At 38.0% G+C, this 57,671-nt stretch carries 56 protein-coding genes (1 of these 56 only partly in view); 36 read left to right on the top strand and 20 right to left on the bottom strand.

The window, feature by feature from the left end:
* Positions 1–111 precede the first annotated feature (111 nt).
* From modF to GAB14E_RS06890, 5 genes are all read left to right on the top strand, one after another.
* On the top strand, positions 112–1,590 hold the full coding sequence (modF, locus tag GAB14E_RS06870) for a molybdate ABC transporter ATP-binding protein ModF (protein WP_052093861.1): 1,479 nt from the start codon (positions 112–114) through the stop codon (positions 1,588–1,590).
* 185 nt (positions 1,591–1,775) lie between these two features.
* On the top strand, positions 1,776–2,240 hold the full coding sequence (locus tag GAB14E_RS06875) for a hypothetical protein (RefSeq protein ID WP_033083310.1): 465 nt from the start codon (positions 1,776–1,778) through the stop codon (positions 2,238–2,240).
* A 9-nt stretch (positions 2,241–2,249) separates the two neighbouring features.
* Positions 2,250–2,603: a hypothetical protein gene (locus GAB14E_RS06880; RefSeq protein ID WP_033083309.1), complete on the top strand. Its 354-nt coding sequence runs from the start codon at positions 2,250–2,252 to the stop codon at positions 2,601–2,603.
* A 142-nt stretch (positions 2,604–2,745) separates the two neighbouring features.
* A complete protein-coding gene (locus tag GAB14E_RS06885) occupies positions 2,746–3,912 on the top strand; it encodes an agmatine deiminase family protein (RefSeq protein WP_033083308.1) in 1,167 nt (388 codons plus the stop codon).
* 71 nt (positions 3,913–3,983) lie between these two features.
* A complete protein-coding gene (locus GAB14E_RS06890) occupies positions 3,984–4,424 on the top strand; it encodes an acetyltransferase (protein ID WP_033083307.1) in 441 nt (146 codons plus the stop codon).
* A 47-nt stretch (positions 4,425–4,471) separates the two neighbouring features.
* Here GAB14E_RS06890 and GAB14E_RS06895 read toward each other — a convergent pair whose 3' ends face one another.
* A complete protein-coding gene (locus GAB14E_RS06895) occupies positions 4,472–4,843 on the bottom strand; it encodes a hypothetical protein (protein WP_033083306.1) in 372 nt (123 codons plus the stop codon).
* Positions 4,844–4,891: 48 nt separating this feature from the next.
* Positions 4,892–5,761, bottom strand: a complete 870-nt coding sequence (locus tag GAB14E_RS06900; protein WP_033083305.1) for a pirin family protein — start codon at positions 5,759–5,761, stop codon at positions 4,892–4,894.
* A gap of 406 nt (positions 5,762–6,167) precedes the next feature.
* Between GAB14E_RS06900 and GAB14E_RS06905 the strand changes: the two genes are divergently transcribed.
* From GAB14E_RS06905 to GAB14E_RS06930, 6 genes are all read left to right on the top strand, one after another.
* Complete coding sequence (locus tag GAB14E_RS06905; RefSeq protein WP_033083304.1) at positions 6,168–6,416, top strand: DUF3297 family protein; 249 nt, start codon at positions 6,168–6,170, stop codon at positions 6,414–6,416.
* Positions 6,417–6,676: 260 nt separating this feature from the next.
* Entirely contained in the window at positions 6,677–7,057 is a 381-nt protein-coding gene (locus GAB14E_RS06910) for a BlaI/MecI/CopY family transcriptional regulator (protein WP_033083303.1), read from the top strand.
* 3 nt (positions 7,058–7,060) lie between these two features.
* Entirely contained in the window at positions 7,061–8,023 is a 963-nt protein-coding gene (locus GAB14E_RS06915; RefSeq protein WP_033083302.1) for a M56 family metallopeptidase, read from the top strand.
* A 447-nt stretch (positions 8,024–8,470) separates the two neighbouring features.
* Complete coding sequence (locus tag GAB14E_RS06920; protein ID WP_033083301.1) at positions 8,471–9,169, top strand: HupE/UreJ family protein; 699 nt, start codon at positions 8,471–8,473, stop codon at positions 9,167–9,169.
* Positions 9,170–9,208: 39 nt separating this feature from the next.
* Positions 9,209–9,721 carry a hypothetical protein gene (locus GAB14E_RS06925; RefSeq protein ID WP_033083300.1) on the top strand — a complete coding sequence of 171 codons (513 nt, stop codon included), beginning with the start codon at positions 9,209–9,211 and terminating at the stop codon, positions 9,719–9,721.
* A gap of 92 nt (positions 9,722–9,813) precedes the next feature.
* A complete protein-coding gene (locus GAB14E_RS06930; protein ID WP_052093859.1) occupies positions 9,814–10,173 on the top strand; it encodes a DUF6488 family protein in 360 nt (119 codons plus the stop codon).
* Positions 10,174–10,352: 179 nt separating this feature from the next.
* Here the strand turns inward: GAB14E_RS06930 and GAB14E_RS06935 are convergent, their stop codons facing one another.
* A complete protein-coding gene (locus tag GAB14E_RS06935; RefSeq protein ID WP_033083299.1) occupies positions 10,353–11,255 on the bottom strand; it encodes a LysR substrate-binding domain-containing protein in 903 nt (300 codons plus the stop codon).
* A gap of 178 nt (positions 11,256–11,433) precedes the next feature.
* Here GAB14E_RS06935 and GAB14E_RS06940 point away from each other — a divergent pair, with 178 nt between their 5' ends.
* The 3 genes from GAB14E_RS06940 to GAB14E_RS06950 all read left to right on the top strand — a co-directional run bounded on the left by GAB14E_RS06940 (position 11,434) and on the right by GAB14E_RS06950 (position 13,738).
* The gene (locus GAB14E_RS06940; RefSeq protein ID WP_033083298.1) at positions 11,434–11,892 is read left to right on the top strand and encodes a DoxX family protein; all 459 of its coding nucleotides are present in this window, start codon (positions 11,434–11,436) and stop codon (positions 11,890–11,892) included.
* Between the two features lie 87 nt (positions 11,893–11,979).
* Positions 11,980–12,939, top strand: coding sequence for a glutathione S-transferase family protein (locus GAB14E_RS06945; RefSeq protein ID WP_033083297.1), 960 nt, complete (start codon positions 11,980–11,982; stop codon positions 12,937–12,939).
* Positions 12,940–13,006: 67 nt separating this feature from the next.
* On the top strand, positions 13,007–13,738 hold the full coding sequence (locus tag GAB14E_RS06950) for a pirin family protein (RefSeq protein ID WP_033083296.1): 732 nt from the start codon (positions 13,007–13,009) through the stop codon (positions 13,736–13,738).
* Between the two features lie 230 nt (positions 13,739–13,968).
* On the opposite strand, the gene GAB14E_RS06955 is transcribed toward GAB14E_RS06950, so the two are convergent.
* Positions 13,969–14,388 carry a hypothetical protein gene (locus GAB14E_RS06955; RefSeq protein WP_033083295.1) on the bottom strand — a complete coding sequence of 140 codons (420 nt, stop codon included), beginning with the start codon at positions 14,386–14,388 and terminating at the stop codon, positions 13,969–13,971.
* A 338-nt stretch (positions 14,389–14,726) separates the two neighbouring features.
* Between GAB14E_RS06955 and ggt the strand changes: the two genes are divergently transcribed.
* Positions 14,727–16,562, top strand: a complete 1,836-nt coding sequence (ggt, locus tag GAB14E_RS06960; protein ID WP_033083294.1) for a gamma-glutamyltransferase — start codon at positions 14,727–14,729, stop codon at positions 16,560–16,562.
* Between the two features lie 30 nt (positions 16,563–16,592).
* Positions 16,593–17,066 carry a hypothetical protein gene (locus GAB14E_RS06965; RefSeq protein ID WP_033083293.1) on the top strand — a complete coding sequence of 158 codons (474 nt, stop codon included), beginning with the start codon at positions 16,593–16,595 and terminating at the stop codon, positions 17,064–17,066.
* A 137-nt stretch (positions 17,067–17,203) separates the two neighbouring features.
* Here the strand turns inward: GAB14E_RS06965 and GAB14E_RS06970 are convergent, their stop codons facing one another.
* A complete protein-coding gene (locus GAB14E_RS06970) occupies positions 17,204–17,887 on the bottom strand; it encodes a PEP-CTERM sorting domain-containing protein (RefSeq protein WP_033083292.1) in 684 nt (227 codons plus the stop codon).
* 493 nt (positions 17,888–18,380) lie between these two features.
* On the opposite strand from GAB14E_RS06970, the gene GAB14E_RS06975 reads away from it, so the two are divergent.
* Positions 18,381–19,196, top strand: a complete 816-nt coding sequence (locus GAB14E_RS06975; RefSeq protein WP_231562079.1) for a DUF417 family protein — start codon at positions 18,381–18,383, stop codon at positions 19,194–19,196.
* A 196-nt stretch (positions 19,197–19,392) separates the two neighbouring features.
* Here GAB14E_RS06975 and GAB14E_RS24250 read toward each other — a convergent pair whose 3' ends face one another.
* The 4 genes from GAB14E_RS24250 to GAB14E_RS06990 form a co-directional block, all read right to left on the bottom strand.
* A complete protein-coding gene (locus GAB14E_RS24250; RefSeq protein WP_052093858.1) occupies positions 19,393–22,620 on the bottom strand; it encodes a response regulator in 3,228 nt (1,075 codons plus the stop codon).
* 13 nt (positions 22,621–22,633) lie between these two features.
* Positions 22,634–23,602, bottom strand: coding sequence for an ABC transporter substrate-binding protein (locus GAB14E_RS06980; RefSeq protein ID WP_033083290.1), 969 nt, complete (start codon positions 23,600–23,602; stop codon positions 22,634–22,636).
* Positions 23,603–23,610: 8 nt separating this feature from the next.
* A complete protein-coding gene (locus GAB14E_RS06985) occupies positions 23,611–24,333 on the bottom strand; it encodes a hypothetical protein (protein WP_052093857.1) in 723 nt (240 codons plus the stop codon).
* Between the two features lie 297 nt (positions 24,334–24,630).
* On the bottom strand, positions 24,631–25,485 hold the full coding sequence (locus GAB14E_RS06990) for an AraC family transcriptional regulator (RefSeq protein ID WP_033083288.1): 855 nt from the start codon (positions 25,483–25,485) through the stop codon (positions 24,631–24,633).
* Positions 25,486–25,586: 101 nt separating this feature from the next.
* Between GAB14E_RS06990 and GAB14E_RS06995 the strand changes: the two genes are divergently transcribed.
* Together GAB14E_RS06995 and GAB14E_RS07000 are read left to right on the top strand one after the other, a co-directional pair.
* Complete coding sequence (locus GAB14E_RS06995; RefSeq protein ID WP_033083287.1) at positions 25,587–26,312, top strand: glutamine amidotransferase-related protein; 726 nt, start codon at positions 25,587–25,589, stop codon at positions 26,310–26,312.
* A 70-nt stretch (positions 26,313–26,382) separates the two neighbouring features.
* On the top strand, positions 26,383–27,090 hold the full coding sequence (locus tag GAB14E_RS07000; protein ID WP_033083286.1) for an MOSC domain-containing protein: 708 nt from the start codon (positions 26,383–26,385) through the stop codon (positions 27,088–27,090).
* A 170-nt stretch (positions 27,091–27,260) separates the two neighbouring features.
* Here GAB14E_RS07000 and GAB14E_RS07005 read toward each other — a convergent pair whose 3' ends face one another.
* Positions 27,261–28,787, bottom strand: coding sequence for a LytR/AlgR family response regulator transcription factor (locus tag GAB14E_RS07005; protein ID WP_033083285.1), 1,527 nt, complete (start codon positions 28,785–28,787; stop codon positions 27,261–27,263).
* Positions 28,788–28,959: 172 nt separating this feature from the next.
* On the opposite strand from GAB14E_RS07005, the gene GAB14E_RS07010 reads away from it, so the two are divergent.
* On the top strand, positions 28,960–30,465 hold the full coding sequence (locus GAB14E_RS07010; RefSeq protein WP_052093856.1) for an alpha/beta fold hydrolase: 1,506 nt from the start codon (positions 28,960–28,962) through the stop codon (positions 30,463–30,465).
* Positions 30,466–30,637: 172 nt separating this feature from the next.
* Here the strand turns inward: GAB14E_RS07010 and GAB14E_RS07015 are convergent, their stop codons facing one another.
* Complete coding sequence (locus GAB14E_RS07015; protein ID WP_033083284.1) at positions 30,638–31,210, bottom strand: cytochrome b; 573 nt, start codon at positions 31,208–31,210, stop codon at positions 30,638–30,640.
* A gap of 85 nt (positions 31,211–31,295) precedes the next feature.
* Between GAB14E_RS07015 and GAB14E_RS07020 the strand changes: the two genes are divergently transcribed.
* Positions 31,296–32,198 (top strand): LysR family transcriptional regulator, encoded by a 903-nt coding sequence (locus GAB14E_RS07020; protein ID WP_033083283.1) that lies wholly within the window; start codon positions 31,296–31,298, stop codon positions 32,196–32,198.
* 132 nt (positions 32,199–32,330) lie between these two features.
* Here the strand turns inward: GAB14E_RS07020 and GAB14E_RS07025 are convergent, their stop codons facing one another.
* The 3 genes from GAB14E_RS07025 to GAB14E_RS07035 all read right to left on the bottom strand — a co-directional run bounded on the left by GAB14E_RS07025 (position 32,331) and on the right by GAB14E_RS07035 (position 35,876).
* Positions 32,331–33,767, bottom strand: a complete 1,437-nt coding sequence (locus tag GAB14E_RS07025) for a hypothetical protein (RefSeq protein WP_033083282.1) — start codon at positions 33,765–33,767, stop codon at positions 32,331–32,333.
* A 125-nt stretch (positions 33,768–33,892) separates the two neighbouring features.
* Positions 33,893–34,744, bottom strand: coding sequence for a helix-turn-helix domain-containing protein (locus tag GAB14E_RS07030; protein ID WP_033083281.1), 852 nt, complete (start codon positions 34,742–34,744; stop codon positions 33,893–33,895).
* Positions 34,745–35,045: 301 nt separating this feature from the next.
* The gene (locus tag GAB14E_RS07035; protein WP_033083280.1) at positions 35,046–35,876 is read right to left on the bottom strand and encodes a GNAT family N-acetyltransferase; all 831 of its coding nucleotides are present in this window, start codon (positions 35,874–35,876) and stop codon (positions 35,046–35,048) included.
* A 187-nt stretch (positions 35,877–36,063) separates the two neighbouring features.
* Here GAB14E_RS07035 and GAB14E_RS07040 point away from each other — a divergent pair, with 187 nt between their 5' ends.
* From GAB14E_RS07040 to GAB14E_RS07105, 14 genes are all read left to right on the top strand, one after another.
* The gene (locus GAB14E_RS07040) at positions 36,064–36,912 is read left to right on the top strand and encodes a VOC family protein (protein ID WP_033083279.1); all 849 of its coding nucleotides are present in this window, start codon (positions 36,064–36,066) and stop codon (positions 36,910–36,912) included.
* On the top strand, positions 36,912–37,142 hold the full coding sequence (locus GAB14E_RS07045; RefSeq protein WP_033083278.1) for a hypothetical protein: 231 nt from the start codon (positions 36,912–36,914) through the stop codon (positions 37,140–37,142). The genes GAB14E_RS07040 and GAB14E_RS07045 overlap by 1 nt, the downstream gene beginning before the upstream one ends.
* Before the next feature lie 181 nt (positions 37,143–37,323).
* Positions 37,324–38,481: a P1 family peptidase gene (locus tag GAB14E_RS07050; protein ID WP_081967859.1), complete on the top strand. Its 1,158-nt coding sequence runs from the start codon at positions 37,324–37,326 to the stop codon at positions 38,479–38,481.
* An 88-nt stretch (positions 38,482–38,569) separates the two neighbouring features.
* Positions 38,570–39,472 (top strand): LysR family transcriptional regulator, encoded by a 903-nt coding sequence (locus GAB14E_RS07055; protein ID WP_033083277.1) that lies wholly within the window; start codon positions 38,570–38,572, stop codon positions 39,470–39,472.
* 200 nt (positions 39,473–39,672) lie between these two features.
* Positions 39,673–40,035 (top strand): hypothetical protein, encoded by a 363-nt coding sequence (locus tag GAB14E_RS07060; protein WP_033083276.1) that lies wholly within the window; start codon positions 39,673–39,675, stop codon positions 40,033–40,035.
* Positions 40,036–40,448: 413 nt separating this feature from the next.
* Complete coding sequence (locus GAB14E_RS07065; RefSeq protein ID WP_033083275.1) at positions 40,449–40,964, top strand: RHS repeat domain-containing protein; 516 nt, start codon at positions 40,449–40,451, stop codon at positions 40,962–40,964.
* Positions 40,964–45,004: an RHS repeat domain-containing protein gene (locus GAB14E_RS07070; RefSeq protein ID WP_033083274.1), complete on the top strand. Its 4,041-nt coding sequence runs from the start codon at positions 40,964–40,966 to the stop codon at positions 45,002–45,004. Before GAB14E_RS07065 ends, GAB14E_RS07070 begins: the two co-directional genes overlap by 1 nt.
* Entirely contained in the window at positions 44,998–45,561 is a 564-nt protein-coding gene (locus GAB14E_RS07075; RefSeq protein WP_033083273.1) for a hypothetical protein, read from the top strand. Before GAB14E_RS07070 ends, GAB14E_RS07075 begins: the two co-directional genes overlap by 7 nt.
* A 196-nt stretch (positions 45,562–45,757) precedes the next feature.
* Positions 45,758–46,738 (top strand): transposase, encoded by a 981-nt coding sequence (locus GAB14E_RS07080; RefSeq protein ID WP_033083272.1) that lies wholly within the window; start codon positions 45,758–45,760, stop codon positions 46,736–46,738.
* Positions 46,739–47,142: 404 nt separating this feature from the next.
* Positions 47,143–47,730, top strand: a complete 588-nt coding sequence (locus GAB14E_RS07085; protein WP_033083271.1) for a hypothetical protein — start codon at positions 47,143–47,145, stop codon at positions 47,728–47,730.
* Positions 47,731–48,083: 353 nt separating this feature from the next.
* Positions 48,084–49,097, top strand: coding sequence for an N-acetyltransferase DgcN (gene dgcN / locus GAB14E_RS07090; RefSeq protein WP_033083270.1), 1,014 nt, complete (start codon positions 48,084–48,086; stop codon positions 49,095–49,097).
* Positions 49,090–50,127 (top strand): N-acetyl-D-Glu racemase DgcA, encoded by a 1,038-nt coding sequence (gene dgcA, locus GAB14E_RS07095; RefSeq protein ID WP_052093855.1) that lies wholly within the window; start codon positions 49,090–49,092, stop codon positions 50,125–50,127. The genes dgcN and dgcA overlap by 8 nt, the downstream gene beginning before the upstream one ends.
* A gap of 136 nt (positions 50,128–50,263) precedes the next feature.
* The gene (locus tag GAB14E_RS07100) at positions 50,264–51,265 is read left to right on the top strand and encodes an isoaspartyl peptidase/L-asparaginase family protein (RefSeq protein ID WP_156115760.1); all 1,002 of its coding nucleotides are present in this window, start codon (positions 50,264–50,266) and stop codon (positions 51,263–51,265) included.
* A 231-nt stretch (positions 51,266–51,496) separates the two neighbouring features.
* Positions 51,497–52,636 carry a serine hydrolase domain-containing protein gene (locus GAB14E_RS07105; RefSeq protein WP_052093854.1) on the top strand — a complete coding sequence of 380 codons (1,140 nt, stop codon included), beginning with the start codon at positions 51,497–51,499 and terminating at the stop codon, positions 52,634–52,636.
* A 22-nt stretch (positions 52,637–52,658) separates the two neighbouring features.
* On the opposite strand, the gene GAB14E_RS07110 is transcribed toward GAB14E_RS07105, so the two are convergent.
* On the bottom strand, positions 52,659–53,543 hold the full coding sequence (locus tag GAB14E_RS07110; RefSeq protein WP_033083268.1) for a LysR family transcriptional regulator: 885 nt from the start codon (positions 53,541–53,543) through the stop codon (positions 52,659–52,661).
* Between the two features lie 180 nt (positions 53,544–53,723).
* Here GAB14E_RS07110 and GAB14E_RS07115 point away from each other — a divergent pair, with 180 nt between their 5' ends.
* Positions 53,724–54,329 (top strand): short chain dehydrogenase, encoded by a 606-nt coding sequence (locus tag GAB14E_RS07115; protein ID WP_033083267.1) that lies wholly within the window; start codon positions 53,724–53,726, stop codon positions 54,327–54,329.
* A 97-nt stretch (positions 54,330–54,426) separates the two neighbouring features.
* Here GAB14E_RS07115 and GAB14E_RS07120 read toward each other — a convergent pair whose 3' ends face one another.
* The 5 genes from GAB14E_RS07120 to GAB14E_RS07135 all read right to left on the bottom strand — a co-directional run.
* Entirely contained in the window at positions 54,427–54,894 is a 468-nt protein-coding gene (locus tag GAB14E_RS07120; protein WP_033083266.1) for a GNAT family N-acetyltransferase, read from the bottom strand.
* Positions 54,895–54,979: 85 nt separating this feature from the next.
* Entirely contained in the window at positions 54,980–55,471 is a 492-nt protein-coding gene (locus GAB14E_RS07125) for a protein disulfide oxidoreductase (protein WP_033083265.1), read from the bottom strand.
* Between the two features lie 168 nt (positions 55,472–55,639).
* Positions 55,640–56,410 carry an isochorismatase family protein gene (locus GAB14E_RS0123245; protein ID WP_052093852.1) on the bottom strand — a complete coding sequence of 257 codons (771 nt, stop codon included), beginning with the start codon at positions 56,408–56,410 and terminating at the stop codon, positions 55,640–55,642.
* Between the two features lie 483 nt (positions 56,411–56,893).
* On the bottom strand, positions 56,894–57,217 hold the full coding sequence (locus GAB14E_RS07130) for a hypothetical protein (protein ID WP_033083264.1): 324 nt from the start codon (positions 57,215–57,217) through the stop codon (positions 56,894–56,896).
* A gap of 444 nt (positions 57,218–57,661) precedes the next feature.
* A protein-coding gene (locus GAB14E_RS07135; RefSeq protein WP_033083263.1) for a LysR family transcriptional regulator crosses the window boundary here: on the bottom strand, positions 57,662–57,671 show its final stretch. It continues 890 nt past the right edge of the window; the window shows 10 of its 900 coding nt (coding positions 891–900); its start codon lies off the right edge, out of view; its stop codon occupies positions 57,662–57,664.

Raw genomic sequence — 57,671 nt, 5'->3', positions numbered from 1 at the left:
ATCAAGCACTCATTACCCAGAGTTCAGGTTAACTAATAATAATTTATTTGTAGCTTTTGAATTAGTTGCATTTGTATAATCAATCTACCAGACCTTATTTTATTCTATCTCATGCAGTCACCCATATTATCTATTGAGCAATTACATTTTCAACTATCTAATAAATCACCGTTATCAATTGACGAATTATCCTTAAAACAAGGTGAGTCACTGCTTGTTCTTGGCGATAACGCCAGCGGTAAATCGGTGTTAGCGCAAATATTGGCGGGGGACATAACGGGTTATCAAGGTAGCGTGGTTTTAACTGGAAAATTCACTACCTTAAGTTTTGAATTAGAAGCTGAAACCTTAGCGCAAGATCGCTTGAATGACCGCAGTGATTTTATGGAAGAAGGCGTAGATAATGGCCGAACAGCGCTAGAAATAATTATTGATGATAATGCTTTCTTAGCAGAGGATTTAGACGAAATAATAGCACTGTTAGCTATTGAAAAGTTACTAGAGAAACCTTTCAAAATTTTATCTACTGGTGAAACTCGAAAAGTATTAATGGCACGCGCTTTAATGCTGAAACCGCAAGTAATGTTACTAGACGAACCTTATGCAGGTTTAGATATTGGCTCACAGGCACATTTAAGTAATGTTCTTAATTCACTGGTAGCGCGCGGTATTAGCATTATTTTATTTGATTTTTATCATCAAACCCTACCGAGCAGTATTGAAAATTTAGTGTACATGAAAAGTGGTAAAATAGTACTTTCGGGAAAGCGCAGCGAAATTATCGCCACAGAGCAGTGGCAGCAACTCAATGAAAACCATTATAGTTTGCCGCACCATTTACCTGATTGTTTACAATACGATCATCTTGAAAAAAACACGCCGTTGGTAGCGGTTAACAATGTATCGGTAAGCTTTGATCAAAAACCAATATTCAACGCAGTTAACTGGCAGTTTGAGCAAGGCCAACATTGGCGAATTATTGGACCGAATGGCTGTGGTAAATCAACACTATTAGCGATGATTTCTGGCGATAGCCCAAAAGCTTATGGGAAAGATATTCATTTATTTGGCGTAAAGCGTGGCAGTGGTGAATCTATTTGGGATATCAAGCGTCATTACGGTTTAGTAAGCGCACAATTACATCGTGATTACCGTGTATCAACCACGTTAATCAAAGTGGTACTTTCAGGTTTTTACGATAGCATAGGTTTATATGATAACCCCAGCCGACAACAAGTAATTATTGCTCGGCAATGGTTAGTTTTATTAGGGCTAGAACAACATGAAAATACTTATTTTAATCAACTTTCATATGGCGAGCAGCGCTTGGTCTTAATTGCACGCGCTGTGGTTAAGTTGCCGATGATTTTGATTTTAGATGAACCTTGCCAAGGCTTAGACAATCATAACCGTGATAAAGTTTTAGCGTTAATGGACTATATTGCCGAAAACAGTAAAACCCAGCTGTTATTTGTCAGTCACGATATAAGAGATCAGCTTAAGTGCATCACCCATGAACTCGAGTTTGTGACAGAAAAGAGTGCTGGTGAAAATCCTTTAGGTTACACCACTAAAATAACTAAAAAGTAACGAGTCCTATTGAAACAACTCAGTGCTAATACGCATGAGTTGCTTAAACGGAAAAATAACAGTTGGCCATCGCTTCGAGATTGTAGCCAACCATTATTCTACTTAACAAGGCGTTGATAGTCAGTGTTCCCCACAATTAGTGGGCACCTTCTATAATTAGATTATGTCTAACATTGAGGTGATACATGAACAAACATGGGGAAATTTCATTTTCATGGGTGAATGATGTTTTCACTCTAGAAGTTAAGAGAGCTTTCAACGAAGAAGCTCTTGAATATTATATTCCTTTAATTCAAAAGTCTGTTTCAAATAGGTCGGTTCAAGACTGGAAGCGACTTGAAGTGTGGGATGATGAAGTTCTCGGCTCTCCGACTACCGCCGCTTTAACTAAATTATTGTGGGAATGGTACGACAAAAACGGATGTGTTTTAACTGGTATAGTTGTTTCTAATAGCGTTCAAGCTCAAGGCATTCAAAATATCCTTAAAAGTAAAGCTAAGGTGTTTATTAATATTGGTAAAGCACAGAGTTGGCTTGAAAGACATAATAGGCAAATTAATCAGGACAAAGAACAGTTGTTTTTTTCTCCTGCGTTGCTTATTTTAACCAACTATTACTTGCCTATTACTTGGGCGTTAGCAATCACTTAGGAACTGAGTATGAATTTGAAAAAATCGTCATGGAAAGTATCTAGCTTTCTATTAGTTATCTTTTTGTTAACCGAACCAGAGCTTATAGCTTTTGCTGTGCTATTGGATGGTATTGGCTTGGAGTTTTTTGTTTTATTATTGGAAGTTCAGGCAATTGCTGTATTTGGTTATTATTTTCAAACTTGGTTTAAGCCAATAGCCAAACCTATTTATAAATTCATTCAAAAACTTGACCCATATTTTTTTATTCCCACTAAATCAGCCGTAGCTCAATATCCAATTGTGTTTGTTCATGCTATTCCTGGGTTTATTCTGTTTTCAGTTGGCTTGTTATTTGTTAAATTTGATTCTATATCGGTGTAGGGTATAGCTAAGAAAATTAACAGGACAAATAACAGTTGTTTTGTCTCCTTCGACGCTTATTTAATCAACAATAACCTGTCCATTATTAGGGCGTTATAAGCAAATAGAGTTCATAACATTTACCAACAATAAGGAAGTTAGTATGCCAAAAGCAATGTCGTCAATTTATGGAGAAATTAAGAGAATGCTCTTAACATATCCATCATCCAACCCTTTACCCAATGATATTACCCTCCAACGATACAAGGGAATATTTGAATCATTAGGCAGTAATATTGAATATATTATACTTGCTGAAAATTCGGCCCATAGCTCCATAAGACAAACCGCAATTAGTAGTGGCTTAGACCCTGACATCAATTTAAAGTTAATTAATGCGCGAACTAATTATCCTGCACATGTAAATAGATTAATTAGACAAATTTCAGGAAATATTTGGGAGTGTGAACTGGAAAGTTCACAGCATTCTATTTGGGCTCAAGATGGGTATTGTTGTTTAAAAGATGATGAAGGTAATTCAATTTTAATTGAACCCTTGGATTTCACTCGCGGTGGAGATAACTTTGTTGCAGAGCAAGTGGCCGCAAGGTCAAATATTCAGGTTGAAGCGACTAAGTATCACATTGAGGGGGGTAATATCCTTGCTGGCGACAATTACGTAATAGTAGGCAGTGATTATTTACATTACAACAAGAAAATAACAGGAGAAACTGAGCAGGAGGTTACGGCTGGTTTTCAAGATCTGTTCGGTGTTGATACCATCATCTGGCTTGGCTTCGATGCGCCAGTAAACTTCCCTATTGATGTATTTCAGGGCACCTACCAACCAATCTTTCATATTGATATGTACATTACATTGGGCGGTAAAGCAGAAAACGGCAAGGAGTTAATTTTTGTTGGTGATGTTAACCTCGCTAAAAGTGTACTTGATCAAGAGTCACCGCTAGTGGAAATTGCGAGTACTTTCGATAAAACTTCAGATTGGTTAGCGGCATACAGTATTAATGGCTTAGAGTTCGAAGTTGTCAGACTACCGCTAGATTTATGGAATGTGACAAACTCTAACGGCACGTTTTTGAGTTATAACAACTGTATCATTGAAGCTTTTGCAGGCATTAAGAATGTATATTTACCTTCATATTCTTCTGTCGCCCCAGGCAGTGTGAATCGGCGTAAACTTGATTCGAAAGTAGCGGCTATTTTTGAAGAACACGGTTTTAATGTAACAATGCTATCGGGCTCTTATGAAGAGTTATGCAAAAATGGCGGTTCCGTACACTGTGTAACTAAAGTGCTGCACAGAGAGTAAGGTAATATCAAGTCAAGCTGCGGATGTTTTGCACCGTTGCTTGACGGGTTATAATTTTTAAAAGGTTTAGTATGAAAATCGATAATGCAGCAAAAGCTGATTATTTAGTGTTAATTGAAATTTGGGAAAAATCTGTGCGAGCAACACATGATTTTTTACCTGAAGAAAATATAAAAGCATTGAAACCTCTTATTTTAGAACACTACTTTGATTCTGTAGACTTAAGAGTAACTAAAAATGATAACAATGATATTGTTGGCTTTATTGGTGTAGCGGAGGGCAATATTGAAATGTTGTTTATCTGCCCTGAACTTCGAAACTGTGGTATTGGTGCTCTTTTATTAAAAAATGCGATTAAACATCAATCAGCGATTAAAGTTGATGTAAATGAGCAAAACCCAGAGGCTATTGGCTTTTATAAACATTTAGGTTTTAAAGTTTTTGCTCGTTCTGAGTTAGATGGTCAAGGCAATGCTTTCCCATTGTTACACATGGCGTTAAGCAAAAGATAACAAGTTTTTTAAACCATAAATAACCGTAATAGATCACTTCATATTTACTATTGCGCTGCAGCTAATGCGGCTTTTAAATGTGTTACTGTCTCTTGTTCAGATAGAGTTTCAACAATCTGAATATTAGCGCCTTGCGTTTGACGTACTAATGCCTTGTATTGTTCCAAACTCCAGCCTCGTGTTTGTTTATTATTGCCAGGAATAGGGTGATTTTCAGCATTAAAGCGACAAGCACCAGGGGCAAAAAATATGACGGACCATGTCTCATTTTTTAACTTATCAATAAATTCTACATCATCACTGGTGGCTACATATTCAGGATTGCCCATTAATGGCGGTAAAGCTTGCGCTGCTTGCTGTGAGGCAACAGGGTCACAACCGCGCGCTAAAATACGTTTGTTTGTATGTTCATTGTTCATATCTTTCTCCAAATGTTTGTTTTTATTAGTTCGTTGTATCCGTTAACGTTAAAATACCCCGGAATCGACATCGGCAAAGGCTTGTTGAATTTGCTCATGGCTGTTCATCACAAAAGGTCCAGCAAAAACACAGGGCTCTTTTAATGGTTTGCCACTAATTAACAGAAACTGACTGTTTTCTTCACCACTTAGAACTATTTCTGGAAGATTTTTTAAAACTGCTGTCTCACCAGCATGCACTACTTTTTCATTTACTTGCACACTACCGGTCATCACAAATATTAGTTGACTGGCATGTTGCTGTTCGAGCGCAATATAACTAGGTTTATCTTTATTATGCTGCTGAGTGACTGTGCCATGTAAAACACGAATGTCAGCAAATGTTTGCACCGGCCCTTTTTCTCCTTGATAGCTGCCAGCAATCAGGCGCAGCTGAATACCGTCTTGTTCAAAGCTGGAAATATTGTTGGCAGAATAATTGCGTACATAAGGTTCGCTCATTTTTTTGTCGGCAGGGTTATTGATCCATAATTGAATTTCATGAAACTCACTGTCATCTTCATCAGCCCAAAAGTCACCGCCATGACGAATGCCTTTGCCTGCATTCATTTGCTGTACTGAGCCATTGGTTAATAAAGGACGTTCAGTAAATACCGTATCCAAGTGATGTAAATTACCTTTAAACATAAAGGTCATGGTTTCAAAACCACGGTGTGGGTGAATGCCTTCTTGGCCACCTAACCTCCAACCTTCCGCCATTTTTGATGGGCCAATATGGTCAAGCATGATAAAGGGATCGGTACCGTTTAAATTGTCCTTTGATTGATAGCCTAATTGCTTGGTTGGAAAGGCACGTTCACCACTAGTTCCGGGTATTAAGCCATCAATACGTTGATTACCTACTTTATATATGTGCATTACTTGTTCCTTTTAAAAACTATAATTATTAAGTTAATCAAGTCACATCTACCTTTGCCATCAATGAAAGTGCGACTTATTCAATACAACAATAATAATTGGAATTCATATCAAGAGTAATAACCTAAAAATAAACTCACTATTTCCATTTAAGAGCTAATTAGACGGTATTTCTAGTTTATAGGGCTGTATTGGAGCTATGTTTGGAGTTTTTGCACATAACGGCTGGTAATCAGCCGCTTTAGAGTGTTTTGCAATGCATGAGTTTTTAAATTACTTGAATGTTCAGTAATCTAGGTATTTTTTAAACCAGACACCGTAGGCTAACATTTATTAGAGCAGCTCTTGAGAGGTCTGCCTATATTGCCTACAATAGCGCACTTTATATTTACTACAGGTCATGAACATGAACGATGCTACCTCAAAACCCGCTTTACCAGATCACCTTTCTGGCAACCCTCGTAGCCCACACCACGTGGAAGAAATTTTCGAACATGATATTGGTATTCGTCTTAACGGCAAAGAACGTTTCGATGTTGAAGAATATTGCATTAGTGAAGGCTGGGTAAAAATTCCATCACCTAAAGCGTTAGACCGTCGCGGACAACCGCTTATGATTAAGCTAAAAGGTGCCGTTGAAGCATTTTATCGTTAAGATGCATCACTGAAAAACCAATAACTTAATGACTGCTAGTAGCAGAAAAATTAAGTTTTGTATTGATAATGCACCTTCTCATCAAGAGAGGGTGCATTTTTTTTGCGTACTCCCAAATACGATCTTCGTTAGTATTTGAAGGCCAAACTTCGGCCAGCGCTCGATGTTAGTGATAATATTTTTAAAACCTATTGACGGTCGGTTTTTGATCTTGTACATTAAACCTATCGGCGGTCGGTTTTAGATTTAAGGTTATATTTATGCAACTTGGTGAAGTAGAGAAATTAGTGTTGCAGTATTTATGGCAACATAAATCTGCAGATGTAAAAGCAGTCTTCAAGCATTTTGAAAAGATCAGAGGCGGCAGTTTAAATACTTACCAAAGCACTTTAGATCGCCTCTATAAAAAAGAATTATTATCTCGTCATAAAGTGACCAACGCTTTTCAATATCAGCCAAAAGTTGAACGATATGAATTGATTGGCCAGTTGATCCGCTCAGTTACTAGCGATTTCGTAACTGACGATAATAGTTTAGTGGCAGCTTTTTCTTCTATGTCAGCAGATTTTAATGAAGAGCAACTCAATAAATTAGAGTCTTTAATTGAAGCCCAACGTATAAAGCTAGCGAAAGGTAATTAATCGATGGTTACAGGTCAATTAGCTGTTTGGTTGAATATAATAACAATTGTTATTCTAGCGTTTGTTATTGCCAACCTCACTGTCTCAGCAATTGTCTCTTTGCTCACGCAAAAATTTATCAGTTTGCAGGTAAAATCCAGAAAAATCGTCTTGTGGCTGTTAGTAATATTACCTTGGCTAACAAGTATATTTGTTGCCTTGGTATTCCTAAATGGCTATACATCCGCCACGATATTTGAAGCAGAATTAGACTATGCTCACTGGCATCATATGAGCGTATTTAGCAGCTTAAGTTGGCATGGTGCAACCCTAATAATAGCCTTAATTTTCACTTTATATATCTTAGTAAAAAAGCTTATTCAGCTAAAACGTCATCATCAAGATTTAGCGCAGCTCACTAGCTTTTCAAAACCTTTAACACGTGGTGTTTTTGAGATTGAACTAGCTGAATCGAGTGCTTTTACCGCGGGTTTTATTGACAAGAAATGTTTTATCACCTCAGGCATGTTAAAGGAAATGACTGACGAAGAAATAGCGGTAATTCTTGGCCATGAAAGAGCACATGCCAAGATGAATGATCCATTAAAGAAGTGGTTATTTAGTATTTTCACGGCTTTTTTTATACCTTCATTAGCGGCTCATCTCAAGCTTCATATGACGCTGGCCATGGAACAAGCTGCCGATAATGCCGTGGTAAATAATGATATAACCTCTACCTTTGTAGCCAGTACATTGGTGAAGGCAGCTCGCCTAAATGCCTTGTATTCACCAGTAAAAAATAATGAGCTGGTGGCTAATTTTGGCGCTGATGTATTAGAGCAGCGGGTTTATTTTTTATTAGGACAATTAAACTTAAAACCAGTTAATAAGATGCTTACCGTTGTTTTAGTTATCTTTATTTTAGCTGTGTGTTTTTCTTCAATTGATGGCGTACATCATTTGATCGAGACAGTGTTAAGCCACTAATATTTGAGCTTTTTTTTAATTGAAAAACCGACCGTCGGTCGGTTTGTAATGACCTACTTATTTTAAATTCTACTTCTTAACTCATATTTTAAATAAAAGGGGGGTAGGCACCATGCCGACTCAATAAAACACAGGTACAAAACCTATCGGCGATAGGTTTATGGCCTTGAGAACACTAAATATTGCCGGATTATGCTTAGTTTCATTGAGATCTTTTGCGTAACAAGCCCTTATTCAACAAGGCGCATGTTAAATGTCGGCATAGATCTGAAGTTCAATAGCCATTAGCAACCATTGTCACCGGAGGAGTTATCTTCTCTACCAACATAACGCTGTTTATTCTGCTCGCTTTATATTGTTTGTTATAGACAATAGATACTAAATAGAGTGCAGTAAATAGCACTTATTCAATTGAAATTAAAGGGTAAATTAATGTTAGGAAAACTTATGTTAGGAAAGTTGAAACTAACCTATTTGCTGTACCCTCTGCTTATCCTTTGTGCGATGGCTTCTGTAGAAGTTTTTGCCCATGGGGTAGACGATAGTACACGCAATTTTCTGCAAAATAATACTGGCGTGCAAATCTTGCCATTTATGTATATTGGCGCAAAACATATGCTCACCGGCTATGACCACTTACTTTTTTTAGTAGGCGTTTTGTTCTTTTTACATCGAGGTAAGGATGTATTGCTTTATGTAAGCATGTTCACCATTGGTCATAGTTTAACGCTAATGACGGGTGTACTTGCCAATATTCAAGTAAATGCTTACTTAATTGACGCTGTTATCGGCCTGTCTGTTATCTATAAAGGTTTTGATAACCTTGGCGGTTTTAAACACTTTTTTGGTACCCAACCTAACCCTAAAAAGGCTGTGCTTATTTTTGGCTTATTTCACGGCTTTGGTTTGGCAACTAAAATTCAAGAATTTCAACTACCAACAGAAGGGCTGGCCACTAATTTACTTGCTTTTAATATTGGTGTTGAACTTGGGCAGTTGCTTGCTTTGATGTTCATTTTGCTCGCGATTAACTATTGGCGTCAATTTTCAAGTTTCAATAAATTCGCTACCACCACCAATACAGCCTTAATGAGCGCAGGTTTTATGCTTGTTGGTATGCAATTAACCGGATACTTTCTTCAATAACTCGAATTAAAGTTAACAAACATTATGAGAACATTATTTATGGAAACAAATCAAAAGAGTCGCTCACTGCTAAAAGCGACAGTTATTTCGTTAGTCATCGCTATTGTTGTGTTAGTGCTATTTATTTTGCCGGCAGAATATAACATTGACCCTACAGGGGTTGGTGAAAAGCTTGGCCTAACAGTATTTAATAACGAAGCCAAACCAGTTGACACTGCAGTATCGAAACAAGGTCAGCAGGACTCAGTGATTTTAATTGTACCAGCGGGCAAGGGCATAGAATATAAACTTGCCATGAAACAGTACAGTAAAGCGACTTACGAGTGGACAACCGAGAGTGGTGAACTTTATGTTGATTTACACGGTGAGCCTAAGGGCGATACCACCGGTTATTTCGAGTCTTATACCATTGCTACTGCCAACGAGATGAAGGGCAGTTTCACCGCACCATTTGAGGGTTCACACGGCTGGTACTGGAAAAATAAATCAAATAAAGATATTCAGGTTCAACTTATTTTTAATGGTGAATATGCCATTGAAGGTCTTAAGTAGTTATCTATTGGAATAATTTATATCAAGTAAGTATGCAATTAAACACTCATTAAATTTCTCAATTAAGCTCTCAATATAAGTAAGGTAAAAATATGAATATAATAAAGAAAATAATACTAATCTCTTCTTTCGCGTTATCGGCGACAGTTTTTGCTCATTCCGATGGGCATGGCAAAATAACAGCTGACAAAGTGTTAGAGGTAGCGCAAACCTCAGCAAAAATGCTGTCTTTTAAAGATCATGGCATGTCCGTGGGAAAAATTGATAAGTCATGGGCTGATGTCACTAAAGAGCAATTTAGCATAGTTGAAGAGGGTGATAGCAATTACATCGTAAAAGCGATGAATAGCAAAACCAACGAAACATTCTATTTCAACATAAGTAAAAAAGGAGAAATTAAAGAGGTTAAAAATACTCTTGCTGCTAAAAGCGGTCACGGTCATTCGCACTAAGGTAAAACTATTGCTGCCTTCTTTGTGATGGGGGCAGCAATAATGCAGTATTTAAAACGGTATATTTTTTATGCTACATTTTCACTGCATCTTTAGCAGCTGATGTGCTAATTAATGCTGCGATTGTGGTTAGCTTTATTATTTTTTCTTATGTAATGGCTCTTTAATTTCAACTAATGCTAGCTTGCTAGTTTCGATAATATATCTTTTAGTTTACTTAAGCCTTTACCTTTATTGGCTATTTTCCAAGCCATATATAGGTCTTGCGGGGCAGGCTGCTCTGTTAATTCAATAATCACTAGCTCGCCAGTTTTTATATAGGGTTGTGCCATATATTTTGGTAAATGCCCAATGCCTATTCCGGCAATAATGGCAGCTATTTTCTGAGTAACAGAGCTAACAAAAAAGTGTTGGCTGCCTTCAATTACATTAACCGACCAAGGAATTTCATTTTGCGAGGAGTCATGCACAATCACACTGCGATACTTTGTTAAGTCGCTCGGTTGCATTACTTGCTTGATTGACTGCTGTTTTGTTAGGGCATGTGACTTAGCTACCACCAAAACGCTTTCTAACTGACCTGCTTTTATTGCACGTATACCTTTTTGATTAGGGATAGGTGCAGGGGCGCCAATCACTAAGTCTACTCTGTCATCAATTAGTGCTTCCCAAGTACCATTCATAACTTCTTCTTGTACATCAATTTCAATATTTTCATGCTCAACTAAAAAGCCTTGTATACCCGTGAAAATAGGTTTGATATCGATAATTGAGTCGCAAGCAATGCGTATCTTAGGTTCCCAGCCATTGGCAATGGTTTGAGTTTGTTCTGACAGTGCATTGATGGCAAACAAGACTTTACGTCCTTCTACTAATAAGTGTTTACCTGCTGGTGTAAGTACCGCGCGTCGCCCTTGTCGCACAAATAGCGTCACATTTAACTGTTCTTCTAATTTTTGCACTATATAAGAAAGCGCTGATGGTACTTTATTTAATTGCTCTGCTGCTGCCGCATAACTGCCACGGTGGTCTATGGCGTCTAATACCAGTAACGCTTCAATGCTAATAGGCGGTGTGTTCATCTGTATTTATCCGAAATATTGTGCAATCTAAAAGTTAGTTTAATTGAAATACTTAACTGTTCAAAAAATTTGAACATATCAAACAAATAGTAGGGGTTATTCAATGAATATTCTACTTATATAATAGCTACATAGTCAATTAACGACATACAGCGAACAACCTAAAAGGCGAAAAATCATGAACATTAAAAACATTACTAACCGCATCACTAAAACTGAACAATCTTTATCGGCGCTACCATTGCGATTAATCGCAGGCATTATTTTTACCGCTCATGGCGCACAAAAACTTTTTGCATGGTTTGGCGGTTATGGTTTAAACGGCACTGGACAATGGCTGGAGTCTATTGGTTTAGCGCCAGGCTACCTAATGGCATTAATGGCCGGCAGCGCTGAGTTTTTTGGCGGTTTATTATTAATTATTGGTTTTCTTACCAGACCAACCAGTTTTGTTTTAGCCATCACCATGCTTGTTGCCATTGTGACTGTGCATATCGATAACGGTTTGTTCATGGCTAACAACGGTTATGAGTTCGGTTTGTCGTTAATAGCCATAACACTTGCGCTATTTATTCAAGGCGGCGGTAAGTACTCAGTTGATGAAAAAATTTATCAAGCGCTAAACAAAGCAGCTTAAGCAGTAAAAGGCACCAAAATTAAATATTTTTTATTACCAGCCAATAGATAAATTATTGGCTTAACTTACAAAATTTAGGAGTTTGTCATGGGATTAATCGTTAACGGTAAATGGGTCGACCAATGGTACGACACAGATGAAAGTAAAGGTGAGTTTGTTCGTCAAGACAGTCGATTTAGAGATCAAATTTCTTCAGTAGAAGGTAGTACATTTACCCCAGAAGCTGGGCGTTATCACCTATATGTTTCACTGGCATGTCCTTGGGCACATAGAACGCTGATATTCCGAAAATTAAAACAACTTGAAGCCGCTATTTCGGTCAGTGTGGTAAAAGCTGAAATGATGGAAAATGGTTGGGAATTTAGTGAATATGGCGAACATGGCGATTCTCTGTATGCGTTAGATTATGCCTACCAGTTATATTTAAAAGCAGATCCAAGCTACGAAGGTCGAGTAACTGTGCCGATTTTATGGGACAAAAAAACCAAGACGATTGTTAATAATGAATCCATTGAAATAATCAGAATGTTTAACTCTGCCTTTAATGAGCTAACGGGCAATAGCGATGATTACTTCCCTGTTGTCCAACGAGAAGAAATTGAAACTGTAAATGCACGTATTTATGACACCATTAATAACGGCGTGTATAAAGCAGGCTTTGCCACTACACAAGCAGCTTACAATGATGCTTACCATAGTTTATTTGATAGTTTAGATTGGTTAGAAGAGCGTTTATCAAAACAGCGTTACCTTGTTGGAGACAATATTACTGAAGCTGATTGGCGCTTATTTACTACGCTTATTCGTTTCGATGCGGTATATCACGGTCATTTTAAGTGTAATCGTCAAAAACTCAGTGAATTTCATCATATTAGTAATTACGTTAATGAGCTTTATCAAGTACCAGGCGTGAAAGAAACCGTTGATTTGGAATATACCAAAACACACTACTACGCCAGTCACGTAACCATTAATCCGACTCAAATTGTACCATTGGGCGCAGAGCAACATTTTGAAGACTTACACGATCGTGATCGTCAATATTAATCACGTTAATATTAATTGAAAATAAGAGTTCAAATGAAGCTTCATAAACTTTGAATAAGGAAATATTATGATTAAACATTATCCCTATAAAAGTCTAGGCAACGCTAACCATGGTTGGCTTAAGTCTAAACATCATTTCAGCTTTGCTCATTATTATAATCCTACCCGCATGGGTTTTGGCAAACTACGTGTAGTTAATGATGATTGGGTTGAGCCAGGAACAGGATTTCCATCTCACCCACATAAAAATATGGAAATTATTAGCTTTATTCGCTCAGGTGCCATTAGCCATCAAGACAGTACGGGCAATAAAGGCATAACTAGAGCGGGTGAGGTGCAAGTGATGAGTGCCGGTACTGGTATCGTACATTCAGAATATAATCGCACTAAAGAGCCGTTAACCTTTTATCAAATTTGGATTGAAACTAATAAACAAAACCTTGTTCCTCGTTGGGAAAGTAAAATGTTCCGTACCAACCCATCGTCAGAACTTACTTTATTGGCATCAGGTTATGATGAAGATAAGGATAAAGCACTGTTTATCAACCAAGAAGCCAGAATATATGGTGGTAAATTAGCAAAGGGCAGCATCATTGAACATGAAATAAAACATCAAGCTTATATTTTAGCCTCCAATGGCATGTTTAAGGTGGAAGATGGCTCAGTAAGCACCAATGGTAATAACTCTGAAAGTGTAACTATGAATAAAGGTGATGCTATGGAAGTTACTCAGTCAAATTCAATTACCTTAAGGGCATCGACAGACTGTGAAATTATCATTATTGATACCATTGAATAGTTGCTCATTGAAATGAGGCGGTAACAGCAAAAGTATTACTTAGTTATGACTAGGTAAGCGTTGTTTTAGCGCTTATCTAGTCATTCTCGGCCAGATTTTTTAAGGGCTTTAGCCAATGAGGTAACAGCTTGTAGATCACATCTGCTGCCCCAGGCACAGATCATAATTCGCTTTGCTGATGCCATTAGCCGTGCTCCCTAATTGATTTAGATTGTATTGTTAAAATGATCTTATGAGTTCTTTAGTTTTTCTAATAAATCATGAATCTCAGCTTTTAATTCTTTATCGACAATTTTATTGCAGCTAATTTTAGCTTGTTCTAAATGCTCTATCGCTTCTACGGTATCACCTAGCTCAACTTGTAAAGCGGCAATTGAATAACCAATAGATGAACGGAAATCTTTAGAGTTAATGGTTTCAGCTTTCACTAACGCTTTTTTATAAATGGTAATAGCTAATGCTAAATCATCGGTAAAGTCAGCAAGGGTTTCCCACTGTACAGGATGATCTTTATCGGTTTTTTCATTTTCTTCACACAGCTGCTGTAATTCTACATAAAAGCCATCGAATCGCTTTTGGTTTTTCTGTTGCACGGCCGCCATTAAGTTGTCAGTGATTATCAGTACTTGTTTATATATTTTGGTATTCATGGTGTGGCCTTGTTAATTAGTGTAGGGAGAAGCAAGCCGTGATTATAGTGCTTTTATCGCAACTAAACAGAAACTTAGTTAGATTGCTCTTAATATTGTTCTGATGTGGCGATGTTGCTTTATTGAGGCGGGTGAAACTAATTGATACGAAGCAGAGATACTTAATTATATCGAAATGTTTTACAATCTTTAAAATCTTAAAAACGTCTGAAAATAAAGACGACCTGAGTTGTAATTCTTATAGTGTTTATGGAATTAGAATGTTTTGCTGCAAGCATGGAAAATGCATGCAACTATTTTCCCTTAGTGAAAGTCTTATATGGAATACAGAGATCATCATGAAAAATAATTTTATTATCAATAAGCGTTTATTTTTAAGTTCTTTTCGCTTAACAAAACAACGATATTTGCTAACAAAATTAACTTGCTGCTTGTTAGCTTTTCTTTCTAGCAATAGTATTGCCAATGCACCGACAGAAGCGCTTAAAAAGGTTGAAACACCACTTTTATGGCAGTTAGTTGATTATTATGATGTAAATCATCCTGTCATAGGCAGAAAAGGCATGGTGGTTAGTCAAAAGCGTATTGCCAGTGAAATTGGTGCAGGTATTTTAGCGCAAGGTGGCAATGCCGTTGATGCCGCTGTCGCCGTTGGTTTCGCATTAACCGTTGTTTTACCGCGAGCGGGCAATTTAGCGGGTGGTGGTTTTATGCTGGTTCATTTGGCTGAACAAGATAAAACCATTGCCATTGATTATCGAGAAACTGCTCCGGCTGCCGCATACAAAGATGTTTTTCTTGATGAACTTGGCCATCCTATAGTGAATAAATCACTGAAAACTTTATCCGCTTCTGGAGTGCCTGGTACAGTGGCAGGTTTGCATTATGCCCTTGAAAATTATGGTTCAATGTCTTGGGCTGAAGTAATAAAACCCGCTGAGAAATTGGCTAGAAATGGCATTGTTGTTGATGACGATATGGCGCGATTTTTTTATAAAGAACAAATGTTTCTTGCCCGAATTCCAGAAACATGTCGAGTGTATTTAAAGGAAAACTGTCAGCCTTATCTAGCGGGTGATATTTTTATCCAAGAAGATCTTGCTAATAGTTTAGTGTATTTACAAAAACAGGGTAAATCTGGCTTTTATCAAGGGGACATAGCCAAAAAATTAGTGGCTGCCATGGAGCAAGGTGACGGCCTTATTACTGCAAAGGACTTAGCTGATTATAAAGTAAAGGAAGAAACGCCTATCCGCGGTACATTTAATGGCTATGAAATTTTAACAATGCCGCCGCCAAGCTCAGGTGGTGTACACCTTATTCAAATGTTGAATATGCTGGAAACCATGGATTTAGAAGGTATTCAGCAAGGCTCTGCGGCCATGATACATCTTCAAACTGAAATTTTTAAACGAGCTTATGCCGACCGAAGCACTTTTTTAGGTGATCCTGCTTTTGTCAAAGTGCCAAGTGATGGCTTAACCAGTAAAAAATACGCTCAAGCTTTAAGTAAAAATATTAACTTAAATAAAATTACCCCTTCAAGTGATATTAAAGCAGGTAAGCCGAGTAAATATGAAAGCCCTGATACCACTCATTTTTCTGTAATGGACGCAGCAGGTAATGTGGTTAGTAATACTTATACGTTAAATCATAATTACGGCAGTGGCATTACTATTCCCGGCACCGGAATTTTACTCAATAACACCATGGATGATTTTTCGGCAAAACCCGGTAGCCCAAATAGTTATGGTTTAATTGGCGGCACAGCAAATGCTATTGCCGCAAACAAACGTCCGCTAAGCTCTATGACACCTACCATAGTATTAAAAGATGGTCAGCCTTATATTGCTACGGGCACACCTGGCGGCAGTAAAATAATCACTGCTGTATTTCAGCAATTAGTTAATGCTTTATATTTCAAAATGAATATCGCAGAGGCCACTTTAGCTCCACGAGTTCATCATCAATGGCAACCTGATATTTTATATGTTGAAAGGAATACTTCAGCAGATACTGTCGATCTTTTAAAAGCTAAGGGTTACACCGTAGAGGTTTCTAGTTCGCTGGGTAGTTTACAAAGTATTATGAGACATAATGGTGTATTTTTAGGTGCAGCCGATCCACGTAGACCAGGTGCTGCAGCTATTGCTGTTGATACCATAGAGCATTAATGAATTACCGACTTTATTGGGGTCTAACAATTGTCTAAACCGAATCCTAAGCTTCATAGTCTCAGTGAATTAGATGAGATCAATGAACTAATCAAACCTTTAAAAGCATTAGCCGATAGAGAACGCGCAGCTATTTATGGTTTGACTGGTTTGTTATATACCCCGCATATTGATGAATATATGCAGATCAGCATAAAGAAAGCAGAGATAATGGCTTGTTTAAAAATACAAGGGCTAATGGCATTAACTGAGGTTGAGTTAATTAGTGCCGCATTAGATAGTTTATATAAACGAGCAAAAAGTAATGCTGTTGTTGAGTATCAAGGAAACTCTTACCAACGACGCTTCTCACCGCTAAAGTTAAGTAAATCGGGCAAAATTGTTCGAAAATGGGCGAAATATTGGCTGCTACAATCGGTTAATGAGAGAATAGATCCGAATTGGGAATCTCAGGTGCGAGAACTTTGGCCATCTTATTTTGTCATTGGCAATGTTGATTTGTAGGCAGGTGTTTTTAACAACAATTTAAGACTTTTTATTTTGAATCAATGGCTTGTCATGTTTTACAAGCAAAAAACACCAGTTGTTACACCAGTGTTTTTACTAGGTCACAATTACAGTGTTAAAAAACCCTAAACGGATTAAGGTTTTTTACTTATGCGACGAGAACTTAAGCCCATCATAGCTAATGCAAAAATAGCAATGCTTGAAGGCTCTGGAATTTTAGTACCAAAAAACTCAATTTCACCCAGCTGATGATGAGAACCACTTACAACAGAAGTCGATTGATAGCGGAAGATGCTATAAGCAGTGTTAACGTGATAATCATCATTATTTGAGAATTGAACTACTTCAAAACGGTCAGCACCCCAAATAGATAAACTTTCAATATCATAAGCAAATAGCGTTGTGTAATTAATACCATCATTTGAACCCAAAATGCTCCATTGGTCTGAATCTCTACTTGCTACATCGTTTGCTGAAGAAAGTGTGAATATATCTAATATGTATTGATCTGAACCAAAATTAGCTTCAACCCAAACGCTTCCGCCATCACAACACCATTTACCATTACCCCCTGATAATATGTTATCAAAAACATTAAAGGCGTATTCACCACCGCCAAAACCCTGTTCCACACTAGAGCTAAACGTTGCATTATAGTTAACATTTGAATCGGCAAAACCATCATTTTCTGGGTCGGTTAAATCACCTCCAATTAAGGCACCAGTACCCGTGCCAAGAATTAAACTTGCGTTAGCTGTTGGAGTTAGAAAAGTCAGGGAGATTATTAATATAACAAGTGGTAGCAATGTAATTTTCATTTTGTATCCCTCTTTGTGTCTTTCAATTAATACAATGTTTGTAATTGTACAAGAGCACAAATCATGCCGGATTTATAAAGTAGAGTTACTGCAATGGTATGGGAACAAGCTTTAATAATGGATAAGTAACTATGTAAATAACCCTACCTAACCAACTGTTTGATTTTATTGTGTAATATTAACTATTGTTGGTAGTGGCTAAGTGAAATGGTTACTTAAACTTTATAATTGATGCAAACTACGTGGTGAAAAATACTGCTTTTTTATCGTGGTAAAAGTAGTTGTCACTAACTTATTTTTAAACACCGTTAGGGCTCACTTATATTGCGATGCAAATTCAAAATGATATAAAAGATTATTAATCGACTAAAGTAATAGTATTACAGTGGCAATAAAACCGAATTTATAAGTATGAAATAAAATATTGTTAATCAGGTCTTATGGGCACTTATATTTTTAACTCGTTTTGGATCTCCCTATGAAGCCGTTACACATGACTATTGTTTTACTGTTACTTGGTATTTCTACCGCGCTATTGGGTTTAAGCATAATGCTCTTGGGGCCCCATAAACATATAACCTTAACCACTGATTTTTATCTTATCACTGAAGTATTACCGGCCAATATATTTAATTTGTTAGCTGCACTTGCTTTGATTACTAGCGCTACTCTGGCTTTTTTATCTATAAAGAAGGAGAGCTTGATACCGATTTTAGGTTACGTATTGATTGCGACAAGTTTAGTACCTTTAGGTTCGTTATTGAGTAATTCAATGTGGATAGCATCAATGGGTGGTTTCCCTGTTATTGGCTCCGGACAAGGCGTTATTAAATATTTTGCTTTATTATCAATAGGGATATTACTTAGCAAACGTACACTTTCTCCGCGGATATCCGCTTGGCTCAGTATTTTTCCTGTGTTGCTAGTCTTGCTGTGGATTGGTGGCATGAAGTTCACCTTACTTGAAGCGCAAGGTATAGAAGCTTTAGTAAAAAGCTCGCCATTTATGGGCTGGATGTATGGTTTTTTTAGTATTCAAACTACGTCAAACATTATTGGCGTCTATGACTTAATCGCCGTGGTTTTGTTAATCTTAGCAATGTATTACCCTAAGTTGATTACTCCTGCTATTTTAATGTCGGGCATGGTTTTTGTAGTAACTCAAAGCTTTTTAGTGACGTTTCCTGGTTCATTATCAAGTGAGACAATATTATCAACGACAGGACATTTTCTGATTAAAGATTTATGGTTTTTGGTGTGCTTATTTTTTTATTATTCAGCGTTAATATCACTAGAGCAGAACAGTTAACGCTGCCACATCTATTTTCTAATTAATCTAGAGCTAATTAGGTCTGTCATATTTGGGTATATTACTTACTTTTTTTACAAAACGGACATTAGCTTTTGAGCTTCTAACGACAACTGTGAGCCGAAAGCTGGCGTTAACCTTTGCTTATCTAATAGTAATGGTTCTACACAGCGGACAATAAGATAATAGTCAATTTTTAAAAAACTGTATCGGTCTTTTTTTCTACATTATCTGCTAACCATTGTAATAACTTCACGCTCAACAAATCTGCATCTACAGGTTTAGATAAATAATCGTCCATGCCAGCATCTATACACTTTTGTTTATCATCAGCCATAGCATTTGCTGTCATGGCAATAATGGGTATTTTTTTGTTCAGCTCACCAGCACTAGCAGATCGTATTTGTCGACTAGCTTCATAACCATCCATCTCAGGCATTTGGCAATCCATCAGTACTAGATCGTAGCTCCGCGTTGTTTTATCTTGAGATAACGGCTCTTGTACTAATTTTTCTATACACTCCACACCATTGTTAGCAATATCAATAAAATGTAAACCCAGTTTATTAAGAATTCCTTTTGCTACCATTTGATTAATACGATTATCTTCTACTAATAATATTCGTTTATGTTTAATGCTTTCTAGATCTGAGTTGTTAAAATATTTATTTTTTGCTGGAACCAATGCTTTTAAATAATGCCTAGTCACCAGGGGATTTGCGTGCTCAAGTACTTCACCTCCTTTTGTCACGACAGATAACGCGCCAAAAATATCAGCAGTTGTTGCTGGTTTAGGAAAATAACAATCAAAGCCTAAATCAGCAAAATATCGAGCATCACCTATATGCCCCATTGAAGTCATCATCACTAGTTTCATTTGCTCAAAACGCTTATCATTCTTGATAAGTTTACCTAATTCAGCGCCGTCCATATGGGGCATTTGCATATCAAGAATCGCTACATCAAAAGGTGTCTTGTTTTCATTTCGATATTCTTGTTCACAAAGTAACAATGCCTGTTGGCCACTGTTAGCTTCAACAACCGTTGATCCCCAGTGCTCAAGTTGTCCTCGTATAACTTCTCTATTGGTTTCATTGTCATCAACGATGAGTAGTTTTAAGTTACTTATATCAACTTCAGGCATTACTCTTTGAGATTTAGTACTTTTTTGCAGGGTTACATAAAAATGAAAACAGCTACCTTGTCCTAATTTACTGGTCACGCTAATGTCACCACCCATTAAATTACAAAGTTTTTTTACAATAGCTAACCCTAAACCTGTACCACCAAACTTACGCGTTGTGGAAGAGTCTACTTGACTAAAGGAATCAAATAACAAAGAAATTTTATCATCAGGAATTCCAAGTCCTGTATCACTGATATTACAATTTAAACGCCATGAAGAGTCATCGTTAGGAAGTAACTCAGCATTAATAATGATTTCGCCTTTTGCTGTGAATTTAGTCGCGTTGCTGACGATATTAGATATGATTTGTCGCAGTCGACTAGGGTCTCCTTTTACTAAAGATTCTTCAATTTTTGTGACATCTAGGATGAGTTCAAGGTTTTTTACTTGAGCCTGTAGCCCCATAGCTTCAGAAAGATCACCAAGCATGCTGCGTAGGTTGAAATCAATATTCTCTAGTTCTACCTTACCGGCATCTGCTTTAGAGAAATCCAGAATATCATTAATTAAGTTGAGTAATGATCTCGCGCTCGACATCGCAACATTGACTCGATGCAGTTGTTCGTCATTTAAATCTGTATCTATGACTAACCCTAGCATACCAAGTACACCATTCATTGGTGTGCGTATTTCATGGCTCATACTGGCTAAGAATTCACTTTTTGCAATAACGGCTTGTTGTGCTTCTTCTGTTGCTTTTATAAGCATTTCTTCGTTGTTTTTTTGAGTTGAAATGTCCAGGTGAGTACCTACCATGCGTTTTGGTTTTCCATCCTCAAACCATTCCACCACTTTTCCTGAGTCAAATACCCATACCCAATGACCTGCTTTATGTTTCATTCGAGCTTCATAGTTATACCTTGAAGTTTTTCCACTCCAATGTTGTGCTAATAATTCATCTGAATGTTTTAGATCGTCTGGATGAGCGTGTTTCATCCATGTATTAATGTCACAGGGACTTAATTCTTCAAGGGTATAACCAATGATTTCAGCCCAACGCTTATTAAAGGTAATCTCGCCAGTTTGAACTTGCCAATCCCAAATGCCTGCGGCTGTACTATCAATCACCAGTGATAATTGGTTACTGCTTTCTTTTAGCTCAAGTAGCGCAGACTGCCTTAATTCAGATTCACGGTGTAAGTTTTTAATAGAAGTCATATTTTTTCTTAACTTACTTATCATGCTATTAAAACCTCTGCCCAAATCTCCTATCTCATCACCTCCTAGATCATCTATCTTATAATCCAATTCATATTGACCAATATCTTTAGTAAAAAGATGCAGTTTCTCTAATCGATGTAATAAAATCCTCCCTAATAAGAAGTAGAGCAATAGACTAATAACCAATACACTAACTGTACCCACAATAAAAATGTTTATACCTAATGTTTGAATAACTTTCAGTTCAACATTACGGTTGAATATTAATAGGGAAATAAGCTCTGTTTTACCTACGGTGAATAGTTTTTCGGAGAGGAGTTCATTGGGATTATTTTTATATTGACTGTTCTCATCATGCTTATTAGCGTTTGTATGTTTTTGATTGTAGCGTGCAATAATAACTTCATTTTCCCCATTTTTAATGATTGCGCCAATCAGTGAACTTTTAGAAGTCGCTAACTCGGTAATATCCGCATCTAATTGATTTATTACGATACGTCGCCAGTCGATACTAATGACTAGTTCACCAATAGCTTTACCTCGTTTACGTATATTAAGGCTGTACCACTGGGCTATACCATCTTCCATACCTATTTGGGATAAATATTCATCTTTACCAATGGAACTTATGCCCACAAAGTTGTTATTTGGTTGTACATATAAAGGGTGCAGATGAATATTTTGTAGTAATAGCTCCTCACCATTTATTCTTTTTTTATTACTATTACGCGTACTAGTAGAGAAAACAGTGCCGTCTAATTCTGTAACAAGAATATAATTAATAAAGGGATAAATTTCGATTAAGTCATTTAATTCTTGGCTGATACCACGATTTTCGAATAAACTTAATGCTTTATTAACCTGCCTATTACGAGCAATTATTTGGCTTATATCAGATATTTTTCGTTGTTGTTCACCGAGCTGAGAAGTAATGAAAGAAACATCACTATTCATGCCTTTTTGTATTGTTTGTAATCGGTCATATTTAAGATACGAAAAAACAAAAAAACCTAATGCGCTTATAACAAGTAGGGAAATTAATATGGATATTGAGATGATTTTAGGTAGTAGTTTCATTTAAATAGATTATTCACCGTGTCCATTGTATTTCAAAAGGTAAATGTTCTGGTACGTTAATGCCTAGCTTATTCATGCTATTCTTATTGAATAAGTAAGTTGGAGGCTGTTGTAATTTAGATTCAATGCTTTCGGGTAAAGCCTCATTTAAAAGAATATGTGCAGCCATTTCTCCTGCCATACTACCCAGCTGATAAAAGTCAGCGACAACACCAAAAGTTGCACCTTGCTCAATGCCTCTTTTATTCGCACTTAAAATAGGAATTTTATGTGTTAAGGAAAGCTCTATTAACGCCAGTTCCCCGCCCCCTTGTATTAAGGTATCAGTGGTAGTAATAAAAACATCAACTTTATTAACCAGCGTTGTAGCTTTCATTTTTAACTCTTTAATATTTTCCACCGAAACATCAGTCACCTTAATACCCTTTTTCTTAAAATAGCGATATAAGTTAGCGGTTTGAATTTTTGAATTGGGCTCGCCTTTACGATGAAAAATAGCGACACTCTTTGTCGTTGGTAGTACGCTTAACAGTAAATCAATAGAGTGAAATAATGGCACATAATTACTGGTGCCTACTAAGTTATTGCCTGAGTATTCAAAAGACTCTATTAAGCCAGAGTCAGCTGGGTAAGTTACAATTGAAAATACTATGGGGGTATTAGTTGAAATAACTTCTTTTATTATTGTTGTTCCTGGAGTTGTCAGGGAAAAAACCAAATCAATATTTTGTCTTTTTAAGTTGTTTGCAACTTTTCTTTGCAGTACTTTGTCGGCACCTATCTCACCTTGAATAAAAGTTAATTGCTTACCTTCTACCAGCCCTCTACTTGCTAATGCATCTTTAAAACCCTGCACACACTGAGGGTAACCTGACCAAGTTGCCAAACCGATTGTATATTCAGTCGCTAAAACCTTTGGGCAAAAAAGCATATAAATAAAAGAAAAAAACACAAAAAATGTTATACCTATATGACTTTTCATTGTATTGCCTACCATTTGATTAAATACTCCAAGCCCACTGCCATGTTGTTTACATCAGAGCGACGATACTCGTTTACACGAAACTCGGTGATAAAAAATAGATTCTCGATTATTCTATAACCAAGTTGAACCTCACCAACCATTGGGTTTTTGGGGACATTTTCTGGCAAGTTTTCATTAAAGGTATGGTCGATGAAGCCTGCCAAGTAAAGTCGGTTATCAAAAATTGGAAAGGTCATCCGAAAGACATGCTCCATTTGCCATACATTCTCAGGCACATTATCGAATTGTTTTAAATGGAAGTTAATTGACCAACTTAGGTTGATAGCCTTGAAGGCAGAGTTAAATATTTGGGTATCGTTTATCCGCCAGCGAAAACCTAATCGATGTCTGTCATTATCATCACCTGAGCGAAAATTCATTTGCAGCGTAAGATCAATCGGAGACTTTTCACTCATTTGCCAACGGATATTTTGCTCAGTGTAAAAAGTGTTGAGATCAGTTAATGCAGCTTCACCCTTTTCATTACCCAAGTTCGTTAAAGAAAAATATGAAAAGCGATTTTTGAGTTTCGCGCCAATATTAAACGTGATGGTATTATCATAATCAACATCAGACAAATAAGGATAAACATTCACATCGATAAAGCCGCCTGAGCTATTCTTATCCGCAGCATTAAGTTGAAAGTTAGCAACAAGCAATAATAAGCACAGTAATATCCGTATTAGCATCTCTTCCCTTAAAATAATAATTATCCATTGCTTTCATCAATATAGTCGAGATTCTAAAAAAATGGGAAAAATTTAACTTTAGACTTTAGACGTTTTAGCTTCCGCTACATTCATCGTGTTAGAGGGCACTTAAACTTCTACTGATAGCGTATGCTCTAGGTTGAAATCGCGCTTAACTATCTGTCGAATATTGTCCGATTTTAGCTCATAATTCATGAGCTAATTATTGATGCTTACGACCGCTTTGTCGGCTCAGCTGATGTAATTGTCCATAACGCTACAACATTCAACAATAAACTACTTAGCGTTTATTCTAGTGCCTAGCCTAAAGCCAGAATTGCGGTACTGCTGTGGTGTTTGTTTATATAAATTTTTAAAGGCATAGATAAATGATGAGTCGGAGTTATAACCAACTTTAAAAGCTACCTCTTGTACCGAAAGTTTGCTTTCCAGCAAGCTTAATGATGAAATTAAGCGCAAGTGCTGGCGCCAAAGCGGGAAGGTCATGCCTAATTCTTTGGTGAATAACCTTGATAAAGTCCTTTCTGATGCACCTACTTTTTTTGCCCATTCTGACAATTTGGTATCTCGTTGTGGATTTGTCATTAATGCCTTAAAAATAGTCATCAATCGTCGATCAATAGGTAAAATAAGTGTCATTTTATAAGATTGCCCAGCCGAGATTTGATCAATCAATACCGCAAGTAAATTACTAATCTCCTGCTCTGAAATTACCGAGTTATTGACACAATTTTTGATCTGTAAAATGAGTTCTCTTAGAAAAGGTGTTACGGATATTGCTTTAGTTGTTAATGGGTAATTTTTATTAAATCCTTTATTAAGCTCTTTATTAAACTCGGGGTTAAGTACAGGCTTAAGATAAATGCCAATAAATTGAGTATCAGTTAAAGCAAATGATTCATGGGGAGTATTGGCAGGGATAAACAACATGCCGCTATGAGGAATAACAAATTGGCTATTTGCCACTTTAGTTTGCACTATGCCCTCAAACGGAAAAATAATTTGGTGCCATGGATGCTGATGCCATTTATCAATATAACCTTTTGGCATTTTCTGCATTTTCGCCGTTACATTAAAATCAGCACTTTCACTAATCAATAGGTTAGCTTCTTTAGTTTGGCGGCTTGTCATTGTTTTATGTCTTAATGTAGATATTGTGATAATAAAAGCAATGTTAGCATAGGGTATAGTTTAAAAAATCTTAATTCGGCAATTGTTAGGGAGAGAAGTGAATGCAAGTGCATTTTATTATTCATGAGTCATTTGAGGGGCCAGGGGTCTTTTTAACTTGGGCGCAAGGGCTGAACTATACAATCTCTAGCAGCAAAATTTTTCTGGGAGAAAGTTTGCCTGTAGATAATAGTGCCATCGACTTATTAGTTATTTTAGGTGGCCCGCAATGCCCAGCAACAACCGAAAGAGAGTGTCATTACTTTAGCGCAGATAAAGAGATTGCCTTTATCCGTGCTTGTATAAACAATGACACAGCGGTTGTTGGTGTGTGCTTAGGAGCACAATTAATTGGTGAAGCCCTTGGTGCAACGTTCGAACAAAGCCCCGAAAGGGAAATAGGTTACTTTCCAATAACGTTAACAGACTCAGGTAAACAAGATGCTAAATTGGCTCATTTTAATGCAGTAGAAGTAGTTGGTCATTGGCATAATGATATGCCAGGTTTAACACCTAGCAGTAAAGTGTTAGCGACAAGTGCCGGTTGTCCAAGGCAGATTGTTGAGTATTCACCTCTAGTATATGGTTTTCAGTGTCACTTAGAGTTCACCGCTGAATCACTAACGGATTTAATTGCTGTATCAGAGCATGAATTTGACGATATCGGTCATCATAACTATGTACAAAATCCTGAAAGTATAATAACTAACAGCAACTTAGCTATGAATACATTATTGTTTGAATTCATGGATAACTTAGTACATTTTTATAATGATGATGTTGCTTGAATATCAATAACATTATCAATATCATCAGTAATACAGCAATAATTTAACCCTAACAAATAAGAGACCAGCCATGAAAAGTAAGCACTATTTAACAAATATTTACTGCGGAAAAGTGGCGCAGCGCTATGGTATGGAAACCGCCATAGACAAGCAAGTAGTTGAAGGTCCTGTATATTTATCTCTTGAAGGGTTAGCTGGTGATGAATGCGGGGATAAAATTCATCACGGCGGAGTAGAGCGCGCCTTGCACCAATATCCGGCCGAACATTATGCCTATTGGCAGAAAAAATACCAAAAAGCCTTTGACGAAAATAATGTAGAACAGGTGAATTGGCAAGCTGCGGGCATGGGCGAGAATCTTAGCTCATTGAGTATGACAGAAGAAACTGTCTGTTTGGGTGATCGTTATCAGTGGGGCGAAGCTATTATCGAAGTGAGTCAGCCACGTTCGCCTTGTTTCCAACTAAATAAGCGCTGGGGCATCGAAAATTTATCGGTCGACATGCAGGAAGTGAGTCGTTGTGGTTGGTTATATCGCGTTATTCAGCCGGGAATGGTAAGTGTAGATGAACCTCTGCAGTTAATTAACCGAGTTACTAATGCCATGACAATAAAAGCAGTGTGTGATGCTTTTTTCAATGACCCACTCAATAAAGAGGGCTTGTTACAGCTACAGAACCAAAGCACATTGTCGGACACCTGGATGGACAGAGTGCTGCATCGTATAGAAACTAATGAGGTTGAGAGTTGGAATTTTAGATTGTTTGGGCACGTGTAATATCAAATATTCAGTAATATTTTGATTTTAAAGGGGGTTATTATGAGTTCCGTCTTTCTCCATTAAGATGACTTGTTTGACAAAGCCATCTCTAGCTTTGCTTGAATGAAACAATAAATTATTGAGATTTGTGTCAAATAAAGTAAGGGTATTGTCATGACATTGGTAGATTAAATGTTATCAATCACACCACGCACCATGGGTAATATTCTTCTACTGACAGGCACTTCTTCACCATCTTTAAGTACTAGGAAACCATTGCTTGCTGTAGATGCTGTGCCTGAAGCTTTTGCCGTTCTAATTGATAAAATATAATCCAAATTGACTATGTAGGAACGATGCACTTTCATAAATGTACTGGGTAGCAGGCTTTCAATGCTTTTTAAACTGCCACTGTAAAGTGACTGCTGTTGATTGTTCAGGTGTATTTCTACGTAATCACCCGCTGCTTTACAGTAAGTAATGGTATCAGTTGGCAGTAATTCAGTTTTACCGGCGCTAGTGACTTTTAGTTTTTTTGGCGTTTTTTCTTGTTGATTCTGAGCTAACTTAAATTGCAGTTTACTTACCTGTTCTTCTTCAATTTTTCGTTTAGCTTGCTCACTAATCAGTTCATTGGCCTGTTTAACAAATAGGCAGGTCATCATGCCGGTAATTATGTAATAAAACAGCATGTCATGAAATATATTAAAGGTCAGCATTATGGTGAGGGTAAAAATGATAAATACCAGTAAGTAACCGAGCCGTTCCCTGGATCGTTGCTGTCGATATTTATTGGCTATTAACAAGGTAGAAAACAGACTTGGTATTAGAATAGCAACCGCGGTTTTTCCGTCAAAGCCGGGCATAAGGATAATGGCAAAGGCCATGGCAATAACGGTTAATAATAACCAGAGTTGGTGGTGTTTTTCTGTAAATTTATTCAGCGTATAGGTCAGTAAACACAAGCCAAACCCGGCAGATAACAAGACAATAAATATCAATCTTAAATCGTGTACCGGATAGGTATAGTTAAACAAACCGCGAGATATTTCAGCAAATAATTGACTGAAAGCAAAAAAGGCCATTAAAGAAAATAAGCCATAATTTGCTTTTTGTTTAGACCGTAGTGATAACACTAAGAAGTAAAGTGCGCCTAACAGCAGCGCACCAAATAATGTTAACGATATCCATATGTTTCGCTGGAAAAAAGAGATGGTCTCAGTGTATTCACCCAAGCCGATAAAATGAATGGGTACACCAAGTTGTAAAAAACCGTGATGGGCAGACAAATAAAAGATAACTTCATTTTCACCCTGTTTTATTAATTCTGGAGGCAGATAAAAACGTGCATCCATATTACCGATAAATTCATTTCGGGCCACTACTGCAGGAGTACCATTTTTACCTAAATATACGCCATTAAAGAATGCTTCACTGGAGGTCTTACCAAAAATATATAAGGCTAGCGGAAATTGCTGAGTTAAGCTTTTTTGCTTTATGTTTAAGCTTGCTTTTAACCAAAGTGCTTGCTGCTGAGGATTAATATCGTGTAGGTTTTTTAACTGACAGTCTGGCCTAGTAAAGATTGTTTCTAGATTGGATTCTTCATTAGCGGGACACACTAAAATCTTACTATTGTCTATTGAAATCAAACTTGTTGCATGGGCAGTAGTAACACTAACAGCCAAGACAATAAGCAAGATTCTTAAAAGCATAGATATAGTTAACACAGCAGAAATGTTGCCCCATATTAGGTTACCGTTTATCGGAAGTGCGCTACCGTTCAGCGGTTTTGTCAGGAAATTCAATACACTTTGCAGAATAACGCATGCATTTACCAATAGAAAGCATATTTAATAGTGGCAGACTAAATAAAAGGAAAGTCCCATGACACTCGAATATTCTAAAATACTTGCTTCAATATTATTTGCCACTACCGCTATTTTTACTCAGCTAACACAGGCATCCACTGATGATAAACAATCAATAGTATATGCCAACGAAACGGCGATAGTTTTTAAAACTATGGATGGTAAAACCACCGATGCATTTGAAGGGTTTATTCAAGTACCTGAAAATCGCAGTAAGCTTGATAGTCGTTTAATTTCTGTTAAATATGTGCGCTTTCCAGCAACTGGAAATAGCAAAGGCTCGCCGATAATTTATCTTTCAGGTGGACCTGGCGGATCGGGCATTATGACGGCAAAATATCCACGTTTTCGTTTTCCTTTATTTATGGCCTTACGTGAATTTGGTGATGTTATCGCGTTAGATCAACGCGGCACAGGTGCATCTAAATCGGCGGCCAAATGTATTTCTAGTCAAACACTGCCAATGACCAAGGTTTTAACCCAAAGCCAAGTAACCCAGCTATATCAGTCTGCGGCAAATGAATGTGTCGACTATTGGCAGAAAGAGGGGGTTGATGTTAATGGTTATACCACTTTAGAAAGTGCTGAAGATATTAATGCGCTTAGAAAGCACTTTAAAGCAGATAAAGTAACACTCTGGGGTATATCGTACGGCAGCCATTTAGCTTTGGCGAGTTTAAAAAGTATGCAGGGAAAAATTGATAAAATTGTAATTGCCAGTGCTGAAGGGCTCAACCAAACAGTAAAATTTCCGGCGCAAACTGATGCTTACTTTGGTCGATTACAACAAGCTATTAATACTCAGCCAGATGCTGCGCAGCTTTACCCTAACATCACTACATTAATGCATCGTGTTCATCAGCAATTAACAGAACAGCCACTGCTAGTACAAGTGCCACAAAAAGAGGGCGCTGCAGTAGATTTTCTTTTTCAAAAATATCATATGCAAATATTAGCTTCAGCCATGATTGCTGACCCGCAACGTGGCGTAAGTCAGCTATTGGCGTTATATCAAGAGCTTGATTCAGGCTCAGAGGTAGGCCTGATAAAAGTGCTCAGCCGTGGTTATTTTAATGACAATACCATCTCTTTTGAGTTGATGTCTTTTGCCATGGATATCGCTTCAGGTATTACTGAAACACGCTTAGCGCAAGTAAATCAACAAGCTAAGACCTCATTATTAGGCACCGCACTTAATTTTCCGATGCCACATTTAAACAAAGCGGTTAAAGGTTTAGATTTAGGTGATGACTTTCGGACATACCCAAAAAGTGATGTACCGACATTATTACTAACCGGCACATTGGATGGCAGAACCTATATTGATAGTCAAAAAGCAGCAACCAAAGGTCTGTCTAATTTAACCCAAGTGATGGTCGTTAATGCAGGCCATAATCTCTTTATGTCTTCGCCAAAAGTAACAGCAGTGATTAAAACTTTCTTAGCCGATGAGAAAATTAATACTAAGGAAATCATTATTAAATTACCTTCGTTTGTTCCTAGAACAAAAACAGCCAGTTAATATTTAGTTAACCTGAACTCTGGATGATGGGGAATATTGAGCAAAGGCTGCTTATCCAGAATTCAGCTCAGTTAATAAGCAGAGCAGGGGTACCGGTCTGCTTATTTTTCTTAGTTGTAGTCAATATTGACTAACAAAGGGTAATATCACTTGCCGATTAGCAAGTAAGGGGCTACTCACTCTTTGTTTTTCTATCTGGCCACATAGAACTAAATACGCCATCTCTTTTGACTAAACCATGAAAAACTGCAGCAGCAATATGCAGAACAACTACCACCATTAATGTCTGCACGCCTAATTGATGAAAGCTACGTATCATCTCAAAGCTGCTTTGTTGATAACCGGTAAGAGTGGCGAGGTTCAGCTGACCAAACCAATAGACCGGAAGTTCATGTGCTCTAGCGCTTAAGTAGCCAGTGACAGGTACGTAAAACAGCAACGAATATAATGTTAAATGCCCCACTTTAGCGCCAACATTGGTTAGTGGCGCTAATTCATGTTTTGGTCTTGGTGATTTAAAGATAAACCTCTTACAAAAACGTATTACAAATAATAGGAAAATTACACTGCCTATTGAAGAGTGCCCCGTTAACATCTCAATTTTGGCCGCATCGGTATTTGCTTGTGCAAAACCAAAGGTAGCCATAAACATTAAAATTACTAAGGCAGCCATTAACCAATGCAGCCATTTGTAGCCTTTGTCATAGGTAGTGGTCTGTTGATTGTTATTTATTTGATCGATCATGTCTTTGCTCCTAAAAATATCTTGGCGAACTATAACTATTGTTTAATAATTAATAATCAGCCTATTTATCAAAAGATTGTTTTTTATGGCGAACAATGATTTAAACCAAATTCGTATTTTTGTCTCAGTTGCTAATTTGAAAAGTTTTACCAAAGCGGCGGAAGTACTAAAAATAGAGAAGTCGACGGTGAGCGCTAAAGTATCGCAACTTGAACAACGCTTAAACATTCGTTTATTGCAAAGGACTACTCGCAAGGTAAGTTTGACCGAAGCGGGAGAGCAATACTTATCGTATTGTCTAGCGGCATTAGAGCAGTTAGACAAAGGTGAGCAATTTATCAATGAGTTAAGCGAAACTCCACAAGGTTTATTGCGTGTCTCTATCCCGCAAAATATGGCGGAAGTATTACTTAAAAATGTTATTCCTAAGTTTCTGAAAGAGCACCCTAAAGTTCAACTTGAGATAATCCAAACGTCAAAATCCCCTGACTTGCTAACCGATAACTTTGATTTAGCCATACTCTTTGGTGATCACGATGTGGTGGATAGTAGTTTTATATTTAGAAAAATTCATCAGTCTGATTGGATCATTGTGGCCAGTAAAGAATATTTAGCGGCTCAACCAGTCATCAAAGATATAGAACAACTGAGCTCATTAGATAATATTGCTTTACTAAGTGAGGGTGAAAATACTTATAACATTCTCACCCCGCATATCACTTGGCAAGATAAGAGGGTTGTCTTTGAACCACGCTTTTTAATAAATAATATGGGCAATGTTATTCAAGCTGTCAAACAGCATATTGGTTTTGCTGTTGTGCCGAAAAACATGGTGTTGCCCCATATTAAATCCGGGGAGCTGGTACAGTTATTTGATCAGGTTTCCTTGCCCAGTACCGCAGTTTATTTAGTTTATCCAAGTAGAAGCGGCCAACCTGCTAAAGCGAAAGCATTTGTTGAGGCCATGATGGAGTGGAGCAGTATTTAAAGGCAGAGATTTTATCGGTAGTGTGGCTAAAATAAGGTTAGTGAATAATTAGCGTAAATAAATAAACACAAATAAATAAAGGCGCTTAAGTGGTTAACTTAGCGCCTTTATTCATTTGTGTTTAATTTGAAGTTATTCCGCTGATGGAATGGTGGCGATCAGCTCTTTTGAAACCATTTTAGCAATTTTAGATTGATGCCTACCCAAACGGTCTTTTAACCGTAAAAAGGCATTATGATTTTTTTGTGAGTCGTTACTGGTTTTTTGAATTTGTTTCAATTCAAATTCTGATGGGAAATTTGGAGTAATATTGGGTTCAGCAACACTATAACTATATTGCCACTCTGGTAGTTCAGGTACATTGCTAATTAACTGCTTGTATTGCGCTAAAGAACTATTATAAGTTGATACACGGCGTGCTTGCTCGTTTTTATCAATATTTTTATCGTGTGCAGACGTTGATAAGTAGTTTAGTTCACTGTGTTTTTTCTTAACATTAGTATTAAATCGGCTAACCAAGCGCTGGATATTAGTATCATTTGACACTTGACGAGACATTGTCATTTTTACCCGGATATCAGTAACGTTTTGTGACTCAACTCTATGTTCCCCTACCCAGACAATAGCACCCGTTTTCACATCAATTAATTTAGCATTTAAATAGCCAAAAAAACCAGGTTGAGTAATGGTTGCAACTTGTTTTTCGTACATAGCATCGATTAAGCCAGGATGTTCAGTAAAGAGCGTTTGTACTTCATCTTGCTCGGCTATGTACAACTGGCGATCTGATATTGGGTTAATATCAAAACTGTTAACTTGTAAAATGTAATCTGCTTGGTTTTTACCTTCTTGAGCGGCGCGAATAAGTTCAGAAATATCGACTAATTCATTATCACCCGCTTCACGAGTACTACCTGATGAATCAATGGCATAACGGTTTTCAGCAGCTTCCATTTCACCAATTAAATCTTGATCTGAAATCAAGCCATTTTTATTTTGCTTACGCAAACGACTGACTTCAGCGTCTAAGGCTTTACTATTATTTTTATCAGATTTTTTCTCACGGCGATCACGTAGCTCTGCTTCAAATTTAGATCTATCCATAACGGTAAAAGATTTACGCAACAGAGACTTTTCAATTTCTTGTTCGGCTTTGTTAAAGTATTCAGCGGTACTAAAGGCGACATCGGCTTGATTCAACTTCAATGATTCACTTTCGGCTAAATCTCTATTATTTTGTACCTGATTACTGCGCCAATTACTGTTACGAAGTTTATTTTTTAACTCTCTATTTTTTTCTTTGCGTTGTAATTCAATCGGCACACTGATCACTACTCGCGCATTCTCTTGCACAACAAAATCTTTTTTCGAAATTACGTTATCGTTAAGCTCTTCTTGAGAAGTATCAGTTTTAACAATCGTGAAGTTAGTTGAAAGATCTTCATTTTGGGGTTTGGCAGGCGCATTAACCGCTATCGCTGCTGGGGCTTGTTCAAGTGTTGGGGCTGTTAAGCCACAGCTAACCGCTATCAGTGACAGTGGCAATAATACTAACAGAGATTTTTTCATGTAGGAGCCTATTTAGTAATTTAGTGCTCCTTTGAAATTAGTACTAAATTAGCAGATAGTGAAGCTAGAAACGAAAAAAACATTAACTTTTTTCAGTTAAAAATAGGTTAATTAATCTTGCATATTTATGTTTCTACTACACCACCATATAGGTCAATGGTGAAGCCTCTTTGCTTGGCATAATCTTGCGGTGTTAAGCCTATTTGTTTCTTTAAATAGCGAATCAAGTGCGGTTGATCGCTAAAGCCAAATTGATAAGCAATATCGACCCAATCAATGTCACTTTGTTTACGTTGATAAAGATATTCTAAAATGGCTTCTAATCTGTTCATTGATTGGCATTGTTTAAGTGTTATTCCGGTTACTTTTAAAAAACTGCGTTCTAAAGTACGTTGTGAGCAGAATAAAGCTTCACCTAGTTTGTTGATTGCGGTATCTGCCAATAAAGGCAGTGCCCGTCTGGTGAGTTCGCTGTATTTATCTTCAAGGCAATGAGCAAACCAAGGCGTTAATAATTCATCTAACATAGCGCAGCACTGATCAGCGGATGAACTGGCTTGGGCAAGTAACTGAGATTCATTTATATCGGTAGCGCCAAGAATATTTTTAATGTTTATTGGCTGAATAGTATCTAGCAGTGCAGGGGTAAAATTGAGCTGCTGTAACGAATACAAAGCGCCAACTTTGAACTTAATGCCAATACACGCAAATGTTTTAGTGTGCTCTAATTCAATGGTTTTACAATACGGGTACAGTAAGTGGCTGCCCTTGCCCTGTGATACCTTATTGTTTAGCTCATTTTGCCTTTCATAATGATAACTTTGCTCTGCGGGTAATAATATTAAATGTGCAGCGGGATCAGGATTAAGTTTGGGCCGCTCAATATTATCGTTATTAGCATCTCTTTCAAGATACCAATAACATTCGATATATTTAGCAACCTTTGATGAACAGGGTGGTTTTAACCAACGAATCATCACACTCTCCAATAATACCATCTTGACTAAGTTTCTGCTCACTCAGCGAGAATTAAAAGGCTTAGAGGCAAGGCATTGATTGAAGAGAATGGTTATTCTCTTGTCAAAATCAATAACGCAGCATGTAAGCCTTTTAAACTTGCCCTTCGGGAGATTGTCAGCAATTCGATAACCGCAATGAACTTCTTTCATATAGAATAACTATAATGTAAAAAATTCAATTTGTTCTCAAACCGCTGACAAGCTCTGAATGGGAACAAACTTAATCAAAAAGGTATGAAATATCCTCTGACTAACTGGTTTAAGAGGAGGTGAATTCAAATTGTACAATTCGATTATCTGCAACAAAACCAGCACTAGTAATGGCTTTTTGTGCGGCAATATTACTGCTTTCAGTAGAGCAAATAGCTTGTAAGCCTTGTTGTTCTGCGTGTGTTTTTAAATAATGTAATACTCTTTTTGCCATACCTTGGCCACGTGCGGATTTAGCAACAATCATTCCTAATTCAGCATACTCTGTTTGGTAATGGTCGAACAGTCGACATTCTCCTGCCGCTAACAATTCACCCTTATGCCAATAAGCAAAAAGCTCATTTCGTTTAATTAAATTATGATAATAACCGCTTAGCCATTCTTGTGGTGCGCCAATAGCTGCCATGGCAAACTCTACTAGCTCGGCAAGCTGCTGCTCTGCCACTTGCTGCATTGCAATTGGCTCAATGGCTTCACTGGGAATAACTGATTTTTCTAGCGCTTGTTGGTACATCAATGCATTCACAGTAAAGGTTGTTGAGTTATCTAAACATAAAGACAAATAACTCGGCTCTGCAGTACTGACAAAAGCACCTTTCACTTTGCCAATGACTTTACTGTTTTGTTGGGCAATTAAGGTAAAAAGTTTTTTTGCGTTAGTTTCAGCATTTGGCTGTAGATAAAATTGCAGCATATAGCCTTCTTCATTAATACAGCAAAAGCCTAGCAAGGTGGTATTAATATAGAAGCCAAAATGTGTAGCCATAGGCACAAAAGCAAAATGCCACATACCATCTAACGGCGCGGTCGACTGGGTAAAGTATGTAGCTTTTAGTGCATTCAATTCGTTGAGTGAAACAATTTTTTTAATGGCTAACATGGTCTGTACCTGCTTAATGATTGGAGAGTGATTTAAATCTCATTCTGCTATGCGGTGAATATTAAGCCCTTGCTCACAGCAAAGATTGAACAAAAGCGACAAACCGTATTTTTGTTACTGGCTAAAATATAGACTTGTTGATAAAACAACGTACAATCAAGTAACATTTTTAGAGGGAAATAATATAATGAAAACAATAAGTAAGTATGGGCTGGCTTTGCTTTTTCCACTGATACTATCTACTACTTTTGTCGCTGCTGAACCCGTGCAGCCGACAGAGCAGGTAGCTATGCAAGCACAACTCGGCAGCCTGGTTTGGGCCGACTTATATACGGGTGATGTTAACGCGTCACTCGATTTTTATACCAAGACTTTTGCTTGGACAGTAAAAAAATTTGGTAAAAATAGCGCTAAATATCACATACTTTATGATGGCGAACAGCCCATTGCGGGTGTTTTAGGCCGTTCTGCAGAGCGTAATAAAACCGATAATGCCCTTTGGATTGGTAGTATTGCCACAAATGATGTGCAAGCTAATGTCGATAGAGCAAGTCAAAATAAAGCAACTATTCTTATGCAAGCACATGATTTTGCACTTTATGGCAAACGTGCAGTAATTGCCGATCCACAAGGTGGCGTAATTGCGCTGCTTGATTTAAATGAAAACAATAAAGTTCATCAAAAAATCAGTAATAAGTGGGATTGGGCACAGCTATTTAGTGTCGATATCCAAAAGGCCGCCACCTTCTATCAAAGTAGCTTTAATTACAGTATTGAAAAAGTAGCACCACAGCAAAGTAGTCTTTATTTAATACAACAAGATGAAATACAAGCCAGCATTGTTAAATTGCCAGCGGCTTTTGAGCAGCGTGATCGCTGGGTTAACTTTGTTGAAGTAGAAAATTTAGCCAAGACTTTAGCGACAGCGGTAAAAAACGGCGCTGAAATTATTCATCAACCAGAAGGTGATGCCTTGGCCATTATTGCCGATCCTAACGGCGCCTTTCTAGGCTTAACTGAGCAGGAGAGTGAATAATGAAATTGATTAAAATTACTTTTATCGCACTTAGTGTTTTTCTGGCTGGCATTACGTTATCAGGTTGTGAAAACACCCATGTTAGCGGCTCAATGAGTTATGGCATGGGCATGGGAGGAGGTTATCCTATGTATTATGGTGCCGGTTATCCTCGACATACCAGTGTGGTAGTTGTTAGGCCACCAAGACAACACAGATCTAGATCAAGACCGTCTCGCACCAGAAGATAGCATAAACCTAAATTATACCAAATAGCCTCAACACCGAGGCTATTATTTTTCGATTACTATTGAGTAATCTCTTTGCTACATCTTTAATCATCTTCTCAATTGCTTTAAAACGCTAAGCTGTTAGCGTGAACTAATGAATAGTAAAGAATAGGCAAACCGGCTCTGATATGGATATAAATAAATGAAAATACGCACAAAATCGCTATTAATCTTGGCGATTACTTGTATAAGCTTGCCTAGCCTAGTTATTAAAGTTTCGGCACAAGAGCAACAAATACGCGCTAGAGATTTGGGCATAAGTCCGGGTATTCTACCAACGGGTAAATTGAACGCCATAACCGATGTGACAGGCGTTAGCGTTGGCCATTTCACCTTAATTAAAGGTGACTCTATTCGCACGGGTGCCACTGCTGTTCTTCCTCATAGCGGTAATATTTATCAAAACAAAGTGCCTGCAGCCATGGTTATTGGTAATGGTTTTGGCAAAATGACGGGGTATAGCCAAGTGAGCGAACTTGGTGAAATAGAAACGCCGATTTTACTAACCAATACTCTCAACGTAGGTAATGCCGCCAATGCGATAGTGCAATGGACATTAGCACAGCCAGGCAACGAAAAAGTACGTTCGGTAAATCCCATTGTTGGCGAAACCAACGATAGTAAATTAAATGATATTCGTGGTCAGCATCTTACCAGCAATATGTTCAAACAAGCGCTCGATAATGCTAAAACAGGCATAGTAAAAGAAGGCACAGTTGGCGCCGGAACTGGCACCGTTGCGTTTGGTTGGAAAGGCGGTATTGGCACATCTTCAAGAGTGCTCCCTCAATCTTTAGGTGGTTACACCGTTGGTGTATTGGTGCAAAGTAATTACGGCGGGATTTTACAAATGAATGGCGTAGAAGTCGGTAAAAATCTGGGCCAGTATTATTTAAAGGGCAAGATTAATAACGACTCAGCCGATGGCTCAATTATGATGGTAGTGGCGACCGATGCGCCGCTTTCAGACCGTAATTTAAAACGCTTAGCCACTAGAGCGATGACCGGATTAGCGCGTACAGGTAGCTCAATGAGTAACGGCAGTGGTGATTATGTCATCAGTTTCTCTGTTGCTGAACAAGTCAGGCGTACCAAAAGTAGACGAAATCAAATGAGCAGCTTTGCCGAAGTGCCAAATAATAAAATGACGCCCTTGTTTCAAGCGACCATTGAAGCAACCGAAGAGGCAATTTATAACTCGCTATTAATGGCCACCACAGTAACCAGTAAAAATGTTATTTCGGGAAAAAGCGTTACCATCCATAAGTTGCCAATAGATAAGGTTAAAGCTTTACTCTAAGTTTTTATAACGACAATCAACCCCTAGATTAGAAAATAGATTAGAAAATAGGCTAGAGCATAGAATTAGACGACAGGTAAGAACATAGATGCGAATCAGACATATTGAAGTATTTAATGCCATTTACAGCCTAGGCTCTGTCTCAGCTGCTGCGCGGTATTTACATATCACCCAACCAACGGCAAGCAAGGTATTGAAAAATGCTGAGCACTACCTTGGTTATCAGCTTTTTATTCGTGTTGATGGCAAACTAATTGCCACGCCCGAGGCTGAGATTCTCTATAAAAAAACCGCCGAAATTAATAAGCAGCTTATCGAGCTGAAGCTGTTGTCAGAAAACCTGAAAAATACTGGCACAGGTAAAATTAGAATCGCCGCTATTCCCGCTATTGGTATTGAATTTTTGCCCAGAGCTATGCAGGCATATCAGCTCCAACACCCCAATGTGAAATTCGAAATTCAGCTCTATCAAAGTCAAGACGTGGTTAAGGCGCTATTCTCACATGACAAAGATATCGGTATTTTATTTGAAGGTGAATCATACCCAGGTACAACACAGACTCATTTAACCCAAGGGCAGTGTGTTTGTGTCTGTGCGCCAGATACTTTGACCGATAAAAATACCGTATCTATGGCTGAGATCGCCGAACAAAATATTATCAGTATGGAAAACAGTGGTCCGCTCGAACATATATTTCACCGTGAATTTACCAGAGAATCACTGACAAAAAATAGCGCCAATATCACAGCGCAAACTTATTTAGTCGCTAAAAATCTCGCTGCTTTAGGTACGGGGGTCGCGGTGATGGACGAGTTTTCTGCGCGCACAACTTCCTATGGCGATATTGCCATCAAGCCGGTAGTGCCAGCACTGCACTACCAAGTTATTGCCATGACTTTAGAGCAAACATCGTTATCGGTTGATGCCGAGCGCTTTGTTCTCTTTCTTACTGAGTTTTTATCTGCTGAAGCTATTGCAGGGAAAAATTAAGGTGGCGATTCTTAGTCTTGGGGGGGGGGATCTTAACTGAAGTACTAATGAAGCCAAGGTTACTTTGTGTGCCTTGCCGACGTTAGCTTCAAGTCTATTTTCCATATACTTCCTAATATTTTTTATGATGTTACTGAGGTGACTACATAATAATATGTTATATTTCGGTCCGTAGATTCGATTGTCACTCAAGGGAAAACATGAAAAAAATACTTTTAACAGTTTTGGTTTTGCTATCAACAATGGCTAATGCTGGTTTTGGTAGTAAAGCGACGACTAATGTTGAAAAAATAAAAAAGATTGATATTCAAATAGCAGGGGATGATGCGTATTATTATTTCACCTCGGAAGATGGAAATTGGAGCTCTAGTAATTGCCCAAACGCGACAACTGCCTTTTTAAAAAGCTCTACCGTTGGCGCTGATGCGATACTTTCAGCAGCAATCGCAGCTAAAATGTCAGGAGTAAAAGTACAATTTAGAGGTGTTTGCGGTAATGGGGGGGTTGGTGGTTCAAGTGATATCTACCTATATGTTGACTACTTAACTTTAAGTCCAATATAAGTAATTCAAAAGAACAAAAAACAGTTGTCTTTTGCTCTATCGTTGCTAATTTTAGCCAACGATGTTCTTACTTGTTAACAAGGCGTTACCGGGGTGAAATTTAAGTCAAAAAAAGCGAAGAACGTTCTATCTCTTTCTATGCATCGCTGCTCACGTACGGTAATGCACCTATATTGGTGATGTTTAGAAAATATGCAGCTAAAAATTGATATATCCTGTTACTTGCCAGTGCAAACACTGGAAAATGATTAGTGTGCACATAGAACAGTGCAGCCCGCAGCGGAAATAAAAATTAAGTACATCCATCAATATTATAAATAAGTAACTTATACAATAACAATGAATTACCAGCCTATTAGTTAGTAATATATAGGGGGTATACCGATAAAATTAAGAAGCCAACAGGAACAATAATGAAAAAAAAATTAACTCTGGCTGCCTCTTTAGTGGGCTTTTTATGCTCATTACAAGCACAAGCTGACACAACATGGATCCCTATCGCTGTTGGTGATATCACCACTATTATTCCCTATACCCCAAGTACAATATTCTTGGCTCCTACCAATGCAAATCTTTCAACCGTTAATGGTGTGAGCACGTTAAGTTGGAGCAATGTTGAGCACGCCAGTAAATATGAAGTGCAAGCTCTTAATGCTCAAGGTCAATGGGTGACGATTACTACCACTGAAAACCTATTTTTAGTGCTAACGGGCAGTAATGCTAGTTATAGTTCTTTTCGAGTAATGGCCTGTAATTATAATTCTTGTGCAAGCACCGGTAGCTGGTCTTACATCATGAAACCTGTAACGTTAAAGTACAGTTACGATGCCAGAGGAAGATTAATAAAAGTATCTAACTCGGCTGGAGAAGAAACGAATTATGACTATGATGATGCCGGAAACAGGAAAACCGCAGGGAAAGCCAACTAATGATGAAAATAACAAATATTTTATGCCATAGCGTGCTGCTAAGCACATTACTTGCAACCAGTGTTGTCGCTGAAGATGGCGGATTACCACCAGGGCTATCAGAGCCAGAAAAACAAGTTGAGCTATTAAAGCCTTTAGCAATGAACAATGACATTAATTCAGTTGATCTACTGTCAGGAAAGTACTATCCAAATTTACCCGTTCTAAGTATTCCTGCAGCACCGAATCTGAGTCTCCACACGCTACAACAATTAGAGGCTAAGGTTGTAGGTATTGGTTACGACCAAGGCAATGAATCATATTCAGTGATTTTTGGTGGTAAAACCTCTGACAGTTTTAAGTGCTCAGCTAACAATTGTGAGCCAGTTGATACGAATGGCTCAACATTAACAGGTACAATATCAGCAGAAAGCAAAATTTATACCCAAGGTGGTACGGGTATTAAAGTAATTTATAATAAAAAAGCTTGGAATAATGTAATAGATGGTTCGACTAGGGCAGGTTGGTATGCATCAGTTATAATTTATCCAGACGGTGAAACTTTAAACTTCACTTATGATGTCGTAGTCTCTGCAGCACTTTTTGACTCATATCGACCAACAAAAATAATCTCAACCGTAGGCTATGAGATGCACATTGACTACCAGTCAGATGTGCATGCTACTATGGAATGGAGCCAAATAAACTCTGCCAAAATAATTAAAACAAGTTCGGGTCTTACTCAAGCAGTGCACACCTTTGGCTCAGGGCAGTTAACTGATAAAAACAGCCGAACATGGCAATACACAGGTTTTGACAGCAGTATATCAGGCGAAGATGATGCTAAAAGCTTCACTTTTAAACGACCGGGCGATTCAGTTAATAGTTTATCTGTATCATCAGCGAGCAGAGATTATGCTGGTAATACTCATAATAACTTTGTAACCAATGTTACCCGTGACGGGCAGTCTTTTAATTATGTCTATACCCCCAAGACAGGCACAGGGTATGATTCAAAGAAACAGTTTGTTCAAGTTAACATCACGGGACCAAAAGGTTACAGCCGTAAAGTCGAATTAGACGTCTATCCAGCGCCAAATCATAGACAATTTATTAGTAAGGACACCGATAGCTTAGGTAATACAACGCTCTACTCATTTGGTCAAACGAACCGTCTTGAGGGGATAGTATACCCCGAAGGAAACATGATAAGGATTGTTTATGACAGTGTGGGCAACATCATTTCAAAAAAGAATATAGCTAAGCCTAATTCAGGACTTGCAGATATTGAAGAAACGGCTAATTATGACTTAACATTATGCCCCAACTTAGGTTGTTTTCGTCCGACTTACACTACAGATGCTAAGGATGAACGGACTGACTATACGTTTCATTACCGTCATGGTGGCATGCTCACTAAAACTGAACCTGCTGCAAGAAACGGTATTCGCAGAGTAACCACAAATACATACGACAAAGTAAATGGTTTATACCGCTTAATGAAAGTCTCGGTTTGTGGTGGTTCGACGTGTGGCACCAAAGATGAACAAATTACCAAGTACCGCTATTGGGGTAATACTAAACTTCCTGATATGGTTACTAAAACCAACGGTAAAGGTAGTGAAAGTCAGGTAACAACCTATGACTATTTTGACGATGGCTCTTTAAAGTCAGTAGATGGCTCATTAGCAGGTACAAGCGATAAACTATTTTATCATTATGATGAATCTGGTCGTAGAACTTGGGACATAGGTGCTATTAATCAACAAGGTTATCGTGCTGCCACTCATACAATATACCGTGAACAAGATAACCAAGTACTGACGAGTCAAAGCGGTACTGTAAATTCTGCTGCGGATATTGCCAGCATTAATGTGAATAGCGTTATTAATAATACCTATAACGACCATGGCTTGGTTATTAAAACCACAGCTGGCACAAGTAGCAAAATTGACAGCCTGTCGGAAGTCTCTTACGACAGTGCCAATAGAGTTGAGTGTAAGGTCATCCGTATGAATCCGGAAATCTATAATAGCTTATCTAGCTCAGCTTGTAGCTTAGACAAAGGAGGGGACTATGGCCCAGACCGCATCAGTATTAATAGTTATGATAGCTTATCGCGCTTAACCAAAACGATTTCAGGCCATGCCACTACCGCAGCTGGCATTGATATTGAAATAGGTTATACCCCTAACGGACAAGTGTATTGGCGCAAAGATGGCAATGGCAACAAAACCGAATATCAATACGATGATCTAGACAGGTTAGAGAAAACTACTTTCCCTGATACTAGTTATGAGGAAAACACCTATGATGCTAATAGTAATTTAGAAACGTGGCGTAAGCGTGATGGTATCACCTTAACTCACCATTATGATGCCATTAATGCGAAATATAGTACCTTAGTACCAGGGGAAGACAGCTTACTGTTTGATTATGATGCTATCGGTCGACAAACCTCAGTGAAAAGAGGCTCAGATACTGTAGCTTACACTTATGATGGTTTAAGTCGTTTAAAAACAAGTACCTCAAATGCACGCACCTTAACCTATGATTATGATGCTGCTGGTCGTCGCGAAAAACTGATCCATGATGATGGTTTTAATATTCATTATGTTTATGACGCCACCAGTGCCTTAACTGCGATTAAAGAAAATAATACGACCTCTTTAGTTAACTACGGTTATAACAATTTAGGCCGATTAACCTCGATGTCTCGCAATAACGGTGTAACGTCATCGATAAGCCAAGATACACTTGGCCGTGTCACTGACTTTAACCATAACTTAATTAATAATTCCAACTTTACTTACAATGCTGCTAGCCAAATTGTTAGCCGAGAAGTCAGTAATAATAGTTTTCAAATTAATATTCCTAGCCAAAGCACACAAGTGTATGACGTTAATAATTTAAACCAATATACCAATGTAGGTGGTAAGAGTATTGATCATGACTTAACGGGTAATTTAACTAACTATGATGGTTGGACCTATAATTTTAATGTCCATAATAGGCTAACCTCCGCTGCAAAAAGTGGCACGGCGTTAAGTTTGGCTTACGACCCTACTGGGCGTTTACAAAGCTCTACCCTGAATGGCAGCAAAACCAGCTTCTTGTATGATGGTGATGAATTAGTTGCTGAATATAACAGTAGTGGTACCTTAATTAACCGTTATGTGCACGGTATAGGCACTGATGATCCTTTGGTATGGTATGTTGGCTCAGGCACAACGACCCCGACCTATTTACTCGCCAATGAACGCGGTTCAATTATTGCCGAAACAGGCAATAACGGCACTATTAGTACCACACACAAATATGGACCTTTTGGTGAGCCGATCAATAGTAGTACTTCGCGCTTTAGATATACTGGCCAGATTTTGTTACCGGGCACCGAGTTATACTATTACAAAGCACGGATTTATCATCCAAAGTTAGGGCGGTTTATGCAGACTGATCCTATTGGTTACGGCGATGGCATGAACTGGTATGCTTATGTTGGGAATGATCCGGTTAATGCGATAGACCCTAGTGGTAAAATTGCAACGCTACCTTTAGCTGTTTTTGGCGGAATTGTTGGTGCTATTGGAGGAGCTGTACAATCAGCCCTAACAAACCCTGGAGATTATGGAGCTATGGCAAAATCTGCTGCTATTGGTGGAGGAATAGGTTTTGTTGGCGGTTTGACTGCTGGAACAAGTTTAGCGGGAGCAAGTGGTGCTGCTGTATTAAAAACAACGGTTCAAATGTCAGCTAAAGAAAGTATTAAAACAATGGCTAAATCTGGTGCAACTACAGGAATTGCATCTGGTGGTGGTAATCTAGGTGCACAGTTAGTTTCAAATGATGGAGATCTATCTCAAGTTGATATTCCACAAGTTGCTACTTCTGCAGCAATTGGTACATTAATAGGTGCTGCTGGTGGTGGTATAGTCGCAGCAGGAGGAGAAACTTTAGCAACTCAAGCTGCAGCAATGGTCACAACAGAAGCTCTAAATGCTCCTGTGCAGGCAGCAGTTTCTCAACCTTCGTCTAAATGTCAAGGACAAAATAAATGTTAATAGATAGTAGGGGGAAGTCAAATAAATTACTTGAATTCCTTTCTGATTGGGGAACTGTGTTAATTCTAATATATTTTGTATCCACCGCTTTGCTAGGGACATCATATGAACATATGCATAATCAACAATACATCTATACAGCTATTTACCTTGGTCCAGTTATAGGTATAGGTATAGGTTATTTAGCTTTTTATAGATTTCAGTTTCAAACTAAATTGAGTCAAAAACTGGCAATAATTTCAGGTGCTGTATTTGCTTGGTTTGCTATATGTCTTGGAACGGCTGGATTAGTGGCCACAATTAACTCTAATCTTGGTTCTCAAGAAAAACATTGCATCAACGGTAGTGTGATTGATAAATGGAAAAACTCTGGGTTTATAGGTAATTCTTATAACTTAAAAATCAAGAAAACAAAATCGGGAGATGAAATTTCTTTAGATGCGAGTGCCACAGAATATAATAGTTATAATTTGGGTGCTAGTTATCGGGTTTGTTGGATTAAAGGCTCTCTAGATCTAATATACCGGAATAAGAAAAATTTATTAGGCCACCCATAATAAGTTTGGCATATTTAGATCACTAAACAAACTTATTAGGCCACCCATAATAACTTTGGCATATTTAGATCACTAAACTAAGCTTAATTTACTTTTGTTAAGTTTGGTTAAACTTATTAGGCCACCCATAATAAGTTTGGCATATTTAGATCACTAAACTAAGCTTAATTTACTTTTGTTAAGTTTGGTGATTGATATGCCGAAGCCTCGTTCACAACAAATTAGTTTATTAGATACGCCTTATTATCACATTTGCAGCCGCACAGTACGAAAGGCTTTTTTATGTGGAACAGATAAGGAGACCGGTGTCAGTTTTGAACATAGGCGGACATGGATTGAAAAACGTATTTTTCAGCTGTCAGACGTATTTTCTATCGATGTTTGTGCCTACGCTGTAATGCATAATCACTTACATCTCGTGTTACATGTGAATACAGAGCAAATGAGAAGCTGGTCAACTGAGGAGATACTTAATCGTTGGCATCAGTTGTACAAGGGGACATTATTGACTAAAAAATATTCCAATAAACAACCGCTTGATAAATTTCAACTGGCTATGGTTGAAAGCACGGCAAATATTTACAAAGAACGATTAATGGATATTAGCTGGTTTATGCGCTCATTAAATGAGCCGATAGCTCGACAAGCTAACCGAGAAGATAACTGCACCGGCCACTTTTGGGAAGGACGCTTTAAGTCACAGGCATTACTTGATGAGGGTGCCTTGCTGTCGTGCATGGCTTATGTTGATTTAAACCCCGTACGAGCAGCTATTGCTCCAACCCCCGAGCAGTCTGACTTTACCAGTGTTCAACTGCGTATCAAAGCGGCGATTAAAGGTGAGCAGCCCACTTCGTTACTACCCTTTTCGGGTAATGAACATCAACAAAAAACAACGGGTATTCGTTTTAGTTTACATGACTACTTAACACTGGTTGATGAAACCGGGCGTATTCTGCGTGACGATAAACGAGGTACTATCAAGAGTAAGACAAAAAACATTCTAGCAAGGTTACACATCAGTGATGAAAGCTGGTTAAAACTTACTACCGAGTTTGAATGTATCTTCACAGGCGCCGTAGGTACAGCTGAGCATTTAAGTGAATTTAGTGGGCATGTTGGCTTGCAACGTACACATGGTATAGCCAATGCTCAAGCCTGTTTGAATAGCACCTAACAAAACATCTATTTACCCCGCGATTTAACGTTATTTTAGAATTACGGTTTTAGCTCGGCTAAAATTACAATAAGTGATTTGCCATTATTACTTTGCTTTGTATGTAATAATCATGGGTGGCATTGTTACGTGTTACTGACAAGTATCAGTAATAACCCGCATCACCATTTGCTTAGCCTGTAACCTGTTGATATTTATCTTATTGCATTTGATTCTATTTTGGAAATTATTGAAACTTCTCAGTAGCTTCCAAGTATTTACAAAAAAAAATCACTTTTAGTTCCTAATATATTGAAATTATGACATATTACTGCGAATTAAATCAGGTTTATGGAGCTGACATTACTGAGAAGCCTCCATAATAAGCGTGATATTTATATTCAAGGTCTGGAGACTGTTTCAAAATGAAAATAATTTTATTGAGCCTAGCTATTATTGCTTTAACTGGTTGTGCAACTAATCAATATTTACAACCAATCCCAAGCGTGGATAATGCAAAACTGCGTTTTGTTTCTATTCCAAGTAATAATAACTTTGTAAGTGAGGGTAGCGTAAAAGAATGCATACCTAATGGTAACTCTACTGAGGAGCTAGCTTATATCGTTACGCTTGGCTTTAAAGCAAATTTAGTTCGTAGTCTAAACCGTATAGATATGCCTGCATACAATAATGAAGTCAGTGACTCTCATCAAAATGAAGTATACATTCCAGCAGGCAATAAATTTTTCTTTCAATTTAATGGCGTAGGAATAAGCGGTTTCGCTCCTGGTCAAAGTGATTCAGGTGGGGTCTTATATTCTTGGTGTCGTAAAGCGATATCTTTTGTACCTACGGCGAATTCTAATTATGAAGCTGTATATGATTATGTCGAATTACCTAATGGGAAAGAAACTTGTGGTGTAAAACTCTTTGAAATAGTAGAACAAAGTTCTGAAACGTACTCAAAAGTAGAAGTTGAAGATTATAAAATTATAGAGAATTACTGTAAATAAATATAGTAAACATGGATAGGTTGCGCGCAGCCGCAACTTTATCCTGTTGTTGGGCAAGTCCGATTGCTTGGCATACGCTATGTAATAGCTAATGTCTCCTGTGTGTTTTAAAGTCTCTTTCGTGGTATTCGTAAGCCTTCACAGCACTATCAAACCTCATAAGTAACCTATTTCACATCATGCTCAGGCATAGTTTTTGTCATTAGGTTTAAGCCATAGCTTTTTGGCATACAGATCATATTCTTTTCATAACCATGTTTTAACCTAAATAGCTTAAGATAAATTCACTGTTTTGGTCAGCGACTAAATACCGAATAACATAGGTATGAGCTGCTTAGTTTGTGGAATTTATTATGCAATTTAACCCGCCTTTTTTACTCTATCTTGGTGATGCCAACAAGCCCTTGGCGATAAAAACTTCTCGCGGCATTGCGGATTGGCGGCCTGAACTTTGTTTAGGTGAATGTGCGCATGCAGATAATATCTTAACCCTAGGTTTAGAAAAATTGACGCCTAAAGAGGCTAAAAGCCTTGGCGCAAAAACCTTTGTTGTTGGTTTAGCCAATAGCGGCGGTATTATTGATGCAAGTTGGGTTGATGACATTGTAGATGCCCTAGCGCAAGGTTTAGATATTGCCTGTGGTTTACATCAAAAGTTAAGCGATATCCCTAGCATTGCTCAAGCTGCTAAGTTACATGGTGGTCAGCTAATTGATTTACGTCACCAAATTCCAGAAGTTCCTATTGGCAATGGCCAAAAACGCAGTGGTAAGCGCATTTTAACCGTGGGCACTGACTGCTCTGTCGGTAAGATGTACACCTCTTTGGCAATTGAACGTGAAATGCAAAAACAGGACTTTGATGCCCATTTTAAAGCCACAGGTCAAAGTGGTTTGTTGCTGGCCAGTAATGGTATTTGTATTGATGCAGTGGTGGCTGATTTTATTGCTGGTGCGGTGGAGTTAATTTCACCTGCTGCCGATGAGAATCATTGGGACATTATTGAAGGGCAAGGCTCATTGTTTAACCCTTCCTATGCAGGGGTGAGTGCCGGTTTGTTACATGGTGCGCAAGCTGATTATTTGGTGATGTGTCATGAAGCAGGTCGAGTAGATATTAAGGATGTACCCAATTATAAAATTCCTGATCTGAAGAACTGCATTGAACAAAATTTAATGATGGCGCGATTAACGAATCCCAAGGTTCAGCTTGCTGGCATATCACTTAATTGTCGTGTTGTTGGTGAAGAGCAAGGTCGGACGCAGATGAAACTACTTGAACAAGAGTTTGGCGTACCTTGCTTTGATCCCATGATAACCGGCTGTGCAAATTTGGTTAGCCACCTAAAGGCTATTGAAGATGAGTAAAGTAGCTTTAATAGTAAATGGTAAGGCTAAAATTAGCCTTACTGTTACACGTGAAACATGGCCACTGGCAAAACCATTTGTTATTGCCCGTGGTAGCCGTATTGAAACTGAAGTGGTAAAAGTTACCCTAAATCAGGATTATTTCTCTGGCTCGGGCGAGTCAGTACCCACAGCGCGATTTGGTGAAGATGTCGCGACGGTTATTGCTCAAATTCAGTCAGTAGCAACTAAGTTAGCCGATTGTAGTGAAGATCTAGATAATTGCCGTAAACAACTGCAGCAATGGTTGCCTGCGGGCTCGGCTCGAAACGCTCTTGACAGTGCCTTGTGGGATTTGAACGCAAAAATTAAACAAATCTCGGTTAGTGAACAGCTCAATTTTGTTGAACCAAAAAATATCATTACAGTACAAACCATTAGCATAGACAGCCCAGAAAATATGGGTAAAGCGGCAGCTTTATTACAGGATTTTCCACTATTAAAAATAAAGCTAAACCAAGAACTCATCATAGAGAGACTTAACGCTGTGCATGCAAATGCACCCAAAGCTAAGTTACTGATTGATGCCAATGAAAGCTGGGATATCGAACTGCTCGAATATGTGGATAAATCAGTTAAATATTTACCTATTCTGCTTATTGAGCAACCGTTAAAAGCCGGCGAAGATGGAATATTGAAAGGAAGAAATTTCTCGCTGCCTATTGGCGCGGATGAGTCTTGTCATACTTGTGCGGATATTGCCTATCTTGCAGATAGGTATGATGTGATCAATATTAAACTTGATAAAACTGGTGGCCTGACCGAAGGTGTAAAGCTTGCCAAATTGGCTAAAGCACATAGCTTGCAGGTTATGGTTGGCTGTATGGTTGGCACCTCACTGTCTATGGCACCAGGTTTAGTCTTGGCAACTCAGGCAAGTTATGTTGATCTAGATGCTCCTTTGTTAATTAAGGCAGATAGACCTTTTGGTTTGCAAATAAATAAGGGTAATATCAGTGGTTTACCCACTGAACTTTGGGGGCATTGTTAATGCCCAACAAACTATGGATTATTTAATAGCAGATAATAACTTTATAAAAACAAATACACTCATATAAAAATAACAACTAAAGGAACTCATTTTGTCAAAACTTAACTTACCTCTTGCTGCCTCGATAGCCGCGTTAATGATGTTATCGTCTACTGCCGCTTTAGCACATGCAACAGAAAAACCTTTTGCTATCGCTATCCATGGTGGTGCTGGCACTATTCAAAAAGCAAAATTTACCCCTGAACGTGAAAAAGCTTATCGCGCTAAATTAGCAGAGGCGGTGGAAGCGGGTTATGCAGTACTTGATAAAGGTGGCGAAAGCTTAGATGCAGTAACAGCAGCTATTAATGTCTTAGAAAATTCGCCATTTTTTAATGCCGGAAAGGGCGCCGTTTATACCCATAACGAGACCCATGAAATGGATGCCTCAATTATGGACGGCAAAAACCGTCAAGCAGGTGCTGTTGCAGGTGTTAAACATATTGAAAACCCAATTAACCTAGCTAAGTTAGTGATGGAAGAATCAGTTCATGTGATGTTAAGCGGTGATGGCGCAGAAGAGTTTGCCAGAAAACAAGGTGTAACCTTAGTTGATAACAATATTTTTGATACTGAAGGTCGTTATAAATCACTGTTACGTGCGAAAGCCAAAATGGAAAAAGCAGAAAAAGAGCTAAAAGATTATCAAGCCGCTCATCAAAGCTTAGATACTGAATACAAAGTCGGTACGGTTGGTGCAGTAGCCTTAGATAAAATGGGCAATATTGCTGCTGGAACTAGCACTGGCGGCATGACTAATAAACGTTTTGGCCGTATTGGTGACTCTCCTGTTATTGGCGCTGGTACTTTTGCTGAAAATGAATCCTGCGCGGTATCAGCAACAGGTCATGGTGAATATTTTATTCGTTATAATGTTGCTGCCGATATTTGTGCACGTGTTAAGTACCAAGGTAAGTCAATTGAGCAAGCAGGTAATGAAGTTATTCATGACGTGTTACTGCCTGTAGGAGGCACGGGTGGTGTTATCATTATTGATACTAAAGGAAATATGAGTCTGCCTTTCAATACTAAAGGCATGTATCGAGCGACTAAATCAAATACTACGCCAACCTACGTAGCGATATTTAAAGACGAGTGAGCCAGTATAGTTTTCTTTGTTGGTTAATTTAAAATAAAGTACCTCAGGGTGTTTTATTCATTTCTGCAACTCAGAAAGATCTTGTTACTATATGAAATGAAAAACAGCAGTGGTTAAATTGCTGTTTTTTCTTTTAAGTATTAGGATGTTTTTTCATTAAATTTATACCAATTCCAATAAGTTTCTTCCCACTCAGAACTAATGGACTTGGTATTACTAGAAGGATCTTTCATGCGTACTATTTCAACCTTGGCTGCTTTATCGCTATATGCCATTACGTTACCTCTACTTGCTAAACCAAGTAATGAGCAATTTGTCGAAAAAATAGAAACTGTTTTTGCTAATAAGTTTGCGGCCAATGCTCCTGGCTGTTCGGTAGGTGTTATACAAGACCATCAATTGATTTTTGCCAAAGGTTACGGTTTGGCGAACTTAGAACATAACATTCCACTTTCGGCCGATTCAGTGTTTAGAATGGCATCTGTTTCTAAACAATTTACTGCAACCGCAGTATTGTTATTAGCCGATGAAGGTTTGATTGATCTGCAAGAAGATATTCGTAGCTACTTACCAGAATTAGCTGATTACGGCTCAAAAGTAACAGTGAATGCTATGTTAGGGCACTTTGCTGGCATGGGGGATTACGACATGGTCGGTGATTCCTATGAAGGCAAGGCAAAAGGTCAACAAAACAGTTTGAAGTCTGCTGCTGGCGGTGAATTTCGCTTAGGCAATGAAGACTACCTTTCCATTGATGAGTTTTATCAAATTGTTAAAAAGCTACCTTTAAAACGTAAACCAGACACTAAAATGGAATACAGCAATTTTGCTTATTTCTTGTTATCCATGTTGGTTGAAGAGAAGAGTGGCATGACCTTAAGAGAATACTCTGAAAAGAATATTTTCAAACCTCTAGGTATGCAACATACCTTTTTTAGTGATGACGCCAATGAAATTGTTAAAAACAGAGCTTCAGGATACGCACCATTAAAAGAGGGTGGCTATGAAACCAATATGACTAATCTATTTTGGGTTGGTGATGGCGGTTTACATACCAGCATCACTGAATTACTACTTTGGGACCAACAATTTTACAGCCCTAAACTAGGTAAGAACCCGCAAGAGTTTCTTAAAAAAATGCTGACCCCTAATAGCAAACATGAACTCCGTGGGAATTTGTATGCTAATGGCCAATTTGTAAAGTCCATGGATAAAATTACCAAGTACTCTCATTCGGGCGGTTGGTTAGGTACCTCAACGTATTATGCAAGAATACCTGAAGAAAAGCTGTCAGTCGCAGTGCTGTGTAATGATGTTAGCCAAAACCCTGGTAAATATAGTAAACAAATATTAGATAGCTATTTAAACTAGTCTCTAAGTCTAACAAATATCATTACTCAACCTCGAGTAATGATATAACCCACTGCTGCAAAGCATCGTCATTGTATCTAGGATGCCAAGCGGCAATAACATCAAATTTATCCGGTGATTGTTCAAGGCCGATCTCCACTAAATCTAGTCCTTTAATGGCTCTTGAGGGTAAGAATGCAATTGAATCTGTGGTTTCGAGGTACATAGGCACAATCGAGAAACACGGTGCTGAGACAACAATGTTACGTTTTAAACCAAATTTTTTGAACCAGTCATCAATCGAACCTTTAAAGTTTGGCCTTGAAGGTGAGGCAATTATACTGGGGTAACGGGCAATATTAGCTAACGTGGGGTTAGTATTAGCGATAGATGAATTCGGTGATGCCACACAAATATGTCGCTCTTCAAACAGCTTTAAAATTGGGTAACTATCAGGAATATAATCAGGAAAGGCTATAGCTAAATTTACTTTGCCACTTTCCATTAAATCATGCAGTTTATCAATTTCAAAATCTCTAACTATAAGTTTTAAATGTGGTGATTCTTGTCGTAAAGTTGCAACTAATTGCGGTAACACTACCTGCTGTGCATAATCTGTGGCGGCAATAACAAAAGTACCGTCTATGGTTTTTGGGTCAAAGGTACTGGGAGATAACAACGCCTTAAAATCATTTAAAAGCTTATCAACATTGTGTGATAACTTTTCTGCAAATGGTGTTGGCAGGAAACCATTTGTTTTCCTCAGAAATAATCGGTCATCAAAAACATCACGTAACTTTTTTAAGTGTTCACTTACTGCTTGTTGAGTTAACCCCAGTTGATTAGCGGCTTTTGAGGCGTTTTTTTCACGGATTAGCGCCTGAAAAACCCTTAACTGTTTTATGTCTAATCTATCTAACTTACTCATCAATGTTCACCGGCTTATCTACGATTATCGTTCAATCTACCGCTAAACCTTCGCTATAACAAGAAAACCTTGTATCACTAACAATTAAGCTTTGTTTTTAATTGTTTTGTTAGCTCAGTAAACTCTGTTCATCAAGTCGAAACACTTTCGACAAACAAACCAACAGAAATGGAGCAGACAATGAAAACAGTTATTTTAATCGGTGCATTAGGAAAAATGGGTCAAGCAGCATTAACAGGTTTAGGTAACCATAACGTGATAACCGCGGGTCGCTCAGGCGATGTTGATCATATTGTTGATATTACTAGTGAACAATCAATTCGTGCTTTATATAAAAAAGTGGGTCACTTTGATGCGGTGGTAAATACAGTAGGATTTTGTGAATATGCCAATTTTACTGAAATGAGCGAAGCCCAATGGCTGACTACTATCATGAGCAAAATGATGGGACAGATAAACTTAGTGCGTATAGGTCAAGAGCATATTGCCGATAGCGGTTCGTTTACCTTAATCAGTGGTATTTTGAATAAAAAGCCTATTCCATTCGCCATTGCCGATGCCACCACCAGTGGCGCTATTGATACTTTTGTAAAATGTGTCTCGTTAGAGATGCCAAGAAATATTCGAATCAATGTAGTGAACCCAACGGTATTAGCTGAAGCATGGGAGGTTTATGGCGAAATGATGCCAGGATTTCAGCCTGTGCCAGGAACGTTAGTTGGTAAAGCGTTTGAGCGTTCAGTGGATGGTTTTATCACCGGTGAAGTGATCGTAGTAGATGCTTAATTTGTTAACTCATTAATAATTAATTTTCACGATTATGATATTAAAAAGGCCAGTGTCATAACTGGCCTTTTTCTAAATAGAATAACCTCCATATGGATTAAAGTTTTTTAATCATATGAAGGGTTTCTGACTCAAAACCTAGATTCTGATAGAAGCCTAGTGCTTTATTGTTATTAGCAAAAACTTCCAGGTGTAATAAGCGATAACCTTGCTGTTTAGCCCATTGCTCAGCTGCTGTAATTAACGCTTTACCTACGCCTAAACCTTGTGCTTTTGGTGATACACCAAGCAAGGGCACAGTGCCGCATGCTTCATTTGATATTTCATCTTTATGTGCACGAGTATGAATAAAGCCCAGCGCAATCTCGTTTTGCTCGGCAATGAAGGTAGCTTGCAGTGGTGATGAGTTAGCGAATACCTCAGCAAAATAATCATCATGCATCTTTTGTAGTGTTTTATCGCTATGCCATGATAAAGCGGCCACTTCAGCTAAACGTGGTGACAGTCCAAAAATGAACTGACGATCAGTGTCTTTAGCTGGACGAATAATTAAATCTTTGTTCATGTTATTCCTTTAGTCATTATTACTTTGGGCTAAATATAACCCCTTGTTAATATCTTCACACTCTATCTATGATAATTAGTTCAACTTACCAACTAGCCCAAGCAATGCGCCACCATAAGCCAAGTAAACTGACATAACCTGTGGTGAAGTTAACAAGCTCTCCTTGGTCAATCACCATCACTAAAGGTGTTACTTGCACACCCAAAGATTTCGCTATGGCATTGTCATTATCGTTGATGACTTGAAATTGATACTCTTCTGAATTCATATAGGCCTGTAAAGTCTCATTATCACCCGATTGCATGGCAATACTATAAGTTGGGTAATACTGTGAAATAGTATCAACCGAAGGACTTACCACGGAACAAACAGGGCACCAAGTTCCCCAAAAGTACACTAGAACAGGCTGCTCAAAGCTTAACGCTTTTAAATCAATGGTCTGGTTATTAATTGTCAGCCCTTGTAGTTCGGGCAGTGCTTGTCGATCAATATCTTTAGTTCGCCAAGTATCAACCGCAAAGCTCATGATAAGAAAGATCACGCCAAAAATAGCGATTTGTTTTAACCAAGACTTCATTTATTGAATATTCTTTGTTGAGTTATTTTATTTATATCTCCATCTTAAATAAATGCAAGGATGTAGTCTTTTTAAATTTGTAACTGAACAATTGAGAAAGGCTCGATAAATTAATATCGAGCCTTTTCTTTCATAACGGCGAAGCGGTGAATATTACTTTTAAAATTCTTATTTCCAAGGTTTATTGGGATCCATCTTGAACAAGTATTCCATAAATATACGTGTTACTGGCCCTGCGGTATCAGTACGCGCATGGTCACGTTGTAATTCAGCTGGCACAACATTCCAAGTAATACGTTCAACGCCCGCTTGTTCCATTCTGCGCATACCGTTGTCATGACTCAATTGGGTAATACTGCCAACTGTATCTTCAGGTACATAAACATCGTAACCATTCATTTCAGCTTCAATAGCTGGGTAGGCTAAACAAACATCGGTCCATAAACCGGCCATTATCAGTTTTTTACGACCTGTGGCTGCAACGGCTTTAACAAATTCAGGTTCTTCCCAAGCATTAACATTAGTCCGGTCGATAAAAACAGCGTTAGGCGCAAGTTTTCTTAGTTCTTCAATCATAGGTTGTGAGCCATTTAAGCCAACACCCACATGGGAGAAAATTATTGGTAAGTCATACATTACCGCTGTTTTTATCAAACCAGTCATATTATTGATTAGTTCTTCATGGTCAATATTACGCACGCCCATTAAAATATGTGGTTGGTAATCAATTAATATCAGTGCTGAATTTTCTGGCGATAAAAAAGGGTCTTCATTGGCTGCGCGTTTTGGTGTGCCTTGATAACCATCGGGGTAAGTTGCTACGCCGTTAACGGTTTTAATATCTGTGGCTTGAGTTGTCATCGAGCCTAAGGTTGAGGTTAGAGCAACAGCTAAAGTAAGTACGGGCGCTAATGCTTTCATAGCTTTCATTGGTTTCATAATTATCTCTATTTTTTAGTAGAAGTTAAAATAACTTGTTTGCTTTAGCCAAATGCATCGGCTAACGGGTGAAACAAATGTTATTTCATTTCTATATAAAGATTAATGGGGTGATTGGAAAGGTATTGTCCCTAAATAACATCTAATTTGAGTGAGAGTAGAAGCGAATTAAGATCGAGACAAATGTGGCATAAATAAAGCTTAATAATCATTCGAAACACTTCACCAATATCTTTTTCCTGCACTTAGAAGGTGTTAGCATTTTATTAATCCTAACGCCCGCTGGAGGCACAAAGCTGCCTGTGGAATTCAATGTCGGGACGTAACTATTACCACACAACGGGCATTAGCTATTGCGTCTAATTAGACTATTGGATTAGATTTTGTATCGATAACGCTTTGTTAAGAAGGGAATAATAGTTGGCTATAATCGCGGAGCGATGGCCAACTGTTATTTTTTTCCGTTTAAGCAACTTATAGTAATTAATCCAAATCTAAAAAGTGAACTTGACAAGTAGCAGTATGCCATGGAGATGGAGTAGTGGAATATTGAATCCCTACTTCTTTACCAGCTATCTTTGAAGCTAACAGTAAAGAATAAGCACTTTTTGCTTCAGGAGTTAAATAAAGCCAGGTACAACCTCCCTCAAGAGGTGCATTCACTTGAAAAGCTACCTGTTCTCTTGCTTTAACTTCAGGGTTAAATTCGGTAACAGTTCTAATTTTTTTAATATTAGTATTGATACTAAATGTTTCAGCATTTGCTACTGAAACTAAAAACACCAATAAAACTATAACACTTCTCATATACGTCCTTAATATAACGCCTGTTAACAGGCTAAAAATAGTCGGCTAGAATAAGTAACAAAGGAATAAAAGCCAACTATTTTTTGTATTTATTTAATAGCTTGTTAAGAATATTTCCCCGTAATATCATAAAAAACAATTAGAAAATATATAGCAAATATACTTGTGGCTAATGTCTCTTTTGCGCACTAAGTGATCATCATCAGCTTAACCATGAGTGACCGCTAAGTTGGTAAAGATAACTATTTACTATGATATATTTATGCCTAAATTAGGGCTGCTTTGTGGCATCTACTGCCCTTAGAATTATATTTGGGAAATTAACTGTTTCAACGTTTAATTAAAATTATTAAAGGTAATAATTTCAGTTTTATTTAGAGTCCACAATAGGTGTTCATATAAAGCTGAGCGTGTTTGAATTGAGCTAGTGCGGCCTTACACTAATTAGTTAGCA

The sequence above is a fragment of the Colwellia psychrerythraea genome (assembly GCF_000764185.1).
Taxonomy (GTDB): domain Bacteria; phylum Pseudomonadota; class Gammaproteobacteria; order Enterobacterales; family Alteromonadaceae; genus Colwellia; species Colwellia psychrerythraea_B.
This window is presented reverse-complemented; position numbering and strand designations above follow the sequence as displayed.

Coding starts and splice junctions, on each gene's coding strand:
- GAB14E_RS24250 (WP_052093858.1), bottom strand. CDS start 22,620: ATGAAACTACTACCTAAAATCATCTCAATATCCATATTAATTTCCCTA.
- GAB14E_RS06905 (WP_033083304.1), top strand. CDS start 6,168: ATGAACGATGCTACCTCAAAACCCGCTTTACCAGATCACCTTTCTGGC.
- GAB14E_RS06935 (WP_033083299.1), bottom strand. CDS start 11,255: ATGAACACACCGCCTATTAGCATTGAAGCGTTACTGGTATTAGACGCC.
- GAB14E_RS06925 (WP_033083300.1), top strand. CDS start 9,209: ATGGAAACAAATCAAAAGAGTCGCTCACTGCTAAAAGCGACAGTTATT.
- GAB14E_RS06975 (WP_231562079.1), top strand. CDS start 18,381: ATGACTATTGTTTTACTGTTACTTGGTATTTCTACCGCGCTATTGGGT.
- GAB14E_RS06930 (WP_052093859.1), top strand. CDS start 9,814: ATGAATATAATAAAGAAAATAATACTAATCTCTTCTTTCGCGTTATCG.
- GAB14E_RS07040 (WP_033083279.1), top strand. CDS start 36,064: ATGAAAACAATAAGTAAGTATGGGCTGGCTTTGCTTTTTCCACTGATA.
- GAB14E_RS06990 (WP_033083288.1), bottom strand. CDS start 25,485: ATGACAAGCCGCCAAACTAAAGAAGCTAACCTATTGATTAGTGAAAGT.
- GAB14E_RS06920 (WP_033083301.1), top strand. CDS start 8,471: ATGTTAGGAAAGTTGAAACTAACCTATTTGCTGTACCCTCTGCTTATC.
- GAB14E_RS06880 (WP_033083309.1), top strand. CDS start 2,250: ATGAATTTGAAAAAATCGTCATGGAAAGTATCTAGCTTTCTATTAGTT.
- GAB14E_RS07070 (WP_033083274.1), top strand. CDS start 40,964: ATGATGAAAATAACAAATATTTTATGCCATAGCGTGCTGCTAAGCACA.
- GAB14E_RS06915 (WP_033083302.1), top strand. CDS start 7,061: ATGGTTACAGGTCAATTAGCTGTTTGGTTGAATATAATAACAATTGTT.
- GAB14E_RS06985 (WP_052093857.1), bottom strand. CDS start 24,333: ATGCTAATACGGATATTACTGTGCTTATTATTGCTTGTTGCTAACTTT.
- GAB14E_RS07005 (WP_033083285.1), bottom strand. CDS start 28,787: ATGCTTTTAAGAATCTTGCTTATTGTCTTGGCTGTTAGTGTTACTACT.
- GAB14E_RS06980 (WP_033083290.1), bottom strand. CDS start 23,602: ATGAAAAGTCATATAGGTATAACATTTTTTGTGTTTTTTTCTTTTATT.
- GAB14E_RS07130 (WP_033083264.1), bottom strand. CDS start 57,217: ATGAGAAGTGTTATAGTTTTATTGGTGTTTTTAGTTTCAGTAGCAAAT.
- GAB14E_RS06910 (WP_033083303.1), top strand. CDS start 6,677: ATGCAACTTGGTGAAGTAGAGAAATTAGTGTTGCAGTATTTATGGCAA.
- GAB14E_RS07110 (WP_033083268.1), bottom strand. CDS start 53,543: ATGAGTAAGTTAGATAGATTAGACATAAAACAGTTAAGGGTTTTTCAG.
- GAB14E_RS07085 (WP_033083271.1), top strand. CDS start 47,143: ATGAAAATAATTTTATTGAGCCTAGCTATTATTGCTTTAACTGGTTGT.
- GAB14E_RS07030 (WP_033083281.1), bottom strand. CDS start 34,744: ATGATTCGTTGGTTAAAACCACCCTGTTCATCAAAGGTTGCTAAATAT.
- GAB14E_RS07000 (WP_033083286.1), top strand. CDS start 26,383: ATGAAAAGTAAGCACTATTTAACAAATATTTACTGCGGAAAAGTGGCG.
- GAB14E_RS06995 (WP_033083287.1), top strand. CDS start 25,587: ATGCAAGTGCATTTTATTATTCATGAGTCATTTGAGGGGCCAGGGGTC.
- GAB14E_RS07075 (WP_033083273.1), top strand. CDS start 44,998: ATGTTAATAGATAGTAGGGGGAAGTCAAATAAATTACTTGAATTCCTT.
- GAB14E_RS06970 (WP_033083292.1), bottom strand. CDS start 17,887: ATGAAAATTACATTGCTACCACTTGTTATATTAATAATCTCCCTGACT.
- GAB14E_RS06875 (WP_033083310.1), top strand. CDS start 1,776: ATGAACAAACATGGGGAAATTTCATTTTCATGGGTGAATGATGTTTTC.
- GAB14E_RS07125 (WP_033083265.1), bottom strand. CDS start 55,471: ATGAAGTCTTGGTTAAAACAAATCGCTATTTTTGGCGTGATCTTTCTT.
- GAB14E_RS06890 (WP_033083307.1), top strand. CDS start 3,984: ATGAAAATCGATAATGCAGCAAAAGCTGATTATTTAGTGTTAATTGAA.
- GAB14E_RS06945 (WP_033083297.1), top strand. CDS start 11,980: ATGGGATTAATCGTTAACGGTAAATGGGTCGACCAATGGTACGACACA.
- dgcA (WP_052093855.1), top strand. CDS start 49,090: ATGAGTAAAGTAGCTTTAATAGTAAATGGTAAGGCTAAAATTAGCCTT.
- GAB14E_RS06895 (WP_033083306.1), bottom strand. CDS start 4,843: ATGAACAATGAACATACAAACAAACGTATTTTAGCGCGCGGTTGTGAC.
- GAB14E_RS06885 (WP_033083308.1), top strand. CDS start 2,746: ATGCCAAAAGCAATGTCGTCAATTTATGGAGAAATTAAGAGAATGCTC.
- GAB14E_RS07045 (WP_033083278.1), top strand. CDS start 36,912: ATGAAATTGATTAAAATTACTTTTATCGCACTTAGTGTTTTTCTGGCT.
- GAB14E_RS07015 (WP_033083284.1), bottom strand. CDS start 31,210: ATGATCGATCAAATAAATAACAATCAACAGACCACTACCTATGACAAA.
- GAB14E_RS07035 (WP_033083280.1), bottom strand. CDS start 35,876: ATGTTAGCCATTAAAAAAATTGTTTCACTCAACGAATTGAATGCACTA.
- GAB14E_RS07120 (WP_033083266.1), bottom strand. CDS start 54,894: ATGAACAAAGATTTAATTATTCGTCCAGCTAAAGACACTGATCGTCAG.
- GAB14E_RS07010 (WP_052093856.1), top strand. CDS start 28,960: ATGACACTCGAATATTCTAAAATACTTGCTTCAATATTATTTGCCACT.
- GAB14E_RS06950 (WP_033083296.1), top strand. CDS start 13,007: ATGATTAAACATTATCCCTATAAAAGTCTAGGCAACGCTAACCATGGT.
- GAB14E_RS07055 (WP_033083277.1), top strand. CDS start 38,570: ATGCGAATCAGACATATTGAAGTATTTAATGCCATTTACAGCCTAGGC.
- GAB14E_RS07080 (WP_033083272.1), top strand. CDS start 45,758: ATGCCGAAGCCTCGTTCACAACAAATTAGTTTATTAGATACGCCTTAT.
- modF (WP_052093861.1), top strand. CDS start 112: ATGCAGTCACCCATATTATCTATTGAGCAATTACATTTTCAACTATCT.
- GAB14E_RS07105 (WP_052093854.1), top strand. CDS start 51,497: ATGCGTACTATTTCAACCTTGGCTGCTTTATCGCTATATGCCATTACG.
- ggt (WP_033083294.1), top strand. CDS start 14,727: ATGAAAAATAATTTTATTATCAATAAGCGTTTATTTTTAAGTTCTTTT.
- GAB14E_RS06900 (WP_033083305.1), bottom strand. CDS start 5,761: ATGCACATATATAAAGTAGGTAATCAACGTATTGATGGCTTAATACCC.
- GAB14E_RS07115 (WP_033083267.1), top strand. CDS start 53,724: ATGAAAACAGTTATTTTAATCGGTGCATTAGGAAAAATGGGTCAAGCA.
- GAB14E_RS07025 (WP_033083282.1), bottom strand. CDS start 33,767: ATGAAAAAATCTCTGTTAGTATTATTGCCACTGTCACTGATAGCGGTT.
- GAB14E_RS07065 (WP_033083275.1), top strand. CDS start 40,449: ATGAAAAAAAAATTAACTCTGGCTGCCTCTTTAGTGGGCTTTTTATGC.
- GAB14E_RS06955 (WP_033083295.1), bottom strand. CDS start 14,388: ATGAATACCAAAATATATAAACAAGTACTGATAATCACTGACAACTTA.
- GAB14E_RS07020 (WP_033083283.1), top strand. CDS start 31,296: ATGGCGAACAATGATTTAAACCAAATTCGTATTTTTGTCTCAGTTGCT.
- dgcN (WP_033083270.1), top strand. CDS start 48,084: ATGCAATTTAACCCGCCTTTTTTACTCTATCTTGGTGATGCCAACAAG.
- GAB14E_RS07100 (WP_156115760.1), top strand. CDS start 50,264: ATGATGTTATCGTCTACTGCCGCTTTAGCACATGCAACAGAAAAACCT.
- GAB14E_RS07060 (WP_033083276.1), top strand. CDS start 39,673: ATGAAAAAAATACTTTTAACAGTTTTGGTTTTGCTATCAACAATGGCT.
- GAB14E_RS06940 (WP_033083298.1), top strand. CDS start 11,434: ATGAACATTAAAAACATTACTAACCGCATCACTAAAACTGAACAATCT.
- GAB14E_RS07050 (WP_081967859.1), top strand. CDS start 37,324: ATGAAAATACGCACAAAATCGCTATTAATCTTGGCGATTACTTGTATA.
- GAB14E_RS0123245 (WP_052093852.1), bottom strand. CDS start 56,410: ATGAAACCAATGAAAGCTATGAAAGCATTAGCGCCCGTACTTACTTTA.